We start from the raw sequence: 42,199 nt of genomic DNA, 5'->3' as shown, positions 1-42,199 counted from the left end.
GGCCGACGCCGGGCCCCTTGGGTCCTTTGGCGGGTGCTTCGGGGCCTGAGGCGGCCTCAGTCGAAGCCTTCATGGGTGACGCGATCCGCGCTCAACCCCGATTCGGCAAGGAACTCCGTCAGCACGGCGCGCGGGTCCTCACCGCCGATGGCCGTCAGGATGTAGCCGGGGCGCGGGGCGTGTTCGACCTCCCGCACCAGGGCCGCGAGGGTTCCGCTGTCGAGCGCGAAGGCGAAGGTGAACCAGTCGCCCAGGTCATCCCGGGTCAGCTCATGAGGGCCCCAGCGGGACTCCAGGCCCTCGGTCGTCACATCGAGCTGGGCGACATACGCCTGAGGGGACCCCTGGAAGGCCGCCGCGTCAATTCGCCGCACGCTACCGCACCTCCGTGACGAAAACCGGAATCCTGGCGAAGTCCTCGCCACCGTGGTGGACCCTACCCACCCCCGATTCGCTGCCGAGCTCCCACGCCACATAGCCAGGCGGTGTGTTTCTCAGCGGTTTGGGCTCGACGGAGGTGTAGAACTCGAAGCTTCCGGGGGGCGCGCTGTCCGGAATGGCGCCTCGGTGGGCCTGGACCATCTCCTCGCCTCCCCAGCGTGAGGCGCGTCCCCACAACTCTCCCGACTCGACGACCTGCTGCGTCACCTCGACCGTCTGAGTCGGCGAGCCCAGCCGGTGGAACGGCCCGTACAGATCGCTGACCGTGCTGATGCCGGGGTTGGGCGACTCCAGCATGAGAGGCGGCCGGGCAGCGGCCGGTTCCGGCGCCGGCGTCTGCGGAGCCGCGGAGTCCCTGCCGAACATGGACCTCAGACGATCTCTGAGGGAGGGTTTGCAGGGCGTCAGCCCCTGGGGGTCGCTCCAGGTGTGGGGGTTGTGGACGTAGGTGGCGGGGTTGGGCGCCGGGGTGAGGCCGAGGGGGTCGGGGGTGAGGTAGCGGGCGGTGGTGGGGTCGTAGTAGCGGTGGTGGTTGTAGTGGAGGCCGGTTTCCGGGTCGTAGTACTGGCCGGGGAAGCGGAGGGGTGTGTAGGTGGTGCTGGTGGCGGCCCAGGTGGTGGTGCCCCAGAGGGTGGTGCGGGCGTGCCAGGCGATCTCGCCGGTTTCGTCGACGAGATGGGTGGGGGCGCCGACGAGGTCGGTGACGATGGCGAAGAACCGTCGGTCGATCTCCCGCTGGGTGGTGGCGTCGGCAATGCGCTCGGTCTGGGCGACCGGATGCAGACCCTGATGGTCCCAGGTGAGGGTGACGGGCCGGGGGAGGCCCGTCGTCGCGGTGGTCTGCTCGACGAGGACGGGCCCGTCCCAGGTGAAGTCCACCTGTTCCACGACCTTTTCGCCGTCGCCTGCCAGGCGTTGTTTGGCGGTGCGGCGGCCGAGGGGGTCGTAGAGGTAGCGCCAGATGGTGCCATCGGGGGTGGTGACGGTGGTCAGGCGGTCCTCGGCGTCCCAGGTGTAGCGCCAGGTGTCGGGCTTCTTCGACAGACGGGTTTTCTGGCGGAGCGTGAGGCGGCCCGCGCTGTCGTGTTCGTAGCGGATGTCTCCCGCGCGGGTGATACGGGTGCCGGTGTAGGTCCGGTCTCCCGTCGCATCGGCTCCGGGATGCCGCTCCGGCCAGTCGGCATGGGTCTGGTTGCCCGCCTCGTCGTACGCGTAGGTCTCGGTCCAGCGCCTCGCGCGGACTGCGGTCACGCGGCCCGCCGCGTCTAGGGCTACGGCGGGGGCCCGGTTGGTCTGGGGGTGTTGTGGGGTGGGGGGGGGGGGGGGGGGGTGGGGTTGGGGGGGGGGGGGGGGGGGGGGGGGGGGGGCGGGGCCGGTGAGGGTCTGTTCGGTGAGCCGGCCGAGGGGGTCCCAGGTGTGGGTGAAGGTGAGGATATCGTCGAGGTGGCGGGTGGTTTGGCGGCCCGCGGCGTCGTGGTCGAAGGCGAGGGTGTGGCCGGAGGCGGTGAGCGTGGTGCGGTTGCCCGCCGCGTCGTAGGCGTATGTGGTGGTGGCGCCGCTGGGGGTGGTGCGGCGGACGCGGCGGCCCAGGGCGTCGTAGGTGTGGGTGAGGACCCGGCCGTTCACCATTTCGGATTTGACGCGGCCCATGCGGTCGCGCTGGTGGACCACCTCGGCGTCGGGGCCGGTGGCGGTGGTCAGGCGGCCGGCGGGGTCGTAAACGAAGGTGGTGGTCAGGCCGTCTGTGGTCTTGCGGAGGGTGCGGCCGAGCGGGTCGCGTTCGAAGTGGGTCGTCTGGCCGAGGGGGTTGGTGCGGGTGGTCAGTCTGCCGGCGGCGTCGTGGGTGTAGGTGAGGGTGCGGTCGTCGAAATCCGTCTCGGACACCGTGCGACCCGCAGGATCGTACTCATAGGTCCAGGTCAGGCCCTGCGGGTTGGTGACCTGGGTGAGGTGCAGGGCGGTGTCGTGGATGAACTCGTAGCGCACCCCGTCCGGGCCGGTCCTGGCGGCCAGCAGGTCGAAGTGGGTGTACTCGTAGGTGGTCGTGCCCCCGCCCGGGTCGGTGTGGCTGGTGCAGTTGCCCTCGCCGTCGTACGTCCATGACTCGGTCGTGCCGTCCGGGTACGTGCGGGCGGCGAGCCTTCCCTCGACGGTCCACTCCAGGCGGGTGGTGTGGCCGAGCGGATCGGTGACGGTGGTCGGGCGGCCGAAGGGGTCCCGCTGATAGCGGGTGCTGGCGCCGAGCGGATCGGTGATCTCCACCGGCAGACCCGCCGAGTCACAACGCAGGCCCGTGGTGTGCCCCAGCGCGTCAGTGACGGCGGTCAAGTGGCCGTGGTCGTCGTAGGCGTAGCGGGTGGTGTGGCCGGCGGGGTCGGTGAGGCTGGTGCGGCGGCCCGCCTCGTCCCAGGTCTGGTGCCAGGTGGCGCCGTCCGCGCCGGTGACGGTCACTGGCAGGCCCAGGGCGTCGTAGGTGGTGTGTGTCTCCAGGCCGTCGGGGCGGGTGACGGTGGTGAGGTGTCCAGCCTCGTCGTAGGTGTGGGTGGTGGTGTGGCCGAGGGGGTCGGTGTGGGTCAGGGGCCGACCGTGGCGGTCGTAGGTGGTGCGGGTGGTGTGGCCCAGGGGGTCGGTCTGGGCGATGACCAGGCAGGCGTCGTCGATGACGTAGCGGGTGGTGTGGCCGTCGGGGGTGGTGACGGTGGTGATGCGGTGGCCGGTGGCGGGGTCGGCGTCGTGGTAGTCGATGCGGATCGATATGTGGCCCGCCTCGCCGCCCTCCGCGATACAGCGGTCGCGGTTGTCGTAGACGTAGTCGTAGCGGCGGTCGTTGGTGTCGGTCCAGGAGATGACCCGGCGTTCGTCGTCGTACGCGAACCGCAGCGGCAGCCCGGAGGAGTTGATGACCTCGGTGAGGTTGCCGTCGGTGTAGCCGTAGCGGACGATCTCCTGGTCCGAGCCGTCGGGTGCGGCGCCCGCCAGGTGGAGGGCGGTGATCCGGCCGTCTGCGGTGGTCAGCTTCAGGTGATAGCCGGCGGAGTGGACGACATCGGTGGGCGCCCCCTCACCATCGTGGTCGAAGGTGATGACGTGGCCGCTGCGGTCCGTGATCTGCGCCAGCCGCGCGATGCCGTCGCCTCCTGCGGCTGGGCCGGCGAAGTGGCGGGTGTGTCCGGTGTCGAGGTCGGTGAGGGTGTAGTCGCCGTCCGCGTCCCGTTCCAGCGGCCATCGCGGCCCCGCGACGGGAAGCGTGGGGAGGCCGGGGGCCGGGTGCGGATAGGACAGGAGCAGCCCGTCCTCGCTGACGAACACGACACCCTCGGCGTCGATCTCCAGCCGCTGGTCGGCCGTGCTCGACCACGACGGACCGAACCAGCCCCCCGCCGCATAGCCCGACTCCACCCGGCGGCGGAAGACCAGCGGCAGCTCACCGGGCAGGGCCACATCCGTCTGCGGCAGGAACATCTTCCCCGTCGCCAGGTCCACCGGATCGGTGCCGTTACAGGTCTTCTTGACGTCCTCGCGCGCGAAGGGGTGCGACCCCTCCTTGCGCAGCGCCGCACGCGCCGCGTCCTCCCCGCCCCGCGCGTACTTGGCGGCGGCCATGCCCTCACGCGCCGCGCCCATGCCCGCCCGGGCCGCGCCCAGCCCCTTGGTGCCGATCAGCTCGGGCACCAGGCGGCCCAGCCCCTCCGACGGGTCCTTGGCGAAGGCGTCGAGCATGTTCTTGCCCGCCCCGACCGGATCGTTGGCCAAGGTCACCAGCCCGGCCGCCGTGCTGTTCAGATTCGTCACGTACTCAGCGGGATGGGTGATGTTGTACGGATCCAGCGGATTGAGCCCGCGGGCGAAGTTGACCAGGCCCGCCGTCCCCTTCACCACACCACCCAGGAAGTGCGAGGTGTCCAGCGACAGCCCCTCAAGCCCATCGGCGACCTGCTCGCTGTAGGAGGGCTTGGGCGGAGCGGCGTCCCGGGCCTGGGCCACCGCCTTGACCGCGGTCTCCTCCGCCTTGTTCCGCTGCCGCCGCGCCTCGTCCAGCTTCTCCTGCGCCGCCTTCGCCTTCGCGGGACCCGGGTCGGCGAAATCTCCTGGCTTCTTCGGCTTGGCCCCCGGATCCTTGCCGTCCTCCACGGCGGCGTTGTACGTGTCCACCGCCGAGTTGTACGCGTCCACCTTGCCGTTGTAGACGGACCGCGCGTCGTCCGACGCCTTCTTCGCGGCCTTGTAGGCGTCGATCGCGTCTTGCGCCTGGCCCTGCGCCCACTCCACGGTGCCCGCGAAGCCCTCCAGCGCCAGCGCGGCCTTCTCACACGCGTCCGCGGCCTTGAACCACTTCGCCGGCTCGTCGGCCACCTTCTTCCGGAAGGCGTCCGCGCTCTTGCCCTTCAGCCGGGAGGCGTCCAGCCCCTTGAGGCCCTTGCCGACCTGGTCGAACGCCTTCTGGAAATCCCGCAGATGGGTGGCCGTGGACCGGAGTTTCCCGGCGCTGCCGAAGACCAGCTTCTTCGGGTCCTCGGTCTCGCCCAACTGGAACTCGGCGACATCCGCCCCCAGCGCGTTCGCCGCCGAACGGGACTTGTCACGGACCCAGTCCGCCCCGCCCTCCCAGCCGACCTTGTCCAAACCCTCCGCGGACTTGTTGCCCAGCCACTCCACACCGTCCCCGACGGCCTCAGTGCCCGACTCAACCGCGTCATCCAACCAGTCGGGGGTCAGATCCCACCCCATCAGCCGTTGTCTCCCTGCCCCGGGGCGTGACTTGCCCAGACTCGTGTTCTGCAACCTTCTGCACCGTACAACAAGGTGTTCTGCTGCAAACCACGCGGAATGGGCTGGTCTGGTTCCCGCGATCACGCCCCGGTCACACGCCGGGCTGTCAGCCGTCGGCGGGTGCTGTCCGCTCGGCCCGGATGTCGTGGCCGTCGGCGGTCAGACAGCGGCCGGTGGACAGGTCGTAACGCCAGCCGTGCAGGGTGCAGGTGAGCTCGTCGCCGTCGATCTCTCCGAACCGGCCGAGATCGGCGCGCAGATGCGGGCAGCGCCGCTGGACGCGCCAGTCGCCCAGTTCGACGTGTTGGCCGTCGTCGTGCCCGGAGTCGTAGTAGTTCTCCACGTACTCGATGCGCTCGCTGGACAGACACTTGAAGAACACGTACAGGAATTCGTTGTACGGCCCGATCCGGCTGGCGCTGAAGCGCAGGGACAGCAGGAGACTGTTTGACCAGTCGACCTCGCGCCGGGCGATGTTGGTGGCCACCAGGTCGCCCGTGGTGGAGAGCGTGTAGCGGCAGCGCTCACCGTCCCAGCGGCGGACCTGGCGGGCCGGGAAGTCGATCACGATCGGGGTGTCGTCCACGTCCAGCCGTACCGGGCCGCCGACCCCGTCGCAAATCCGGTCCGCGCGTGCCAACAGCGGTTCCCACCACTGCTTGAGTTCGGCCAGCAGGCGTTCGGGCGGCAGCGCCGGGGCGCGCGAGGCGCGCTCGGCGGCGAGCGCGGGCTGCTGTCTGCGGGCGAAGTCGCGCAGGTACGCGTCCTTGTGCTCGAAGATGTGGTCGATCTCCTTGGCGGTGTAGCGGTGGGTGAGCTTGCACGCCGTGTGCAGCGGTTCGGCGACGGTGCCCGGCAGCAGCAGATGCGCCGAGGTGTCCGGCCGGGCCTCGGCGAGCTCCGCCAGGAACTCCCGCTGGTCGACGAAGATGCTCTCCCCGGCACGGCCGGTGCCGTTGAACTGGAACAGGTCCTCGTCGAGGAAGCAGGGCGGGCCGGCGTTGGGGAACACGTGCTTGGCCTCGACGGCGTCGATATAGCGCAGCGCCCGCTCGGACTGCCCCTCGCGCTTACGGGCGGCGAACTCCCGTTTCGCGGTGTCCGGCAGTTGATAGACCATCGGCCACCAAATGGCCCCGGAGAACTGCAGGAAGTGCGCGTCGACCTCGCCGAACGCCCGGATCGAAGGGATGTCCAGCGGGTGTGCGTCGTTCTGGTTGAGCAGCACCGTCTCCCCGTCGTCCAGCGACAGCGCGGAGTCGCCGATGGGGCCGTCGCCGGGGCCGGTCAGGGCAGTGATCATGATGCGCAGGCCATCGCGCTCGACCGGGACACCGCTTTCGGTGCGCAGGAATTCGCTGAATCCGAGCGCACGCAGCTCGAACTCCAACTCGTCGGTGGCGAAGGCGGGTAGCAGTACGGTGAGGTCCTTGCGCACATTGCGGCGCAGGTTCTCCGCGTCGAAGTGGTCACGGTGCAGATGCGATATGTACAGGTAGTCCGCGGCCCGCCCGTAGTGGTCCCAGTCCAGGTCGGTGTTGTCGGGGAACGGGAACCACGAGCCGAAGAAGGCCGGGTTGACCCAGGGGTCGCAGAGCACCGTTCCGGCGGCGGTTTCGATGAACAGTCCAGCATGCCCAAGTCCGGTTACACGCATAGCGCAGCACCTCAGCCCGGCTCCGTAGGTCACCCGCCCCAACCGTCACGGAAGGGGCCGGTACATCACGTTTTTCACTGTGTGGGGATTTCGGGGCGTGTGCACCCGCAGCGCGCGTGTCCTCGGACACCGGGATACGCGGATGGCCAGGCCAGGGGCGGTGGCCCGGATTTGGTTTCCCCTGGTCGAGCGTCGCCCGGTTGCCGTAGCCCGGTGTGTCGCGCGGTGTCGATCGATGGCCGGCTGGTCGGTGGCCGGCCCCCCGGGCCGGGTGTCCCCGGCCGTCGCGCACCCACGCCACGTACTCCACCGGGAGTACGTCCGGCCACCGCCCCGGGGCGACGCCGTCGCGGCCCGGGCCGGTCTAGCGTTGCGGGTATGCGTGAATTCTCCCGGGGCCGGCACCCCGGATCCGGCCAGGCAGCCGCCCGGCCCTGGGGGCCTCCGTGGTGGAGCGCGGGCCCCGCCGCCCGTCTGCCGTGGCGCTCCTCGCTGGTCGTCGCGTTCCTCCAGCTGGTCGGGACGCAGTTTGCCGCGCACAGCCAGCCCGAGCGGGCCGATCTCGGCCTCGCCGGCCGGGCGCTGCTGGTGGCCGGGCCCGCGCTGCTCCTCGTACGCCATCGGCACCCCCAGCTCGCCGTCCTCGCCACCTCGGCCGTCACCGCGCTCTACCTCGGCGCCGGATATCCCTACGGCCCGGTTTTCCTCAGCGTCGTCGTCGCCTGCTTCGCCGCCGTGGCCGCCGGGCGGCGGGTGGCCGCCTGGAGTGCGCTCGGGGGGCTGTGGGCCGCCCATCTGCTCATCGCCCACTGGCTCCATCGATGGCTGCCGCCGGCAGGGGACGGTCCTGCCGCCTGGGGGCCGGAGGCGGTCGTCGTGGCCTGGGTGGTGGCGGTCGTCGCCGCCTCCGAGCTCGCTCGCGTACGACGGGAGCAATGGGCACGCGAGCGGGCCGAGCGGGAGGCGGCGGAGCGGCGCCGCGCCGACGAGGAGCGGCTGCGCATCGCCCGCGAGCTGCACGACGTCCTCGCCCACAGCATCTCGGTGATCAACGTTCAGGCGGGCGTCGGCCTCGCCCTCCTCGACCAGGACCCCGAGCAGGCCCGCACCGCCCTGACCACGATCAAGGTGGCCAGCAAGGAGGCGCTGGGCGAGGTCCGCCAGGTCCTGGACACGCTCAGGGCGCCCGGGGACGCACCCCGCTCGCCCGCCCCCGGCCTGGACCGGCTGGACGAGCTGACCGAACAGGCTCGTGGCATGGGCCTCACGGTGAGCGTCGAGGTGGACGGCGTACGGACCGCCCTGCCGCCCGGTACCGACCTCGCCGCCTTCCGTATCGTCCAGGAGGCCCTGACCAACATCGTCCGCCACTCCGGCTCCCGCACCGCCCGGGTCCTGCTGCGCTACGCCCCGGCCGAGCTGGAGCTGCGGATCGACGACGACGGTCCGGCGACCGCCGTCGGCCCGACGAACGGGGTCGCCGGTGGTGGCAACGGCCTGGTCGGCATGCGTGAGCGGGCCGCCGCGCTCGGCGGCACGGTGGTGGCCGGGCCGTGCCCGGACGGCGGCTTCCGGGTCCGGGCCCGCCTTCCGCTGACCGCCGCTACGGTGTCCCCGACACCACGGCACGAGAGGCCGTCGGGCGAAGCGACCACCTTGGAGGCCCCTTGAGCTCCCTGATCCGTGTAGTGCTCGCCGACGACCAGGTGCTGGTCCGCGCCGGGTTCCGCGCCCTGTTGGACGCTCAGCCGGACATCGAGGTGGTCGGCGAGGCCGCCGACGGCGAGCGGGCGGCGGCGCAGGTCCGTGAGGTGCGCCCGGACGTGGTCCTGATGGACATCCGCATGCCACAGCTCGACGGCCTCGCCGCCACCCGCCGGATCACCGAGGACCCCGCGCTCGCCGAGGTGAAGGTGGTCATGCTGACCACCTTCGAGCTCGACGAGTACGTCTTCGAGGCGATCCGCTCGGGCGCCTCCGGGTTTCTGGTCAAGGACACCGAGCCCGAGGAGTTGCTGCGGGCCGTACGGGCGGTCGTCGCGGGCGACGCGCTGCTCTCGCCCGGCGTCACGCGCCGGCTCATCGCCGAGTTCGCCGCCCGGTCGAAGGAGCCGGCGCCCGGTGCCGTGCTCGCGGAGCTGACCGAGCGCGAGCGGGAGGTGATGGCGCTGGTGGGCATCGGGCTGTCGAACGAGGAGATCGCCCGGCGGCTGGTCGTCAGCCCGCTCACCGCCAAGACCCATGTCAGCCGCACGATGATCAAGCTGGGCGCGCGCGACCGCGCCCAACTCGTCGTCCTCGCCTACGAGTCGGGCCTGGTACGCCCGGGCTGGCTCGGCTGATTGATTTCCGGCCCGGTTTTCCCCCGGCTACCGCTGGGAGGCGCCCACCGGGTCCCCGCCCCCGGGCCCCGGCCCACCGGGCCCGCCCCGCACCGCCCGCTCAGAACAGCCCTTCCGGCTCCGCCGCCTCCCGCACCAGCGCGGCCACCTCCGCCGTGGTGGCGGCGTCCGCGGGGGCCGCGGCCAGCGGCCAGCCCGCCAGCTGCCGGGTGTCGAGCAGCAGGGCACGGTCCGCCGAGTCGGTCAGGTGGACATCCGGCCCGGCCACGGCCTCCACCTGGCCCGCCACCGTACGGCCGGGGGCGAGCCGGATGACGCCGTGCACCGGGCGCACGCGGTCCAGGTGGAAGACGGCGTCATGGTGGACGGGCGCACATGGACAGAGGGCGAGGGATTCCGGGAGCCCGCCCAGGGCGCACGCCCGCGCGTGCAGCTCGGCGAGCGCCGCCGCGCGCTCCCGCTGAGGCGGCGGGGCCTCACGGGCGGCGCGCTTGGCGGCGTACGGGAAGCGGTCCGGCACCCCGAGCGCGGCGCCCAGCACGGCCTCCGCCCGGCGGGCGGCCATCAGCGGGCCGCGCCCGAGCAAGGTGTAGGAGAGCGCGGCCTGTTCGAGCAGCCGGGCCCCCTCGCGTTCGGCCGCGGTGATCCCGACCTTGATCAGATCCGGGCCGAACCAGGCGAGATAGACGTCATACGGGCGCGGGTCGTCGGTGCGGGTGTCGGCGGCCACGGAGTACGAGCGGTCCAGCCGGGCGCAGTCCGGGCACTGGGCGGAGACGGCGGACGCGGACACCTCGGCGCCCACCGGGCACGGCGTGTGCCGGGCGCCCCTGCGCACGCCGACGCACCAGCGGCCGGACGACGCGCCTTCTCGTTCGCTTCTCCGCCCACGCGGCGCAGGCGCGGGTATCGCCGCCGTCTGCGGCCCGGCGGCCGCGTATGCGTCGCTCACAACGGTGAAGCCCAGCGGGCGGCCGGGCGACAGCGGGGAGGCGCGGTCGCCGTGGGCGGGGTGGTGCCAGGCCAGCGCGGGGTCCGACCGGCCCCAGCGCAGCCCCGCGCACCGCCAATGCGTCATACCAGGACCTCTTGCCTACGGGCCTCTTGCCTACGGGGGGAGAACGTCAGCCGCGCCGCTTGCGCGGCAGCCACCACAGGACCTGGAGGACCCGGGCGGCGAACCCGACGGTGGCCGTGCTGGCGGCGGCCGTCAGCCAGGTCTTCTCCGCCGCTCTGCCCAGGTCGCCGAAGAGGGCCGGGCTCGCGCAGACGAAGAACAGCAGGGCCGCCAGCAGGGCGCCGGTGACGACCGCGAACATGATCTCCACGGTGACGGCGTCGCGTTGGTCCTGGGTGCGAGGACCGCTCACGGGGTGCATGTCTGTCATGCCACCAGCCTAGGGTCTCGCCGAGGGGTGCAGCGGGGCGTACACCGGAAAGCCCGGCGTACGCCCCGTCCGCTTCAGAAGCCCGAGCGCTCCCGCCACAGTTCGGTTAGCGATGTGTCGCCCGTGGCCCGCAGCCGCGTCATCGGCAGGCGGTTCCACAGCGTCAGGTACAACTCCTCCGCCGAACCGGACAGCTCGCAGTCGGCCTCTCCGGCGTCGCCGACCTCGGCGCGCGGAGGGGCGTCGGTCAGCCGCACCGTCCAGACGACCTCGGCGTCCGTGGCCCGCAGCCGCAGGGTGCGCGGTGTCTCCGTCCGCACCTTGCTCCGCTCGGTGGCGTGGAACCCGGTCAGCAGCTCGCCCAGGCCGTCGGCCGCGAAGGCCGGGGTGACGGGGGAGAGGTCCTTGCCGGCCGCCGACTCCGCGTCGACCCGGTGGATCGCCGTCTCGTGTGCCTGCCGCCGCGCCCAGAACGCGAGCGGTGAGTCCGAGGTGGGCAGGATGGTGAAGTACCGTCCCTCGGGGTCGGCCTCGTTCAGCGCCTTGACCAGCGCGCCGTGGCCGTCGCGGAACCAGGGCGTCAGATCCGCGTCCTCGGGCTCCTGGCCGGGCTGGGGCCGCACCCTTTCGGTCAGCCCCTCGGTGAGGATACGGGTCACCCAGCGGTGCACCATCCCGACGTGTGCCAGCAGGTCCCGTACCCGCCAATCGGGGCACGTGGGCACCCGCGCGTCCGGCCCGGCCTGCTGCGCGGCGTCGGCCAGCAGCCGGCCATCCCGGTCCAGAGCGTCGATCAACTCGGCAATATCCATGGCGGAATTCTGCCAGTTTTGATCGAACATCCCGTGCCCGGGCGGTGGACGTGGGCTCACGCCGGCTCGTCGGCGGGCTGACCTGCCCGGCGCGCGCCGTACGCCACGGCTGCCGCCACCGCCGCCAGCAGGGCGACCGTGGTCAGGGCGGTCGGCAGGGAGAGCCCGTCGGCCAGGAAACCGATGGCCGGCGGGCCGAGCAGCATCCCGCCGTAGCCGAAGGTGGAGGCCGCGGCGACCCCGCTCGGCCCGGTCAGGGCGCCCGCCCGCGAGATGGCGACCGGGAAGAGATTGGCCAGGCCGAGACCGGTGACGGCGAAGCCGAGGAGCGCGAGCCAGACGGTGGGGGCGAGCGCGCCGAGCAGCATGCCGGCCGCGGCCGTGGTGCCGCCCGCGACCAGTGTGCGGGTCTGGCCGAGCCGTTCGAGGAGCGTGGTGCCGCTCAGCCTGCCGACGGCCATCATCAGGGCGAAGACCGAGTAGCCCGCCGCGGTGACCCCCGGGGACGCGTCCAGGTCCTGGTCCAGATGGAGCGCGGCCCAGTCGGCCATCGCTCCCTCGCCGTACGCCGTGCACAGCGCGATCAGCCCGAAGACGGCGACCAGCCGGCGCGCCGCGCTCCGGGAACCGCCCCCGGGCGCCCGCCCATCCGGAGCCGCGCCCTCTGTGCCTTCCTCAAGCGGCGCCGGTACGGGTACGGGGACCGGGAGGCGGATCAGGGCCCGGCCCGCGACCGCCGCGAGCAGCAGCCCGCACGCGGCGAGGAGTGACAGGTGGGCGGTGGGGCTCAGCCGCCCCGCTATCAGCCCGCCCAGGGCCGCCCCGGCCATCCCGCCCAGGCTGAACGCGGCGTGGAAGCTGGGCATGACGGGGCGGCGCAGCGCGGCGATGAGATCGACGGCCGCGCTGTTCATGGCGACGTTGAGCCCGCCGAACCCGGCCCCGAAGACCAGCAGGACCAGCCCGAGGGCGAGCGCGGAGCCGGCCAGCGGCGGCAGCGCGACGCTGAGCGAGAACAGGACGGCCAAGGCCACCGTCGTGGCGTGGCTGCCGAAGCGGCGGCAGAGCCGGCCGGTGATCATCATGGTGGCCACCGCGCCCGCCGAAACGCCGAGCAGGGCGAGCCCGAGGGCGCCTTCCGACGCGCCGGTCCGGTCCTTGATCGCGGGAATCCGGACCACCCAACCGGCGAATATGAATCCGTCGAGGGCGAAGAACACGGTGATGGCGGTGCGCAGTTGAGCGAGCGATCGGTCGGCCACGGCGGGGCGCCGCCTCCCCGGAATGACCGTCCATGTTTTGTTTCGTGTCGGCACAAAGTGAGAATAGGGGCGTGACCCAGACACGGACAAGGCTCGAGCGGGGCCGAAGCGCTCTCGGCCCGGCGCTGGAGCTCGTACACACCGGCCGGGCGCCCACGCGGGCGGTGCTCACGACCGAACTCGGCGTGACCAGAGCGACCGCGGGCGCAGTCGCCGCCGAACTCGAAGCGCTCGGCCTGATCCAGGTCGACTCCCGCCCGCTGGGGGCCGCCGGGGCGCAGGGCCGCCCCTCGCACCGCCTCGCGATCGCCCCCCACGGCCCGGTGGCCCTCGCCGCCCAGGTGCACGCCGACGGCTTCCGCGCGGCTCTGGTCGGGCTCGGCGGCCGGATCGTGGCCACCGACCCCGGCTGTATGACCGTGCCCGCAGATCCGGCGCATGTCATCGACGCGGTCGTCGAGGCCGGGGCCCGGCTGCTGCGCGCGAGCGGCCGCCGCTGCGTGGGCGCCGGGCTCGCGGTCCCCTCCGCGGTGGCCGAACCGGAGGGCACCGCCCTCAACCCGCTGCATATCGCCTGGCCCGCGGGCGCGCCCGTACGCGAGCTGTTCACCCGGAGCCTCGCCGCGGCGGGCGTCCGCGGCCCGTCCGGGGCTCCCCTGGCCGGCCTCGCCGGCAACGACGTCAACCTCGCGGCCCTGGCCGAGCACCGCCACGGCGCGGGCGGCGGCGCCCAGCACCTGCTCTGCGTCGCCACCGGCCACCGCGGCGTCGGTGGGGCGCTGGTCCTCGACGGGCGGCTGCACACCGGCAGCGCGGGCCTGGCCCTCGAGGTCGGCCATCTGACCGTCAACCCGGAGGGACCGCCCTGCCACTGCGGCAGCCGCGGCTGTCTGGACATCGAGGCCGACCCACTGGCGTTCCTCGTCGCCGCCGGACGCGACCCGGGACCCGAGGTGTCGCTTCTCCAGCAGGCGCGCGACCTGCTCCGCGAGGAGTACGCCGACCCGTCCGTGCGGGCCGCCGCCGACCTGCTCATCGACCGGCTCGGCCTCGGCCTCGCCGGGCTCGTCAACATCCTCAACCCCGACCGCATCATCCTCGGCGGGCTGCACCGCGAGCTCCTTGAGGCCGACCCGGAGCGGCTGCGGGCGGTCGTCGCCGAGCGCAGCCTGTGGGGGCGCAGCGGGGGCGTACCGGTCCTGCCGTGCACCCTGGACCACAACAGCCTGGTCGGCGCGGCGGAGTTGGCGTGGCAGGCGGTGCTCGACGACCCGCTGGAGGCGCTTGGCGCGGCGTGACCCGGGGCGGTGCGATACAGCCGGCCCCCGGGTCCGCCCTCGGCCCAGGTGCCGGGTCCGTACAGCCCCAGCCCGTACGTCAGTCCGCGCGCCAGGCCGTGGCCAGGGCGCGGGCCGGGTTGGCGGTGAGGATCCGGCGCACCACATCGGCACCCACGGCGAGTTCGAGCCGTGGGCGCAGCCGGCGGAGCAGATACGGCATGCCCGGGCCGCCGTTCACCGACCGGGCCGCGGCCGTGGTCGTATCGCCGCCCAGCAGCAGCTGGTCGGCGTGCCCGGCGTCGACGAGCGCGACCAGCGCGTCGGGCAGCCGCCAGTCCGTGGCGTGGTTGGCGCGGGAGGGCCCGTCGAAGGCGAGGAACGCCCCGGCCCGGGCCGCCTGTTGGTGCACGACCGAGTCGGGCGAGCGGTTCAGATGGCCGAGGATCACGCGCTGCGGCGCCACCCCGTGCTCGTCGCACAGCAGGTCCAGGACGTCCAGGGCGGCCGTCCCCAGCTCCAGGTGAACGGCGATGGGCGCGCCGGTGCGATGGTGGGCCTGGGCGGCCGCGGCCATGGTGCGGCGGGCGTGGGCATCGAGGCCGTGGAAGCCGCCCGCGACCTTGATCAGCCCGGCGCGCGGCCCCGTGCCGCCGATGCCGCGCGTCAGCTCGTCGACGAAGAGTTCGGCGAGCCCGTCGAGCACCGCTTCGACGGTGCCCGGCGCGTAGTGGTGGGCCTGGTGCAGCCCCGTCGCGGCCACCAGATGGACGCCGGTGGCCCGGGAGAGCCCGACCAGCTCACCGGCCGTCCGCCCGAGGCCGTAGGGCGTCCACTGCGCCACCGCCCGCCCGCCGAGCCCGTGGAAGGCCCGCAGCTCCGCGTCCGCCGCGGCCACATCGGTCAGCTCCTGCCCGGGCAGCAGTGCGCTACGGAAGAACAGGTGGTCGTGTGCGTCGCAGACGCCCAGCGCATCGCCGGGGACATCGCCGAGCACGGTCCGTACGGCGGTCTGCGCGGCGGTCTGCCCCGTGGTCTCTCCCATGGCCTCTCGGGCCTGTCCGGCCGCGCTCACCACTGGCGCCCGCGGGGGAGCCGGGCCAGGTCGGGCGCGGAGAGGTGGAGCACCTGGTAGCGGTCGCCGGGGGCACCGGGCGGGGCGGTGTCCGCCCAGAGGGTGAAGTGCAGCAGCTCCCAGCCGCGCGGGTCGATGCCGAGGGCCGTCGAGTGCACCCCGTCCGTACGGGCCAGCCGCCGCAGCTCCTCCAGAGCGTCCTCGACCGCACCCGCCGGACCGCTGCCCGACTGGTCGGCGCCCGCCGGGACGGCCACGGCGTGGCGGGTGGCGGTGCGCGGTACGGAGGCCAGGGCCGGGCCGTGCTCGAAGGCGAGCCCTTGCCAGTTCTCGACCGCGGGGCGGCCGAAGTCCCGGACGATGCCCTGGAATCCGGGCCCCCACAGAAAGCGGTTCATGGCTTCCGGCTCGGCCCACAGATAGAACGGCGCGTACTGGTTGACCGGGGAGCCGTCGACCCCGCGCTCGCGGATGCCGTACGCCTTCAGCCCGAGCCCCGGAAAGTCGTCCAGGGCTGGGCCCTTCGACTCCACTCGGCGCCGGATGATCTTCATGTCGTAGTCGGCGGGCAGGGTGATCCGGTACTGCATGGCGTGCAAGGAGAACTCCTGTCGTATCAGACCGGGGGAGTGCATGGCGCCTTGATGAGCCGGCGCCGTGCGAGGCGGAACGGCGGGGGTCTTACGAAGCGGGCCTTACGCAGCGGGTCGGCGAGGCGCGCGGGCGGCGAGCAGATCCAGCAGGCCCTGTACGGCGGCGTCGAAGGGCGCCGTCGACCCCGCGGCGCGGGCCACCACATAGCCGCCCTGGATGGTCGCAACGACCGAGGCGGCGGTCCGCTCCGGGTCAAGACCCGCGTCGAACTCCCCGCGCTCCACGCCCTCGGAGACGATCTGGGCCAGCCTGGCGCGCAGCCAGTCGAGCGTTTCCGCCACCGGCTCGCGCAGCGCGGGGTCGGCGATGATGTCCGGGTCCATCGTCAGCCGGCCGATCGGGCAGCCGCGCAGCACCTCACGCTCCCGCAGCAGATAGGCGCGGATGCGGTCGTACGCGGTCCCGGGGGCGGAGAAGCACGCCTCGGCCGTGGCGCGCATCTGCTCCGCGGTGCGGCGGATGGCGGCGAGCGCGAGCTCGGGCTTGCCGCGGAAGTGGTGGTACATGCTGCCCTGGCCCGCGCCGGCGCGCTGCTGGATGGCCTTGGGGCTGGTGCCCACGTAGCCGCGCTCCCACAGCAGGTCCTGGGTGCTCTCGATCAACCGCTCCGCAGTGCTCATGAAGCCACTGTACATACTAGTAAGTACAGATGGGGTGCGGCGCCGGGTCCGACACGGTGTCGGACCCGGGGTTGCGCGGTCAGTGGTGCGCGGTCAGTGGTGCACGGCGGACCGGGCGGCGGGCGCCCGCTCCCGGATCACGCCGGCCGGCGGCGCGGGGCGGGCGAGGTCGGTGCGGTCGGGCGGGGCGGTGCGGCCCGCGCCATGCGCCGTGAACGGGGACTTGGCGGGGGTGGCGGCCTGTGGTACGGCCAGCGTGAACCACACGACCTTCCCGCTGCCGTCGTCCCGGGCGTGCATGCCCCAGCTCTGGCTGACCGCCGCGACCAGGGCGAGCCCGCGGCCGTGGGTGGCCAGCAGATCGCATTCGCGGACGCGCGGCAGCCGCGGATCCTGATCGCGGACCGAGACCGTCAGGCGGTCCATCATGAGGACGATCTCCACCGTGCACTGCTTGTCGGGCTCGGCGTGCCGGTGAACGTTGGTGAGCAGTTCGGTGACGGCGAGCGCCGCGGGATCGATGAGCGGATCCAGATGCCAGTAGCGCAACTGCGCGGACACGATTCTGCGGACCTGTCCGATCCGCGACGGCAGGGCCTGCAGCTCCACCGTGCAATGCCTGCTTGGACGACTGATCACGGCTGCGACTCCCTGAAGAAGTTGGGGCTAGCCTGATTCAGATGCGGGCGTCGAACACGTTCAGCAGTGGTGGCTGCTGGGCGCGACCGGGAAGGGGCCGGTTCTCAGCGTCACCGCCCGTTGACCCTCAGTGATAACTGATGTGCGTCCAGGGTCAGCCCCGTCGCCCGCATGCGCAACTCAGGGGGCACCTCCCGGCGGTGGCCGGGGAGGTGTCAGCCCTTGGGCGAATGGCCTCGCGCGCTGCGGATCGCGTCGAGGAGGCGATTGGCGGCGCCGGGCGCGGCGGCCTTCGCCGCGGCGTCCCGCTGGCCCAGAGTCAGGCGGTAGCGGGTGCCGTTGACCGTCGCGAGAGCCTGGTCGCCGTCCGTGAACCACGGCTTGCTCGCATGGACCGACTGCACGGGGGCGCTGTCGATCTCCCGGCCGTAGCTGGTCAGCAACTGCAGCCTGCCGTCCTTGATCAGCACCTGTCCGGCATGCGTGACCGAGCGCAGAAACCGCTCGATCCGCACCCCGCGGGCGTTGAACTCGGTATCGGCCACGGTGACCGCCTCCCCGCTCTGTCTCGCCGGCATGCGCGCCGCTCTCCCATGTCCTTCATATTTTCCCTGCTGCGCAGTGTGCCCGGGACAGGCACGGGATGCCAGGGCGCACTGGTGCCCACTTATGATCCGAAAAGGTCCAAGTTCACCACCGGGCCGCCACAAGAGGCAAGGGGCGGCGCGTGGAGAGCGCGGTGAGCGCCGCCGATGAGACCGTTGGCACCCCGCCCTGGAGCGGGCCACGCCACGCCCCGGAGCGGGCCATGGGGTGCGAGGCGGGCGGCTCTGCGGTCGCCGGGCGGCGGGGCGCGTTGAAGGCCGTCGCGGAGAGGGGCGCCGGGGGGTCATCGGGGGCGCACGGGGAGCGGGGTCGCGCTCCTGTGCGACCCTGGCGACCGGTGTCCCGAAAAGTGCTCCTCCGCGCTGTCTCGACAAGCGCTGCTCAGCGAGGCTCAGGACGGCTCAGGGCGACCCCGTACGACTCAGGAAGACGCGCCGCCGACCTGCGCCGGTCCTTCAGCCGGCCAGTCGGCGGTCCAGTGCGCGCACCGCGTCGCGGAAGGCGCGCCGCAGGCCCGGCCGCAGCAGCCGCAGGGCGCCCCGTAGCGGTGCCGCCCCGTCCACCGCGAAGGTGTACCGCACCACGGAGCCGGTGCCGGAGGGGGACGGCATCAGCCGCCACTCCTCCAGCAGGGCGCGCAGCCCCGGCGCATTCGTCCGGTCCACGCGGTAGGCGTAGCACTCCGCGGGGTCCGCCGCCATGACCGTCTCGATGAAGCGGGTGCCGCCCTTCAGCCGGATCTCGCGGCCCTTGCCGTCGTCGGTGGAGCGGGCGGCGGCGACCTGGCGGTACCAACGCGGCCAGTTCTCGATATCGGCCAGCGCCTTGAACACCGCCTCGGGCGGGGCGGTGGTCTCGGCGACGAAGACCAGCCGCAGCGGGGCCGTGCGGACGTAGTCGAGTCCCACGGGGCGCAGATGATGCCTCATGCCGCCAACGGTAACTGACTGCCCGTCAGATGTCTTCGGCCCCAGCTGGCTCCCCTCTCCCCGCGCAGCGCCCCGAGACACGTGCCCCTCTTCCCGCTCAGTCTCGCGGCGCTTCTACGCGCGGGCTTCCTTCGTCACTGCTCGCTCCTTCGTCACTGCTCGCTCCTTCGTCACTGCTCGCTCCTTCGTCGCTGTGCGGCTCCTCAGTCCAGCCCGCGCAGTGCCCCGAGACACGCTCACATGGTGGCGGCCTCGCCCGCCACCACCAGCTCCCCCGGCAGATGCTCCAGGATCTCCGCCCGCGCCTCCCCGGGCAGCCCCGGGTCCGTCACCAGCGCGTCCACCTCGTCCAGCGAGGCGAAGGAACTCAGGCCCACCGTGCCCCACTTGGTGTGGTCGGCGACCACCACCACCCGCCGCGCCGAGCGGACGAAGTGCCGGTTGGTCTCCGCCTCCGCCAGGTTCGGGGTGGACAGGCCGCCCTCCACCGATATCCCGTGCACCCCCAGGAACAGCACATCGAAGTGGAGCGAGCGGACCGCGGCGTCCGCGACCGGACCCACCAGCGTGTCCGAAGGGGTGCGCACCCCGCCCGTGAGCACCACCGTCGCCGCCCCGGGGCGCGGCCCCGCCCCGCCGCCCGCGGCCGACCGCTGCGCGTTGTAGAAGACGTCCGCCACCCGCACGGAGTTCGTCACCACGGTCAGATCCGGCACATCAAGCAACTGCTGCGCCAGCGCGAACGCCGTGGTCCCGCCCGCCAGCGCGATGGCGGTGCCGGGTGCGGCCATTGCCGCGGCGGCCTTCGCGATGTCTTCCTTGGCGCTCAGCTCAAGACCCGACTTGGCCTCGAACCCCGGCTCGTACGTGCTCGCCTCGGCGACCGGCACCGCGCCGCCGTGCACCTTCTCCACCATGCCCAGCCGGGCCAGGGCGTCCAGATCGCGACGGACCGTCATATCCGACACGTTCAACTTGCGGGTCAGCTCGTTGACCCGCACCCCGCCGCGCCGTCTCACCTCGTCGAGGATCAGGGCACGCCGCTGCTCGGCGAGGAGATTCTGGTTGTCGCTCACCGCGGCCCGTCCCTTCTCGTCTCCCTCGGCCTTCCACCGCTCGCCGGCACATCTTCGCATGCCGCGGGGACACACGATCGTCTCCGAACCCCGGGATTACGATTTCGCCACGCCCGGCGCGGCCGCGTCCGACGCCCGCGCCGAGGGCACGATCCTGGACGGAACGACCACACCGGGATCGGGGGACACGGTGGCACAGGCGATGCGTACGAGTACGGAAACGGCGGCGGAAGCGGGCGGAGGGCCCCCGCCCGACCTGGAGTTACTGGTCCACGGCGTCGGCGGGACCACCCCGCAGGAAATGCTCACCGACCCGCGGACCGTACTGGTCACCGGCGACGAGACCGCGGGGATCTACCGGCGCATCGAGGACGCCGACGCCGAGGACCGCCCGCAGGACTACCGCGAATCGCCGGTCCGCGAGGCCTACTGCTGGTCCAACCTCACCTCGGGCAACGGCGCCCGCGCGCTGTGGCTGCTCCTGCTGCCCTTCATGGTCGCCAACCTCGCCCACTGGATGCGGCCCGCCGCCGACCGGCGCGAGCGCACCGTGCGCGCCTACGGCCTCCTGGTGCGGCTGATCGCGCTGAGCCTGACCGTCCTGCTGCTCGCCGGGGCCTGCGAGGTGGCGCTCGACCTGGTGGCCTGGCAGTGCGCCGGCTCCCATTCCTGCGGCGGCCACAGGTCCTGGCTCGGCTTCATGTCGCCCAGGGACCGCGGCTGGTGGAGCCAGCCCGGCCGCCGCCTCGCCCTGGCCGCGCTCGTGCCCACCGCGCTCGGCGGACTGCTGTGGTACCTGTCCAACCGCACCTGGAGCGCGTACGAGTCACAGCCCCCGCTGCGCCGGCCGGTGGACGAGTCCGACCCCGCCTCGGGTAACCGCGCCGCGCTGTGCCTGCCCGGCTTCTGGTACGGCCGCAGGATCGTCGCCCGGCTGCGCGCCGCGCACACCGCCGCGTGCTTCCTGACCGTCGCGGCGGGCCTCACCGTGGCCACCGCCGCTCATGACCGGGAGCCGGGCGGCAGCGCCCTCCTCGACGCCGTCGGATGGCTGCTGCTCGCGCTGCTCGTCGCGGGCGGCGTGCTCGTGGTGTACGTGGTCTGCCGCCGGGGCCGCAGCGAGACCAAACTCGACGACGAGCTGGACCGGGTCACCACCACCGCCCTGCCCGGCGCCGCCCTCGGCCTGCTCGCCCTGGCCATGCTGTACGCCGGCTGGTCCAGGCCCGGCTGGACCTCCCAGGGGCGGCTGCCCGGCGACGCGGCCTTCGGCGTCCTCGCGGTCATCCAGGGCACCCTGGTCGTCGCCCTGGCCGGCTGCGCCCTGGCGCTGCACCGCGCGGCGCCCGCCGGGCGCACCCCGCTGCGCGGTCTGGCCGGTCCGGCCGTGGCGATGCTGGCCTGCGGGCTCGGCGCGGTGCTCTGCGGCGGCGTCGCCCAGCGCGTCGCCGACTGGCTGGACGGCGACGCCACGCCCGGTATGGACAGCGGCGCCCCGATGGACGGGCCGCCGGTCCTGCTGTCCTGGCAGGCCGCGGTCATCCCCACCGTGCTGCTCGTGGTGGTGCTGGTGGCCCTGTTCTTCGCCGTCCGGGTGTGGCGGGTGCGGCGCCGGCTGGTGCGTACCGTGCCCGACGGCTACCCGGGGGAGCGGCCCGACGCCGTACGCACGCGCAAGATCGCGGGGGTGATCGCCCGCGCCGGGCTCACCGACTCCGCCCCGGGCATCGTCGGCCCCGTCGCCCTGGCCACCCTGCTCCTCGGCGCGGCCGCGGTCGTCGGGGCCTGGGCCAGCCACCAGGTGCCGGGACGGGCCGCCGACGGCGCGCCCCCGGTGATCGAGGCCGCCGCCCAGACCGCGCAGGCGCTCGGCTCCTGGCTGATGGGCCTGGCGTTTCTGCTGCTCGTCACCTGGGCCCGGCGCGCCTACCGCAGCCCCTCCGCCCGCCGCACCATCGGCATCCTGTGGGACGTGGGCACCTTCTGGCCGCGCGCCGCCCACCCCTTCGCGCCCCCTTGCTACGCCGAGCGGGCCGTCCCCGATCTGACCTGGCGGATGGAGACCTGGACCCGGCGCCACGGCGGCCGACTGGTGATCTCCGGCCACTCCCAGGGCAGCGTGCTGGCCGCCGCCGCGGTCTGGCAGGTCGACCGGCGCACCCGCGGCCGGGTCGCGCTGCTGACCTACGGCTCACCCTTGGAGCGGCTGTACGGTCGCTGGTTTCCCGCCTACTTCGGGACGGCCGAGCTGTGTTCCCTGCACGACGAGGTGCGCTGCTGGCGCAATCTGTGGCGGTACACCGACCCCATAGGCGGCCCAATCCGGCTGCCGGACGGCACCGGGCCCGAGGTGGACCACGACGGGCTCAAGGACCCGCTCGCCTACGGCCGCACCCCCGACCACCCGCTGCCCGCCCCGATCCTCGGCCACGCGGACTACCAGGCCGACCCCGCCTTCGACCGGGAGCGGGCCGGGCTGCTGGCCCGCCTCCCGGAACAGCACCCGGCGTCTCACCAGAACTGCGGCCCGGTGTCTCGCAAGAGTTCGGGCCCGGCGTCTCACAAGAGTTCGGGCCCGCCGTCTCACAAGAGCTCCGGCAGGTCCTCCGGGTAGAGCAGCGTGAGGTCGTCCGTGCTCGGGTCGGTCAGCTGCGCCACCCGGCCCGCGTGCCGCTCGACCATGGCCTCGAAGGTCTGGCGGGCGGTGCGGCCGTTGCCGAACGCCGGGCCCTTGGGGATCGCCGTGAAGTACTTCAGCAGCGCCTCGACCGCACCCTCGCCGATCCGGTACTCGTGTTCCTCCGCCTGCTGCTCTACGATCCGCAGCAACTCCTCAGGGGCGTAGTCCCCGAAGGTGATGGTGCGCGAGAAGCGGGACGCCACGCCCGGGTTGACGGACAGGAAGCGCTGCATCTCCTCGGTGTAGCCGGCCACGATGACCACCACCGCTTCCCGGTGGTCCTCCATCAGCTTCACCAGGGTGTCGATCGCCTCACGGCCGAAGTCCCGGCCGGAGTCCTCCGGCGACAGCGCGTACGCCTCGTCGATGAACAGCACGCCGCCGCGCGCCCGGTCGAACGCCTCCTGGGTGCGGATCGCCGTCGAGCCGATGTGCTCGCCGACCAGGTCCACCCGGGAGACCTCCACCAGATGGCCGCGCTCCAGCACCCCGAGCGAGGCCAGGATCTCCCCGTACAGCCGGGCCACCGTCGTCTTGCCGGTGCCGGGGGAGCCGGTGAAGACCAGATGGCGGCGCACCGACGCGGCCTTGAGCCCCGCCTCCTGCCGGCGTCGGCCCACCTCGATCATGTCGGTGAGGGCGCGCACCTCGCGCTTGACGCTCTCCAGGCCCACCAGCGCGTCCAGTTCGCCCAGCACGGCCTTGGAGGCGCGCACCTCCACCGCGGGGGCAGCGGGCGCGGCCGGGGCGGCGGCGCCGGCGGCGGTGCGCTGCGCCGGAATGCTCCCCAGCAGCCCGCCCGTCGATGTGGCGGTCTCCACCGCGGGCGTCCCGGCCGCCGGGGCGGCCGACCGCGCGGCGGGTGTGGCCGCGCTCTCGTCGCTCGTGCAGTCCTCCACGATCGGACCGGCCTCGGAGAACTCGTAACCGCCGCGCGAGCACCGCTCGGTGCGGCACCGGGTCAAGGTGGACCGGCAGCCGTCGATGATGTGGAAGCCGTAGCCGCTGCTGCCGGTCACCCGGCAGTTGTGGAACGTGCCGCGGCCCTCGGCCGACACATAGAAACCGGCCTCGGTGGGGGAGGTGACCGCGGTGCGCTCGACCCTGGGGTCGGCGCCCTTGGTGACGATCACGCCGGTCGAGGCCCCGTCGATGGTGCAGCCCGCCAGCGTGCCGCCGCTGCCGTGGTCACGGAACCAGGCGCCCGTCGCCGCCTCGCGGATCCGGCAGTCGTCCAGCTGCGCGGTCGCCCCGTCGCTCACCGACACCGCGGTGTTGCGCACCTGCGACAGATCGCTGTCGACGACGTCCACGCGCGAGCCCCGGTCGAGTACGAACAGCGCGTCCGGTACGTCGTGCACCCGGCACGAGTCGAGGACCGCCGTCGCCCCATCGCTCACCCACACCGCGGGATAGTCGCCCGTACTCTCGTGCAGCTCGCACTGGTTGGCGTCCACGCGGGTGCCCGGGTCCCACACCGACAGGCCGTTGCGCCCGAACCGGCGCACCTTCGAACGGGTCAGGGTCAGCACCGACCGGGACCGCAGATCGATCGCGTTCTCCGGGACGTCGTGGATATCGCAGTCCGCGAGGGTCAGCACCGCGTCCGTGTCGAGGTTGATGCCGTCGCCGGTCGTACGGTGCACCCGGCAGTCGGTCAACGACCCCGTGGCGCGCCCCGAGACCTGCACACCGGCGCCCTTGACCTCGTAGATCTCACAGCCGACCGCCTCCAGCGCACTGCCGTCGCCGGTCAGCGACAGCCCCGCGCCCGAGGCGTGGTGCACCCGGAAGCGCTCGAGCCGCGGATGCCCGCCGCCGCGCACATCGACGCCCGACTGGCCCGCCGCCACCACCTCACAGTCCTCGAACACCCCACCGGCCCCGTCGAGCACGCTGACCCCCACGCCCGCCGGATTGTCCACGGTGCAGCGCCGCACGGTGGGCCGGGCGCTGCCGCGCACCTCGATCCCGACCGCCGAGCGCGTCGCCACCCGCACATCCGAGACCTCCGGGGCGCCCTCCTCGACGAGCAGCGCGGGCGAGGCCGAATCCTGGCCCTCGATATGCAGATCCTGGATCACCGCGGACGCGCGTATGGTCAGGGCGACGCCGTCGGCCGGGGCGATCCGTACCGAGCCGCGCCCCGAACCCTCGGGGCCGCGCAGGGTGACGGCCCGGCCGACCACCAGATTCTCGCGGTAGGTGCCGGGGGAGATGGAGAGCACATCACCGTCCCCCGCGGCCTCCAGGGCCGCCGAGAGGGAGGCGTACTCTCCTGTGCGCCGCCGCCACCGCGACGTTCCGCTGTGCGTCACCTGGACGACCGAGCCCTGTGCCATGGTGCTGCTGTGCCCCCACCTCGTGCGTATGCCGGCTGCGTGCGACTTTGCCACTGTGCTGTGAAGGCCCAACCGTAGCGTGCGTGGCGGGCGGTGTGTTGACGCGGCCGTGGCCGGAACGCTTCGCTCCGGTCCCGCGCCTCAGCGCGGTGCGACGCGGTGGCACACGGCCGTCAACTGCCGGCACCCGCCCGGCCCCAGTCCTGGCCGGCCCGCTCCCACTCGATGTCCCACTGGGCGTAACGTCGGCGCATCAGCCGCCATACGACCAGCCGCCGGGCGCCCTCGAACAGCCCCGCCGAGGCCGCTCCCGCCGCCAACCCGGCCAGCACGGCATGGGTGGCGGCGGTCGCCTCGTCCAGCGGCCGGCCCGTCGGCCGGCCCTGTCCGTCGGTCCAGAGCCGGAACTGCTCGCCCGGGTCGGCCCCCGGGTGGGTGCCGAGCGCCCCCGAGTGCCTGCTGCCGTCCGGCCCGGTCCACTTGGCGAACACCCGGCGGTGCGCATCACGCGCCGAGGCGGTCTCCGGGTCGGAGTCGATACGGGGGTGCGGCAGGACCTTCACCACGGTCGCCGTGACCAACTGACGATGCGCCCGCTGCTCACGTACGGCGTCCTGGAGCGCCCCATTCGTGAGGGAGCCCGCCATCCAGCCGACCGCGGGGGCCACGAGGACGATGAGCAACACGGCGAGCAGCGCCGCCCACGCCTCGGCGAGGTCCGTTCCACGGCGCAGCGGGTTGCGCCGCCAGCGCCACAGTCCGCGGATCGTCCGCATGCTCACGCACCCCCTTCCCCATTTGTGGATACCGCATGCCGGGCCGGAAATACGTGGATTCGTCGAAGAGAGAGCAATATCACGAGGTCGGGCCCTCCGTCGCGTAAGGTCGGCCGGATGCCAGGGGTACCCGCCACACCAGCCGCGTACCCCCCGCCTCGGGCGCCTCGATGTGCAGCGTGCCGTCGTGGAGTTGGGCCCTGGAGCGCATGTTGACCAGGCCGCCGCTGGGCGCGCTGCCGCCCATGCCCACCCCGTCGTCCGTGACGGTCAAGGCGACCTCCGCCCCGACGCCCAGCCGTACGTCGACCCGCCGCGCCTGCGCGTGCCGGGCGGTGTTGCTCAGCGCCTCGGCGAGCACCGCCAGCACCTGATCGGCCACCTCGTCCGGCACATCCGTGTCCACCGGCCCGTCCACCACCAGCGACGGGGTGAAGCCGAGCACATCGGACGCCGACCGGATGGCCTTGACCAGACGCCAGCGCAGACCGGTGGCCTCGGCGTCGCCGTCCCCGACCACCCGCAGGGCGAAGATCGTGGAGCGGATGATCTTGATGGTCTCGTCCAGATCGTCCACCGCCCGCCCCACCCGCTCCGCCGCCTCGGGGTGCTTGATCAGCCGGCCCGCGCTCTGCAGCGTCAGGCCCGTCGCGAACAGCCGCTGGATCGCCAGGTCATGCAGATCGCGCGCGATCCGGTCGCGGTCGTGGCGCAGCGCCAGCCGCTCCGACTCGGCGCGGTGCCGGGCCAGTTCCAGCGCCAGCGCCGCCTGCGCCGCGAACCCGGAGAGCAGCGCCACCTCGGTCTCGTCGAACGGCGGCCGCCCGGCGAGCCGGCACAGCCGCAGCGACCCCGAAGTCCGCTCGCCCGCGACCAGCGGCACGGCCACCAGCGGGCCGAACTCCCCCTCCCGGGCCGGTATCGGCCAGGCCCGCGGATCGTTCCGTATGTCGCCGCTGACCGCGGGCCGGCCGGTACGCGCGGCAAGACCGGCCAGCGACCCGTCCGACGGCACCACCTGCCCGCCCAGCCGCTCCGCGTCATGGCCCTCGGCCACCTCCACCAGCAGGCTGTCCGTCCCCTCGGCCGGGAGCAGCACCGCCGCCGAATCGGCCAGGGACACCTGGAGGGCGAGGCGGGCGATCAGGCTCAGCGCCTCGCCCGACGGGGCGCCGGCCAGCAGCGTCCGGGTGATCACCCCCGACGCCTCCAGCCACTGCTCGCGGCGCCTGCTCTCGTGATACAGCCGGGCGTTGTCGATGGCCACGCCCGCGGCGACCGACAAGGTGGTCAGCACCGCCTCGTCCTCCGGGTCGAAGCCCGCGCCGCCGCGCTTCTCGGTCAGATACAGAATCCCGAAGACCTCGTCGCGGACCCGGATCGGAACCCCCAGGAACGACCGCATGGGCGGATGGTGATCCGGAAAGCCCTGGCTGGACGCATGCGCGGCCAGATCGGTCAGCCGCAGCGGCTGCGGACGGCGGATCAGCTCGCCGAGCAGCCCATGGCCGCCGGGCAGCGGCCCTATGCGCCGCGCCAGCTCCTCGGATATGCCCACCGGCAGAAACTGCGACAGCCGGTGCTGGTCGACCACGCCCAGCGCGCCGTACTCCGCGTCGGCCAGCACCACCGCGGCCTCCACGATCCGCCGCAGCACCTGCTCCAGATCCAGCTCGCGGCCGACGCTGAGCACCGCCTCGAGCAGGTTGTGCGTACGGCCCTGCGTGGCGCGCGCCGCGTCCAGCCGCGCCTGTAGCTCGTGGAGGAGCTGGTCCAGACTCAGTTGGGGCAGTGCCGGATGGCGCCCCTGATCCGCAGTGCCCGACACCTGGCCTCCGTCGTGCCCGTCAGCCGCTTGACGGCAGCCTAGCCGCGCGGAGGCTTTTCAGGGGCGCGAGTGCCCAAGTCGGCCGAGTGTCCGAGTCGTCCGGGTGCCTGAGCCGTCCGGGTGCTCAAGCCGCTTGCCGTGCTCAGCTCTGCGGGACCACCGCCACCGGGCACTGCGCATGGTGCAGCACCGCGTGATTCACCAGGCCCAGCTGCATACCGAAGTGGCCGTGCCGCCGCCGCGCCCCCACCACCAGCAGGTCGGAGTGCGCCGAGGCGTCCAGCAGCGCCTTGCGGGGCGACGCCTCGACCACCCGGTGCGCCACCGGTACGGGCGGCAGCGCCGCCGCCGAGGCGCCGCCAAGCGCCTCGTCGAGCAGTTCGCCGGCGCGCCGCGCCCGGTCCTCGGGGCTCCCGTGCTCCCCGGCCGCCTCGGCGGCCGCGAAACGCCAGGCGTGCACCGCCTCCAGCTCGCAGCCGCGCAGCCGCGCCTCGCGGAGCGCGAAGGCGTTCGCGGCCGCGCCCGCGGCGTATTCGGGTCCGCTGGGTCGCTCGCGCTCGGCGATGCCCACCGTCACCCGGTTCAGCCGGCCCTGCACATTCTCCGGGCGGCCGCGGACCACCACCACCGGACAGTGCGCGCGGGCCGCGATGCCAAGACCCACCGAGCCCAGCAGCAGGGACGCGAACTCCCCGCGCCCCCGCGAACCCACGACCACCGCGTCCGCGCTCTGCCCGGCGCGCAGCAGGGCCGTCACCGCGTCGTCGGGCGCCACGTCGGTCATCACCTTGAGCGCCGAGGCGCGCCGCCCCGCCCGCTCGGCGGCCATGGCCAGCACGGCCTCGCTGTGGACCCGCTCGGCCGGGCGGTCCGGCGAGGTCGTGGGGATGTAGCCCTCGTAGCGCTCCCACAGGGACGCGTGGACGATGCGCAGCGGCAGCCCGCGCCGTGCGGCCATGCCGGCCGCCCAGTCCAGTGCGTCGAAGGCGGCGTCCGAACCGTCCACCCCCACCACGACGGGTAGCTCCACCGCGCCCACCGCCTCTCATGTCCGCACATGGATGTGTTCCTTCCCATTGTCCTGCCGGGAGGCGACCGGGGGAGTAGGGACCGGTCAGCGCGCGTGGCGGGCCGGTGAGCACAAGAGGCCGGGTGAGCACGGGCGGGCGGGCACGGGCGGGCGGGCACGGACGGGCGGGCACGGGCGGGTGGGTGAGTTTGAGTGGCCGGCGGAGCCGTTCAGCGCAGCCGCATGGCGAGCGTCACCACGGCCCCCACCGCGCCCGCGCTGACCGCGAGCCGGTCGGTGACCAGGCGGGTCAGCCACAGCCCGCGTCCGCTGGTCGCGCCGTCCAGGCCCGGCAGGATCCGGGGGATGACGTCCTCGGAGAAGCCGGGGCCGGAGTCGCTGATCCGGCACTCCAGTTCGTTGCCGACCCGCCGCAGCAGCAGGGCCCCCTGCCCGCCCGCGTGCTCCACCGCGTTGGTGGCGACCGCGTCCACGGCCAGGACGAAGTCGCCCCGGCGCGTCTCGGTCAGCCCGGCCCAGGCCGCGCACTCCTCGACCTGCACGCGCAGCAGCGGCAGCTCGCGTGCGGTGAAGCGACGCTGCAGCAGACGTTCGACGGCTTGATCGGCGGACCACAGGCGGGGTTGCGCCGGCACCGGTGCCTCCCGTTGACGAGTGCGAGCGACAGCAGGGTCGATGAAGGAGCCGAGGGTACGGGCCATGGGCCGCCCGCGCACGCAAGGACCGGCGATGACGACTCGGACGCCATTTGTGACCGGAAGTGGACGTGCGGCGCCCGCAACCTACTCGGTCGCGTACCGCTTCCTGTCGGCTACCGCTGCCCAGCAACCCGATCAACCCGGCCAGCTCCACTGGACCACCTCCGGCAGATCGACGCCGTGCCGCCGGATCCAGTCGTGGTGCCGATGGCGCATGTCCTCCATGGCCTGGCGCAGCCCGGCGGAGCGCACCGCGAGTCCAGGCACCCGGTCCAGCACGTCCATGACCAGCCGATAGCGGTCGAGGTCATTGCGTACGACCATGTCGAAGGGCGTGGTCGTGGTGCCCATCTCCTGGTAGCCGCGCACATGGAGCCGCGGATGGACGGCCCGCTGGTAGGTGAGCCGGTGGATCAGCCACGGATAGCCGTGGTACGCGAAGATCACCGGCCGGTCGCGGGTGAACACCGCGTCGAACTCGAGGTCCGTCAGCCCGTGCGGATGCCGCTGACGCGGCAGCAACTTGGTCATGTCGACGATGTTCACGACCCGGACGGCCAGCTCCGGCAGCCGCGTACGCAGGATCGACGCAGCCGCCAGCACCTCCTGGGTCGGCACGTCCCCCGCGCAGGCGAGGACCACCGCCGGCTCGTCGCCCGGCCGCTCCGTCCCCGCCCACTCCCAGCTGCCGAGGCCGCGCGCGCAGTGGTCACGGGCCTGCTCCAGGCCGAGCCAGTCGAAACAGGGCTGCTTGCCCGCCACCACCACATTGACCACGTCCCGGGTGCGCAGCACATGATTGGCGACGCACAGCAGGGTGTTGGTGTCCGGCGGGAGGTACACGCGCACCGTGTACGGGTCCTTGTTGAGGACGTGGTCGATGAACCCGGGGTTCTGATGGGAGAAACCATTGTGATCCTGCCGCCACACATGTGAGGTCAGCAGGTAGTTCAGGGCGGCGATCGGGGCCCGCCAGGGGATCGTACGGGCGGTCTGGACCCACTTGACGTGCTGGGCGGCCATGCTCGCGACGATGTCGGTGAACGCCTCGTACGAGGAGAACAGACCGTGCCGCCCGGTCAGCAGATACCCCTCGAGCCAGCCCTGGCACAGATGTTCGGACAGTACCTCCATGACCCGGCCGTGCGGCCCCAGGTGCTCATCCGTCTCCACCGTCTCGGCCTGCCAGGCCTTGTCCGTCACCGCGTACACGTCCTGCAACCGGTTGGACGCCGTCTCGTCCGGCCCGACCAGGCGGAAGTCGCGGCGCCCTGCCGTGTCGGCCATCACCTGGCGCAGCAGCCCGCCGAGCACCCGCGTCGGCTCGTGCAGCCGGGTGCCGGGCTTGTCCACGGCGACGGCATGCCCGGCCAGATCGGGCAGCGGCAGCTCGCGCAGCAGCCGGCCGCCGTTGGTGTGCGGATTGGCGCCGAGCCTGCGGTCGCCCGCCGGTACGTAGGCCAGGACCTCGGGGCGCGGACGGCCGTCGGCGCCGAAGAGCTCGTCCGGCCGGTACGAGCGCAGCCACCGCTCCAGCTGCCGCAGCCGCCCCGGATCCTCCCGGACCCCGGCGAGCGGCACCTGATGGGCGCGCCAGGTGCCCTCCACTGGCACCCCGTCCACCTCGGCCGGGCCGGTCCAGCCCTTGGGCGTACGCAGCACGATCAACGGCCAGTGCGGGCGCTTCCGCGCCCCGTCACCCTCGCGCGCGGCCCGCTGGAAGGCGGCGATCCGGTCCAGCGCGAGATCGAGCGCCGCCGCCATGTCGTGGTGCGCCTGCGCCGGGTCCTCGCCCGCGGTGGCGGTTACGTACAGCGGCTCGTGGCCGTAGCCGCGCAGCAGCTCGTCCAGCTCGCCTTCGGGCAGCCGGGCCAGTACGGCCGGATTGGCGATCTTGTAGCCGTTCAGCTGCAGCACCGGCAGCACAGCGCCGTCGTACACCGGATCCAGGAACTTGTTCGAATGCCAGGACGCGGCCAGCGGCCCGGTCTCCGCCTCCCCGTCGCCGATCACACAGGTGACCACCAGATCGGGGTTGTCCAGCGCCGCGCCATAGGCGTGCGCGAGGGAGTAGCCGAGTTCGCCGCCCTCGTGGAACGAGCCGGGCACCTGGGGCGAGGCATGGCTGGGCACTCCGCCGGGCGTGGAGAACTGGCGGAAGAGCCGGGCCATCCCGGCGAGGTCCCGCCCCACGTCCGGACACAGCTCCCCGTACGTGCCGTCCAGCCAGGCCCCGGCGAACACGGCCGGCCCGCCGTGGCCCGGGCCCCAGACGCACACCGCGTCCAGGTCACGGGCCGAGATCACCCGGTTCATATGCGTGTAGACGAGGTTCAGCCCGGGACAGGTGCCCCAGTGGCCCAGCAGCCGCGGTTTGATGTGCTCGGGGCGCAGCGGCTCCGCCAGCAGCGGATTGCCGGTCAGATAGATCTGGCCCGCCGCCAGATAGTTCAGCGCCCGCCAGTGGGCGTCCAGGCTGTGCAGCTCGCGGTCGGTGAGCGTGACTTGCGGTCCCATGCGCGACTCCGTGAGAGACGGCGGCCTCACGACCCATGTACGACCATGCCACAAGCCGGGCACGGCCGCCCTTCGGCCGCCCGCGCGTCCCGCTCTCACGGCCCGCTCTCACGCCCGCCGAAGGGCGCGCAGGGGCGGGAGGCGGCACAGTGAGGACATGAAGGGACTACTCAGCCCGCTCAAGACGGAGCACCGCGATCGGCTGATGGCGCTCGCCCGCGAAGTGTCCTTCCCCGCGGGCAGCCGCATCTTCGAGGAGGGGCGCAAGGCCGACCGCTTCTGGATCATCCGCACCGGTTCGGTCACCCTCGATCTGCACGTCCCCGGCCGGCGCGCCGCCGTGATCGAGACGCTCGGCCCCGGCGAGCTGATCGGTTGGTCCTGGCTCTTCCCGCCGGACACCTGGCACCTGGGCGCGGAGGCGCTCAGCCCGGTGCGCGCACATGAATTCGACGCGGAGGCGGTACGCCGGCTGTGCGACGAGGACACCGAACTCGGCTACGCGCTCGCCCTCGCCTGCGCCCAGGTGATCGGACGCCGCCTCCAGTCCGCCCGCACCCGCCTGCTGGACCTGTATGGGCCGTACGCGGGGGGCATATCGCCATGACCGGACCAGGGACCCGGGCGCCGGGGCGGACCCGCGACCTGCGAAGCTGATCGCATGAACACCCGTCATTTCACCTCCGGTTCGGCCGCTGTACTGGCCGCCGCCCTCCTCCTGTCGGCCTGCGGGATGGGGACGAGCTCCACCGGGGACTCCGGGGACTCCGGGGGCTCCGGGGGCGACTCCTCGAAGTCGGGCGGCGGCAACGAGGTGATCAGCAGCTACGCCCCGGGCGAGCGCGAGCAACTGCGGGAGATCTCCGGCAAGACCCTCCAGGGTAAGCCGCTGGACCTCGCGGACTACAAGGGCCATATCGTCGTGGTCAACCTCTGGGGCTCGAACTGCGGGCCGTGCCGGGCCGAGGCGCCCAATCTGGTGAAGGTGGCCAAGGAGACCGAGGCCGAGGGCGTACGGTTCGTCGGCATCAACACCCGGGACCCGAGCCGGGAGGCGGCTATCAGGTTCGAGGAGGAGTACGGCGTCTCGTACCCCAGCCTCTACGACCAGATGGGCCGGATCGTGCTCAAGCTCCCCCGGGGCAGTGTCAACCCGCAGACCATCCCCTCGACCGTCTTCCTCGACGGCAGCGGACGGCTCGCCGCCCGAGCGCTGGTGCCGCTCAGCGAGCGGGATCTGCGCGGGGTGCTGCGGCCGCTCATCGCGGAGCAGAAGAAGGCTTGAGGCGGCCCGCGGCCAGGTGTTCGGGCGGCCGGGGGCCGAACGGCCCCTTACCCCGCGCCGCGACGGGACGGAAGGCTGGGCGGCGGATCACGACCGGCGCACCCCACGCGCCACGAAGGGAGAGGCAGTGACACAGGCGGCCGACCCCGCGAGGCCCGCGACACGTATCGGGGTCTTTCTGCTCGACGACCACGAGGTGGTGCGGCGCGGACTGCGCGATCTGCTCGACGCTGAGCCCGACCTGTGCGTGGTGGGGGAGGCGGCCAACGCGCGCGAGGCCATCGCCCGCGCCCCAGCCGTACGGCCCCGGGTCGCGGTGCTCGACGTACGGCTCGGCTCCCCGGCCGAGGGCGGCGACCACGAAGGGATCGAGGTGTGCCGCGAACTGCGGGCCCGGCTGCCCGACTTGGCCTGTCTGATGCTCACCTCCTTCGACGACGACGAAGCGCTCTTCGACGCCATCATGGCGGGGGCGGCCGGCTATGTGCTCAAGCAGATCAACGGCTCCGACCTGGTGTCGGCCGTACGCACCGTGGCCGGCGGCCGGTCCATGCTCGACCCGGGCGCGACCGCGCGAGTGATGGCCCGGCTGCGCGGGCCGCAGCCCAGCGGGCCGGTGGAGCTGGAGCGGCTGTCGCCGCGTGAGCGGGAGATCCTGGAGCTCATCGGCGAAGGGCTGACCAACCGCCAGATCGCCGAGCGGCTGTTCCTCGCCGAGAAGACGGTCAAGAACCGCATCTCGACGATCTTGTCCAAGCTGGGCGTGGGACGACGCATTCAGGCCGCGGTCATCGCCGAGCGGATCAGGGACCGGCGCGCGGCCGAGTGAGGTCGCTTTTGGGCCGGGCATTGCCGTGGGGTGTGCCTGCATCGCGCGGGGCCGACGTTCGCGTGCGGTCGACGTTCGCGCAGGGCCGATGTTCGCGTGGAGCTGACGTTTGCGTGGGGCGCGAGGCCGGACTCCCCTTCCGGTCTCGCGCCCCACGCGCGCACGGGGGCACGCCCGTCCGTGTGGCTCCTCACCGCAGTGGGGTGGGAGCCTGGCACGCCCCGGTGGCGAGGGTGGTTCCCAGGCACTGGTGATCAGCATCGGGGGCCGCGCAGCCGCCGGGAAGGGGCCGAACGGCCCTGATGGCCGGGCCGGACGGGGCCATTGGCTACTCGAGGATCTCGACCCGGTCGCCCAACCGCAGTGTCCCCGAGCCGCGCCCTTCCCCCAAGAGCCCGACGGCCGAGGGAAGTTCGGGGAGCTCGGGGAATTCCGGGACGAGGTTCTGCCCGAAGAGGAGCTGATCGCCGGCGCGCCGGTGGCGGGCCAGCGTACGCAGCGGCTCCTTGCCGCGCTCGGCGGTCTCCTGGTCGGTGGTGGTGATCACACACCGGGCACAGGGCTTGGTGACCCGGAAGACGACCTCGCCGATCCGTATCCGCTGCCAGTCGTCCTCGGCCCAGGGAGCGGTGCCCTCGACCACCACATTCGGCCGGAAGCGGTTCATCGGCAGCGGCCCCTCGTCAGGGTGATCCCCTTGAGCGATGAGTGAGTTGAGCGCGTCCAGCGACGCGGTGGTGGTCAGCAGCAGCGGAAACTCGTCCGCCAGGCTCACGGTCTCGCCCCCGCGAGCGAAATCCGGAGCCAGCGGCCTGCGGCGCGCCGGATCGTCCAGATGGACCAGACGGACCGGAGAGCCCAGAAAACCGCTGAACCACTCGTCGGCCGCCGCGCCCGCCGACACCACCTCGACGGCTTCCTTGTGCAGCCACACGGTCGACACCGCCGCGGCGTCCCCCGGCTCGGGCACGGCGACGGTCAGCGGCTCATGGTCGGCAGCGCTGAGCCGGATGCCGCCACCGGGCAGCGGCTCGGCGGAAACCAGCGCCATACGGGCCTGTTGGCGCTGCGTCACATACCGTCCGCCGGGCTCGACGACCATCCACCTCCGGTCTCCCGCAAGCCCCCACGGCTCGACGACCGCCTCGAGGGGAGCGGCCCCCGCGGCCGACTTGACGGGGTACACGTGGATAGCGCTCAGCGCTGGATTGACCATGTCGACAATCTTGCCAGCCGGGTCCGACAGCGTCGTGTCAAAGTCACCCCACGGTCCCCGGCCGACCCGGCCCCCATCCGGGGCCGGGCCCCGCGGCGCGGGGTGGCTCAGTAGCCGGCCCCCGGCTGCTGCGGCCGGCCCTGGTACTGCTGACGGCCGTAGGGGTCCTCGTACGGCGACGGCGCGGGCGCCGCCGGCCGGGGTGCGGCGGGGCGCGGCATGGCCGGACGCATCGCCTCGTAGCCGTTGGGCGCCGCCGGACGCTGCTGCTGCGGGGGCTGCTGCTGTGTCCCCGGGTAGCCGCGCGGACCCGTCGCCTGCGGCGGGATGTACGGCGAGGGCGCCTGCTGCAGCCCGCCGGGCTGCGGCTGCCCACCACCCGTCTGGTATCCCTGCGAGGGGTTGTACTGCGAGGAGGAGGGCGCGGCCGGCAGCGCGGGCAGCGCGGAGGGCAACGCCGGGAGGTGGCTGCCGGTGTCGTACGGCGGGGCCACTCGGATGGGCGCGATCTGCGGTGTCCCCCGCTCGGCGACGAGACTGTCGTAGATGGGGGTGTCCGGGAAGGACGACGAGGAGTAGTAGCCGCTGCCGTAGCTACCGCGGGGGGAGGTCATAGCCCATAAGTTAAGCCCACGATGTGCCGATTGGGGAGTCCGGTAAGAGGGTTGTTTTACCGGCTGGGAGCGGTCGGCGTTCCCCAATCCGAGCGAATCTGGCAAAAACGGTCGGCAGGGTACGTTGAGATCCTGTAAAGAGCTCGTTTTCGACGGGTTACCGATCGCGGTCCGATGATCGTGTGTCCGTGGCCGAAATGAACAGATCAGAAAGGCAGGGGGACAGCATGGCGATGCGCAAAGGCAGCAATGTTCCGGTTCCGGTGTCGGCGGTGCGGGTCGAACTGGGCTGGCGCACCGGCCCGGGGGTGCCGGACGTCGACGCCTCGGCGCTGCTGCTGGTATCCGGAAAGGTCCGTTCCGACGCGGACTTCGTCTTCTACAACCAGCCGGCACACTCCTCGGGCGCCGTACGCCACGAAGGCAAGCGAACCGCCGGTGACACCGTGACCGACACCCTTTCGGTGGACTTCGGCCGGGTGGAACCCGCCATCGAGACCGTCGTGCTCGCCGCGTCCGCGGACGGCGGCAGCTTCGGCCGGGTCCCGGGCCTGTACATCCGGGTGCTGGACGCCTCGGGCGGTGCGGAGCTCGCCCGGTTCGACAGCGAGGACGCCACCGTCGAGACCGCGTTTGTGCTCGGCGAGCTCTACCGGAGGCAGGGCGCGTGGAAGTTCCGCGCCGTCGGCCAGGGGTACGGCAGTGGACTCGCGGGCCTCGCCACGGACTTCGGCATCAGCGTCGATGAGCCCCAGCACGCCCCCGGTCCCGCCTCCGTCCCCGCCCCGGCCGCCGCCCCCGCGCCCGTACAGCCGTCCGCGCCCCTTCCGCCCCCGCCGCCCACGGCGCCCGCCGCGCCGCTTCAGCCGCCGACCGCGCCCGCGTACCCGCCCGCCGCGCCGCCGGCCCCCGGGTACCCGGCTCCCGCTTCCGCTCCCGGTTCCGCCCCGGTGAGCCTGTCCAAGGTCACCCTGACCAAGGAGGCCCCCTCCGTCTCGCTCACCAAGCAGGGCGGCACCTCCGGCGCCATGCGGGTGAACCTCAACTGGCAGGTGCGCAAACAGTTCCAGGGCTGGGGGCAGAAGCTCGGCAGGGCCATCGCCATGCACGGGGACCTCGACCTCGACCTCGGCGCGCTGTTCGAGCTCTCCGACGGCAGCAAGGGCGTGGTGCAGGCGCTCGGCAACTCCTTCGGCTCGCTGCACCAGCCGCCGTTCATCCAACTCGACGCCGACGACCGCACCGGCGCCCGGACATCCGGCGAAAACCTCACCATCAACCTCGACCAGAAGAACGCGTTCCGCCGCATCCTCGTCTTCGTCACGATCTACGAGGGCGCCCGCAGCTTCGCCAACCTCAACGCCACCGTCACCCTGCAGCCGCAGCACGGCGCACCCATCGACTTCTCGCTCGACGAGTGCACCGTCCCCTCCCCGGTCTGCGCCCTCGCGCTGATCACCAACAACGGCGGCGACCTCATCGTCCAGCGCGAGGCCCGCTATCTGGTGCCCGAACGCGGCGTCAGCCCCCAGCGCACCCTCGACTACGCCTACGGCTGGGGCATGAACTGGACACCCGGCCGTAAGTGAGGCGAGCCGTCAGGGCGCGGCGCCGGGGCGGGCGTAGGTACGCCCCTTCCACGCGGCGCCGCGCCCCTGATAGTGGCGGACCGCCGAATCCACGGTCATCAGCAGATACAGCAGCGCCGTCAGCGGCAGCAGCGGCGCCAGCCACAGCGTCTGCCGGTAGTAGCGCAGCATGGGGACGTACGTCACGGCCATCAGCGCCCAGGCGGCGGCCCCCGCCGCCCACAGCGCTGGCCGGCCCGCCGGCAGCCCCGCGAACAGCGCCACCGGGGGCACCAGGTACACCAGCGCGAGCCCCGCCACCGTGGCCACCAGCAGCAGCGGATTATGCCGCAGCTGCGCATAGGCGCTGCGCGAGACCATCCGCCACAGCTCGCCCAGCCGCGGATACGGCCGTACGCTGTCCACCCGGTCCGCGAGCCCCAGCCAGATCCTCCCGCCGCTCCGCTTCACCGCCCGGGCCAGCGCCACATCGTCGATGACCGCGTGCCGGACCACATCCGGGACCCCGGCCCGCTCGGCCGCCTCCCGGCGCAGCAGCACACACCCGCCCGCGGCCGCCGCCGTCCGCGCCCCCGCCCGGTTGACCCACCGGAACGGGTAGAGCTGCGCGAAGAAGTACACGAACGCCGGGACGATCAACCGCTCCCACGCCGTCGCCACCCGCAGCCGCGCCATCTGCGACACCAGATCGAGCCCGGAGCCGCGCGCCGCCCGCACCAACTCGCGCAGGGAGTCCGGTTCATGCGCGATATCCGCGTCGGTCAGCAGCAGATACTCCGTGTCCGGGCGGGCCTCGGCGAGCGTCATGCCGTGGCGCACCGCCCAGAGCTTGCCCGTCCAGCCCGGCGGCGGCTCACCGGGCGAGTCCACGGTCAGCGGCAGCCCGCCGTGCTCATCGGCGAGTTCGCGGGCCAGCTTGCCCGTGTCGTCCGTACTGCCGTCGTCGACGAGGAAGATCTCCGCCGGCCCCGGATAGTCCTGCGCCAGCAACGACGGCAGGCTCACCGGGAGGACGGCGGCCTCGTCCCGGGCGGGGACGACGACGGCGACCGGCGGCCAGCGCTCCTCGGCGGCGAGGTCCGCCGGGTCATCAACCAGGACGACGGGCTCACCGCCGGGGTTCGCGCGCGCACTGCTGGGGTCCGGCCGCGCACCGGGGTCCACCTGTGTACCGGGGTCCACCTGTGTACCGCCGCGGGGCAGCCGGACATCCGTACGCCAGAAGAAGCCCTGGCCCAGCAGCAGCCACGCCCACACGGCAAGTGACCCCACGGCGATCCACGTCAGCGCGTCCACCGTGGCAGTCTGCCCGACCAGGAGCCCGGTCGCCGGGCGCATCAGGGCGATCCATTAAAGTGACCGGGTGAAGATCGCGCTCATGGACTCCGGAATCGGCCTGCTCCCGGCAGCGGCTGCGGTGCATCGGCTCCGGCCGGACGCCGATCTCGTTCTCTCCTCGGACCCCGACAGCATGCCCTGGGGCCCGCGCACCCCCGAAGACGTCACCCAGCGCGCGCTGGCCTGCGTCCGCGCCGCCGCCGTGCACCGCCCCGACGCGCTGATCGTCGCCTGCAACACCGCCTCCGTGCACGCCCTGCCCGCGCTGCGGGCCGAGCTGGAGCCCGGGCTGCCGGTCATCGGGACCGTACCCGCGATCAAGCCCGCGGCGGCGGGCGGCGGACCCGTCGCGATCTGGGCCACCCCCGCCACCACGGGCAGCCCCTACCAGCGCCGACTCATCAGCGACTTCGCGGACGGCGTCACCGTGACGGAGGTGGCCTGCCCGGGGCTCGCCGAGGCCGTACAGCGGGCCGACTCGGCGGCGATCGACGCCGCGGTGGCCGACGCCGCGGCCCGCACCCCGCGCGACATCCGGGCCCTCGTCCTGGGCTGCACCCACTACGAGCTGGTCGCCGACCGCATCCGGGCCGCCGTCCAGCCGGCCGACGCCCCGCCGATTGCCCTGCACGGATCCGCCGGGGCCGTCGTCGCCCAGGCCCTGCGCCGGATCGGCGCCACGCCCACCCCCTCGGGCGAGGCGGCACAGGCGGCCTCGTCGGCGCTCGCGGACCTTCCCCAGGGACGGCTCACCGTGCTCCTCAGCGGCCGCGAGGCCGCGATGCCCGAGGCCGCCCTGGCGTACGCGGAGGGGCGTCTGCTGGCGGCCGAACCCCTGGCGCGGGGCTGACGCGGCTGGCGCGGGGCTGACGCGTGCGGCCCAGGGCGCGGCCCAAAGCTGGGCTCGCCCGGAAACCTTTCATGCTCCCTACCACAGTCCTCTGCCGGGGTAGCGGAACGTGGGTACCCTGCCAGCTATGAGGCACCACGGCGAGGACGACGAGCGCGACAGGCCGGCCGGGGCCGGGAAGCCCCCTGAGATCTGGACCGGGCGGGCGCACAACCGCGCCCAATGGCTGCTTGCCGCCGGGGGCGCCGCCTGTGTGGCGCTCGGCATCGACCTGGCCGTCGCCTCTCCCTGGACCTCGGGTCTGGCCCCGCTCCTCATGGCCGTGATCGGCTGCCTCGCGGCCGGACTGCTGATGCTCTTCGGCACCCTGGCCTTCGTCCACGTGGCCGTGCGGGTCGACGAGGAGGCCCTGGAAGTGCGCTGCGGCCACATTGGGCTGCCCCGGCGCCGTATTCCTCTCGATGATGTGGTCCACGCGGACTTCGCGCCCCGGGTCACCCCATTCCAGTGGGGCGGCTGGGGCTACCGCTGGCGCCCGGACAAGGGCACCGCGGTGATCGTCCGCCGCGGTGAGGGCCTGGTGGTCCGGCTCGGCGACGGCCGGATCTTCACCGTCACGGTGGACAACGCCGAGACCGCGGTACGCGTGATCCGCGACCGGCTACGCGGCGTCGCGGCCGGGGCCTCGCAGGCCTAGATCCCGTCCGAGGTCACCGGCTATACATGATCCTGATAACGGCCTGGAAGGTACGTCCTTCCGGGCCGTTCCCCCGTTCGGCCCCGTTCCGTCAGCAGGTCCCGTTCAGCCCGTTCCGTTCACCCTGCTTCCGTTCGACAAACGGAAAACGGAGGAAAACGATATGAGAGAGGTCGGCAGATGAGCGCACTGACACCGGAAGCACTGCTCGCGGATTACCTGGCCCTGGCGGACGACAGCTGTGTCGCCGTGCTGCCGCACGTGCTGCGCATTACGGCCGAACTCGGCATCGCCGACGTCATAGCGGCGGACACCAGGACCGTCGAGGACATAGCCACCGCCACGGATGCGGACATCGAATCCCTCTACCGCCTGCTGCGTGCCCTGGTGTCGGTGGGCGTGCTCCTGGAGGACCCGTCCCGCTCATTCCGGCTGACCGAGACCGGACACCGCCTCCGCGCGGACGCCCCGAACAGCGTCCGCGAATCCGTCCTCAACGCCGACTCCCAGCGGGCCTGGCTCCGCGGTATCGACACCATCCGCAGTGGGCGCTCGGTCTTCGACAGCGTCCACGGCGGGGATTTCTTCGCGCACAAGAATTCCGACGGCGACGCCGATCGCGCTTTCCTGCGCCGGATGCGGGAGCGCACCGGGCGGCTGTACGGGCAGTTCTCCGCGACGCCCGACTGGCGGCAGTCGGACATCGTCATGGACATCGGGGGCGGCGACGGCTTTATGCTGGAGCGCGTCCTGCGCGAAGCCGATCATGTCCGGGGAATTCTCTTCGATCGGCCGTCGGTCGTCGACATGGTCAAGGATTCCGAGCACATCCGGTCGCTCGGAGAGCGCTGCCGGCTCGAAAAGGGCGACTTCTTTAAATCGCTGCCTTCAGGGGCCGACACCCATATGCTGTGCAGCGTGCTGCACGACTGGACGGATAGCCAAGTGGTCGCCATTCTGCGCAACAGCAGGAAGGCGCTGCGGGACGGCGGGCGGCTATTGATCGTGGAGATGCTGGTGCCGGAGGACCAGGAATGGCACCCCAGCCGATGGAGCGACATCGGGATGATGGTGCTCACTGGCGGCCGTGAACGCACGGCAGCGGAATTCGAGACCTTGCTGAGCGATTCCGGATTCGTCCTTTCGAGCGTGACCCCGATTTCCGGCTCTTATTTCTCGGTTATGGAAGCGAAATAGAAGGATTTGGGTAGCCGCTGATGTCACGTCTTTCGGCGTGATTCGATGGGCCTGGTGGCGTGGCGTAGCGCATACGCCACGCCACCAGGCTCATCTGCGTCGACTGTGACTTGATCGCCTACCGTTCCGGTCGCTCCCGCAGCGCTGCGGCCAGCGTTCGGCCGATCTCGGCGAGCGGACCGGGCTGCATCATGTTGACGTGCTCACATGGAACCGCGTGTTCGTGCACGTGCCCCGTGATATACGGAGCCCACGCCCGAGGAGCGGCCACCGGCATATGGTTGTCGACGCCTGCGGTGAAGAACAGCGCATCGCCGGAGAACTTTTCCAGCGTGGCGGAGCGCCCGAGGGCCCGGTTGTTACCGACCGCGACGGCCAGCGCGGATATTTCGTCCTCGCTGAGAGCGATGCCTCCTGTCATCTCGCCCATGTGCTGCCTGGCGTAGTCGCGGAGGAGGGCGGAGAGATCCGCCGCATCGGCATCCTCCGGGATTGTGTATCCGGCGCCCTCCGCCAGTGCGTATATAAGGTTCTCTTCTTTTTCCGGGCCCGATGGAAGAACCCCGTCGTTTGGATAGGCATCGAGCATGGTCAGCAGGCTGACGACTTCTCCCTGACTCTGTAGCAGTACCGCCGCAGCATGAGCGACCAGCCCCCCGAAGGACCAGCCGAGCAGCCGGTAGGGGCCGACGGGCTGAACAGAACGCATCAGCTCCACATAATCCCGCGCCATTTCCTCCAGGGAGGTAGGCAGCGGCTCCTTCCCCATCAGGCCGCGCGACTGGAGCCCGTAAATGGGGACTTCTTCTGGGATGTGCCGCAGCAGACCGGCGTAACACCAGCTGAGCCCTGATACCGGATGTACGCAGAACAGCGGTCGCTCTTTGCCGCTCGAGCGGATCGGGAGGAGCGGATCGAACGGATCCTGGCTCGCCCCGTCTTCGATGCGCTCGGCGAGGCCGGCGACGGTGGGGGCTTCGAAGAGGGCGCGGATGGTGAGTTCGACGTCCAGGGTGGTGCGGATGCGGCTGATCAAGCGGGTGGCGAGGAGGGAGTGTCCGCCGAGGGTGAAGAAGTTGTCGTCGATTCCGACTTGGGTGGTTCCGAGGGTTTCGGCGAAGAGTTGGGTGAGGGTTTCTTCGTGTGGTGTGCGGGGTGGGCGTTG

The 42,199-nt window shown here is 72.5% G+C and carries 35 protein-coding genes; 11 read left to right on the top strand and 24 right to left on the bottom strand.

What is annotated here, in order from left to right:
- Window positions 1–56: 56 nt before the first annotated feature.
- The 3 genes from ACFV2X_RS49910 to ACFV2X_RS49900 all read right to left on the bottom strand — a co-directional run bounded on the left by ACFV2X_RS49910 (window position 57) and on the right by ACFV2X_RS49900 (window position 6,868).
- Window positions 57–374, bottom strand: a complete 318-nt coding sequence (locus ACFV2X_RS49910) for a hypothetical protein (RefSeq protein WP_385629643.1) — start codon at window positions 372–374, stop codon at window positions 57–59.
- Between the two features lies 1 nt (window position 375).
- On the bottom strand, window positions 376–5,169 hold the full coding sequence (locus tag ACFV2X_RS49905) for a putative T7SS-secreted protein (protein WP_385629640.1): 4,794 nt from the start codon (window positions 5,167–5,169) through the stop codon (window positions 376–378).
- A 148-nt stretch (window positions 5,170–5,317) separates the two neighbouring features.
- Window positions 5,318–6,868: a Rieske 2Fe-2S domain-containing protein gene (locus ACFV2X_RS49900; RefSeq protein ID WP_385629638.1), complete on the bottom strand. Its 1,551-nt coding sequence runs from the start codon at window positions 6,866–6,868 to the stop codon at window positions 5,318–5,320.
- 378 nt (window positions 6,869–7,246) lie between these two features.
- On the opposite strand from ACFV2X_RS49900, the gene ACFV2X_RS49895 reads away from it, so the two are divergent.
- Window positions 7,247–8,539 (top strand): sensor histidine kinase, encoded by a 1,293-nt coding sequence (locus ACFV2X_RS49895; RefSeq protein ID WP_385629635.1) that lies wholly within the window; start codon window positions 7,247–7,249, stop codon window positions 8,537–8,539.
- Between the two features lie 5 nt (window positions 8,540–8,544).
- Window positions 8,545–9,210: a response regulator gene (locus tag ACFV2X_RS49890; protein WP_385629651.1), complete on the top strand. Its 666-nt coding sequence runs from the start codon at window positions 8,545–8,547 to the stop codon at window positions 9,208–9,210.
- Between the two features lie 100 nt (window positions 9,211–9,310).
- Here the strand turns inward: ACFV2X_RS49890 and ACFV2X_RS49885 are convergent, their stop codons facing one another.
- The 4 genes from ACFV2X_RS49885 to ACFV2X_RS49870 all read right to left on the bottom strand — a co-directional run bounded on the left by ACFV2X_RS49885 (window position 9,311) and on the right by ACFV2X_RS49870 (window position 12,726).
- Window positions 9,311–10,288, bottom strand: a complete 978-nt coding sequence (locus ACFV2X_RS49885; RefSeq protein ID WP_385629634.1) for a DUF2797 domain-containing protein — start codon at window positions 10,286–10,288, stop codon at window positions 9,311–9,313.
- A 46-nt stretch (window positions 10,289–10,334) separates the two neighbouring features.
- Entirely contained in the window at window positions 10,335–10,598 is a 264-nt protein-coding gene (locus tag ACFV2X_RS49880; RefSeq protein ID WP_385629633.1) for a DUF6332 family protein, read from the bottom strand.
- A gap of 74 nt (window positions 10,599–10,672) precedes the next feature.
- Window positions 10,673–11,410: a maleylpyruvate isomerase family mycothiol-dependent enzyme gene (locus tag ACFV2X_RS49875; protein ID WP_385629631.1), complete on the bottom strand. Its 738-nt coding sequence runs from the start codon at window positions 11,408–11,410 to the stop codon at window positions 10,673–10,675.
- A 56-nt stretch (window positions 11,411–11,466) separates the two neighbouring features.
- The gene (locus ACFV2X_RS49870; RefSeq protein ID WP_385629629.1) at window positions 11,467–12,726 is read right to left on the bottom strand and encodes an MFS transporter; all 1,260 of its coding nucleotides are present in this window, start codon (window positions 12,724–12,726) and stop codon (window positions 11,467–11,469) included.
- A 17-nt stretch (window positions 12,727–12,743) separates the two neighbouring features.
- Here ACFV2X_RS49870 and ACFV2X_RS49865 point away from each other — a divergent pair, with 17 nt between their 5' ends.
- On the top strand, window positions 12,744–13,970 hold the full coding sequence (locus ACFV2X_RS49865; protein WP_385629627.1) for an ROK family protein: 1,227 nt from the start codon (window positions 12,744–12,746) through the stop codon (window positions 13,968–13,970).
- Window positions 13,971–14,049: 79 nt separating this feature from the next.
- Here the strand turns inward: ACFV2X_RS49865 and ACFV2X_RS49860 are convergent, their stop codons facing one another.
- From ACFV2X_RS49860 to ACFV2X_RS49830, 7 genes are all read right to left on the bottom strand, one after another.
- Complete coding sequence (locus tag ACFV2X_RS49860; RefSeq protein ID WP_385629625.1) at window positions 14,050–14,994, bottom strand: phosphotriesterase; 945 nt, start codon at window positions 14,992–14,994, stop codon at window positions 14,050–14,052.
- 26 nt (window positions 14,995–15,020) lie between these two features.
- A complete protein-coding gene (locus ACFV2X_RS49855) occupies window positions 15,021–15,623 on the bottom strand; it encodes a DUF4865 family protein (protein ID WP_385629649.1) in 603 nt (200 codons plus the stop codon).
- 96 nt (window positions 15,624–15,719) lie between these two features.
- A complete protein-coding gene (locus ACFV2X_RS49850) occupies window positions 15,720–16,298 on the bottom strand; it encodes a TetR/AcrR family transcriptional regulator (protein ID WP_385629622.1) in 579 nt (192 codons plus the stop codon).
- A 93-nt stretch (window positions 16,299–16,391) separates the two neighbouring features.
- Complete coding sequence (locus tag ACFV2X_RS49845) at window positions 16,392–16,937, bottom strand: ATP-binding protein (RefSeq protein ID WP_385629620.1); 546 nt, start codon at window positions 16,935–16,937, stop codon at window positions 16,392–16,394.
- A gap of 215 nt (window positions 16,938–17,152) precedes the next feature.
- Complete coding sequence (locus ACFV2X_RS49840) at window positions 17,153–17,515, bottom strand: hypothetical protein (RefSeq protein ID WP_014181857.1); 363 nt, start codon at window positions 17,513–17,515, stop codon at window positions 17,153–17,155.
- 483 nt (window positions 17,516–17,998) lie between these two features.
- Window positions 17,999–18,472, bottom strand: a complete 474-nt coding sequence (locus ACFV2X_RS49835) for an SRPBCC family protein (protein ID WP_385629618.1) — start codon at window positions 18,470–18,472, stop codon at window positions 17,999–18,001.
- Between the two features lie 236 nt (window positions 18,473–18,708).
- Window positions 18,709–19,548, bottom strand: coding sequence for a DeoR/GlpR family DNA-binding transcription regulator (locus tag ACFV2X_RS49830; protein WP_385629616.1), 840 nt, complete (start codon window positions 19,546–19,548; stop codon window positions 18,709–18,711).
- A 202-nt stretch (window positions 19,549–19,750) separates the two neighbouring features.
- Here ACFV2X_RS49830 and ACFV2X_RS49825 point away from each other — a divergent pair, with 202 nt between their 5' ends.
- Window positions 19,751–22,162: a hypothetical protein gene (locus tag ACFV2X_RS49825; RefSeq protein ID WP_385629647.1), complete on the top strand. Its 2,412-nt coding sequence runs from the start codon at window positions 19,751–19,753 to the stop codon at window positions 22,160–22,162.
- Here ACFV2X_RS49825 and ACFV2X_RS49820 read toward each other — a convergent pair.
- The 6 genes from ACFV2X_RS49820 to ACFV2X_RS49795 form a co-directional block, all read right to left on the bottom strand.
- Complete coding sequence (locus tag ACFV2X_RS49820; protein ID WP_385629614.1) at window positions 22,132–24,570, bottom strand: right-handed parallel beta-helix repeat-containing protein; 2,439 nt, start codon at window positions 24,568–24,570, stop codon at window positions 22,132–22,134. The genes ACFV2X_RS49825 and ACFV2X_RS49820 overlap by 31 nt on opposite strands.
- Window positions 24,571–24,743: 173 nt before the next feature.
- Window positions 24,744–25,346, bottom strand: a complete 603-nt coding sequence (locus tag ACFV2X_RS49815) for a hypothetical protein (protein ID WP_385629612.1) — start codon at window positions 25,344–25,346, stop codon at window positions 24,744–24,746.
- Between the two features lie 79 nt (window positions 25,347–25,425).
- Window positions 25,426–27,174: a GAF domain-containing protein gene (locus ACFV2X_RS49810; RefSeq protein WP_385629610.1), complete on the bottom strand. Its 1,749-nt coding sequence runs from the start codon at window positions 27,172–27,174 to the stop codon at window positions 25,426–25,428.
- Between the two features lie 142 nt (window positions 27,175–27,316).
- Complete coding sequence (locus ACFV2X_RS49805) at window positions 27,317–28,213, bottom strand: universal stress protein (protein WP_385629607.1); 897 nt, start codon at window positions 28,211–28,213, stop codon at window positions 27,317–27,319.
- Window positions 28,214–28,413: 200 nt separating this feature from the next.
- Window positions 28,414–28,839, bottom strand: a complete 426-nt coding sequence (locus ACFV2X_RS49800) for an ATP-binding protein (protein WP_385629604.1) — start codon at window positions 28,837–28,839, stop codon at window positions 28,414–28,416.
- Between the two features lie 198 nt (window positions 28,840–29,037).
- Window positions 29,038–31,419 (bottom strand): phosphoketolase, encoded by a 2,382-nt coding sequence (locus ACFV2X_RS49795; RefSeq protein ID WP_385629601.1) that lies wholly within the window; start codon window positions 31,417–31,419, stop codon window positions 29,038–29,040.
- 157 nt (window positions 31,420–31,576) lie between these two features.
- Here ACFV2X_RS49795 and ACFV2X_RS49790 point away from each other — a divergent pair, with 157 nt between their 5' ends.
- From ACFV2X_RS49790 to ACFV2X_RS49780, 3 genes are all read left to right on the top strand, one after another.
- Entirely contained in the window at window positions 31,577–32,026 is a 450-nt protein-coding gene (locus ACFV2X_RS49790; protein WP_385629598.1) for a cyclic nucleotide-binding domain-containing protein, read from the top strand.
- A gap of 54 nt (window positions 32,027–32,080) precedes the next feature.
- Complete coding sequence (locus ACFV2X_RS49785; protein WP_385629595.1) at window positions 32,081–32,704, top strand: TlpA family protein disulfide reductase; 624 nt, start codon at window positions 32,081–32,083, stop codon at window positions 32,702–32,704.
- A gap of 127 nt (window positions 32,705–32,831) precedes the next feature.
- The gene (locus tag ACFV2X_RS49780; RefSeq protein WP_385629593.1) at window positions 32,832–33,533 is read left to right on the top strand and encodes a response regulator; all 702 of its coding nucleotides are present in this window, start codon (window positions 32,832–32,834) and stop codon (window positions 33,531–33,533) included.
- A gap of 328 nt (window positions 33,534–33,861) precedes the next feature.
- On the opposite strand, the gene ACFV2X_RS49775 is transcribed toward ACFV2X_RS49780, so the two are convergent.
- Together ACFV2X_RS49775 and ACFV2X_RS49770 are read right to left on the bottom strand one after the other, a co-directional pair.
- On the bottom strand, window positions 33,862–34,749 hold the full coding sequence (locus ACFV2X_RS49775) for an MOSC domain-containing protein (protein ID WP_385629590.1): 888 nt from the start codon (window positions 34,747–34,749) through the stop codon (window positions 33,862–33,864).
- Window positions 34,750–34,856: 107 nt separating this feature from the next.
- A complete protein-coding gene (locus ACFV2X_RS49770; protein ID WP_385629587.1) occupies window positions 34,857–35,363 on the bottom strand; it encodes a DUF6643 family protein in 507 nt (168 codons plus the stop codon).
- Between the two features lie 233 nt (window positions 35,364–35,596).
- Between ACFV2X_RS49770 and ACFV2X_RS49765 the strand changes: the two genes are divergently transcribed.
- Complete coding sequence (locus ACFV2X_RS49765; RefSeq protein WP_385629644.1) at window positions 35,597–36,952, top strand: TerD family protein; 1,356 nt, start codon at window positions 35,597–35,599, stop codon at window positions 36,950–36,952.
- Between the two features lie 9 nt (window positions 36,953–36,961).
- On the opposite strand, the gene ACFV2X_RS49760 is transcribed toward ACFV2X_RS49765, so the two are convergent.
- Complete coding sequence (locus ACFV2X_RS49760) at window positions 36,962–38,290, bottom strand: glycosyltransferase (protein ID WP_385629585.1); 1,329 nt, start codon at window positions 38,288–38,290, stop codon at window positions 36,962–36,964.
- Window positions 38,291–38,315: 25 nt separating this feature from the next.
- Here ACFV2X_RS49760 and ACFV2X_RS49755 point away from each other — a divergent pair, with 25 nt between their 5' ends.
- The 3 genes from ACFV2X_RS49755 to ACFV2X_RS49745 all read left to right on the top strand — a co-directional run bounded on the left by ACFV2X_RS49755 (window position 38,316) and on the right by ACFV2X_RS49745 (window position 41,034).
- Entirely contained in the window at window positions 38,316–39,140 is an 825-nt protein-coding gene (locus ACFV2X_RS49755; protein ID WP_385629583.1) for a glutamate racemase, read from the top strand.
- A gap of 127 nt (window positions 39,141–39,267) precedes the next feature.
- Entirely contained in the window at window positions 39,268–39,837 is a 570-nt protein-coding gene (locus tag ACFV2X_RS49750) for a hypothetical protein (RefSeq protein WP_385629582.1), read from the top strand.
- A 180-nt stretch (window positions 39,838–40,017) separates the two neighbouring features.
- Window positions 40,018–41,034, top strand: coding sequence for a methyltransferase (locus ACFV2X_RS49745; protein WP_385629580.1), 1,017 nt, complete (start codon window positions 40,018–40,020; stop codon window positions 41,032–41,034).
- A 118-nt stretch (window positions 41,035–41,152) separates the two neighbouring features.
- Here the strand turns inward: ACFV2X_RS49745 and ACFV2X_RS49740 are convergent.
- Window positions 41,153–42,199: alpha/beta fold hydrolase (locus ACFV2X_RS49740; protein ID WP_385629577.1), on the bottom strand; the 1,047-nt coding region annotated here is incomplete at its 5' end.

It is taken from the genome of Streptomyces sp. NPDC059679, from assembly GCF_042734105.1.
GTDB lineage: Bacteria > Actinomycetota > Actinomycetes > Streptomycetales > Streptomycetaceae > Streptomyces.
The sequence above is the reverse complement of the archived record's forward strand: the minus strand, read 5'-3'. Positions and strand labels throughout refer to the sequence as shown.

What these genes read in the sequence shown, in the direction of transcription:
- ACFV2X_RS49905 (WP_385629640.1), bottom strand. Translation starts at nt 5,169, where the DNA reads ATGGGGTGGGATCTGACCCCCGACTGGTTGGATGACGCGGTTGAGTCG.
- ACFV2X_RS49900 (WP_385629638.1), bottom strand. Translation starts at nt 6,868, where the DNA reads ATGCGTGTAACCGGACTTGGGCATGCTGGACTGTTCATCGAAACCGCC.
- ACFV2X_RS49895 (WP_385629635.1), top strand. Translation starts at nt 7,247, where the DNA reads ATGCGTGAATTCTCCCGGGGCCGGCACCCCGGATCCGGCCAGGCAGCC.
- ACFV2X_RS49885 (WP_385629634.1), bottom strand. Translation starts at nt 10,288, where the DNA reads ATGACGCATTGGCGGTGCGCGGGGCTGCGCTGGGGCCGGTCGGACCCC.
- ACFV2X_RS49880 (WP_385629633.1), bottom strand. Translation starts at nt 10,598, where the DNA reads ATGACAGACATGCACCCCGTGAGCGGTCCTCGCACCCAGGACCAACGC.
- ACFV2X_RS49875 (WP_385629631.1), bottom strand. Translation starts at nt 11,410, where the DNA reads ATGGATATTGCCGAGTTGATCGACGCTCTGGACCGGGATGGCCGGCTG.
- ACFV2X_RS49860 (WP_385629625.1), bottom strand. Translation starts at nt 14,994, where the DNA reads ATGGGAGAGACCACGGGGCAGACCGCCGCGCAGACCGCCGTACGGACC.
- ACFV2X_RS49850 (WP_385629622.1), bottom strand. Translation starts at nt 16,298, where the DNA reads ATGAGCACTGCGGAGCGGTTGATCGAGAGCACCCAGGACCTGCTGTGG.
- ACFV2X_RS49840 (WP_014181857.1), bottom strand. Translation starts at nt 17,515, where the DNA reads ATGCCGGCGAGACAGAGCGGGGAGGCGGTCACCGTGGCCGATACCGAG.
- ACFV2X_RS49835 (WP_385629618.1), bottom strand. Translation starts at nt 18,472, where the DNA reads ATGAGGCATCATCTGCGCCCCGTGGGACTCGACTACGTCCGCACGGCC.
- ACFV2X_RS49825 (WP_385629647.1), top strand. Translation starts at nt 19,751, where the DNA reads ATGCGTACGAGTACGGAAACGGCGGCGGAAGCGGGCGGAGGGCCCCCG.
- ACFV2X_RS49820 (WP_385629614.1), bottom strand. Translation starts at nt 24,570, where the DNA reads ATGGCACAGGGCTCGGTCGTCCAGGTGACGCACAGCGGAACGTCGCGG.
- ACFV2X_RS49815 (WP_385629612.1), bottom strand. Translation starts at nt 25,346, where the DNA reads ATGCGGACGATCCGCGGACTGTGGCGCTGGCGGCGCAACCCGCTGCGC.
- ACFV2X_RS49795 (WP_385629601.1), bottom strand. Translation starts at nt 31,419, where the DNA reads ATGGGACCGCAAGTCACGCTCACCGACCGCGAGCTGCACAGCCTGGAC.
- ACFV2X_RS49790 (WP_385629598.1), top strand. Translation starts at nt 31,577, where the DNA reads ATGAAGGGACTACTCAGCCCGCTCAAGACGGAGCACCGCGATCGGCTG.
- ACFV2X_RS49785 (WP_385629595.1), top strand. Translation starts at nt 32,081, where the DNA reads ATGAACACCCGTCATTTCACCTCCGGTTCGGCCGCTGTACTGGCCGCC.
- ACFV2X_RS49775 (WP_385629590.1), bottom strand. Translation starts at nt 34,749, where the DNA reads ATGGTCAATCCAGCGCTGAGCGCTATCCACGTGTACCCCGTCAAGTCG.
- ACFV2X_RS49770 (WP_385629587.1), bottom strand. Translation starts at nt 35,363, where the DNA reads ATGACCTCCCCCCGCGGTAGCTACGGCAGCGGCTACTACTCCTCGTCG.
- ACFV2X_RS49765 (WP_385629644.1), top strand. Translation starts at nt 35,597, where the DNA reads ATGCGCAAAGGCAGCAATGTTCCGGTTCCGGTGTCGGCGGTGCGGGTC.
- ACFV2X_RS49760 (WP_385629585.1), bottom strand. Translation starts at nt 38,290, where the DNA reads ATGCGCCCGGCGACCGGGCTCCTGGTCGGGCAGACTGCCACGGTGGAC.
- ACFV2X_RS49750 (WP_385629582.1), top strand. Translation starts at nt 39,268, where the DNA reads ATGAGGCACCACGGCGAGGACGACGAGCGCGACAGGCCGGCCGGGGCC.
- ACFV2X_RS49745 (WP_385629580.1), top strand. Translation starts at nt 40,018, where the DNA reads ATGAGCGCACTGACACCGGAAGCACTGCTCGCGGATTACCTGGCCCTG.